The following is a 57,671-nucleotide window of genomic DNA, read 5'->3' on the forward strand; positions in this document are numbered from 1 at the left end:
GTGATGACGTTTTAGATACGGAAGAAGTTGGTTTAATTGATCTTTTTCTTCGTAATGTTTTATTAAGTTACGAAAATTTATTATTAGCAAATGCTTTTCAAGAAACCCAAGAATTAGCAATTACATTAATGGGTGGCACCATGGAATCGCATTCCAAAGAAACAGGTGCACATGTTGTGAGAGTTGGTCAGTATGCGAAACAGCTCGCATTATTAAATGGAGAGAGTCATTATTTTGCGGAACAAATTCGTTTAGCTGCACAGCTTCATGATGTTGGTAAAGTCGGGGTGCCTGACCATATTTTAAAAAAACAAGGCCGTTTAAATGCGGAAGAATGGACGCTAATGAAGGAGCATGTCATTAAAGGCTGGGATATTTTAAATGGAATTGATAATTCGATTATTAAAATGGCAGCCAAATTAGCACTCGATCATCACGAAATGTGGGATGGTTCAGGTTATCCTAATGGGAAAAAACAACAGGAAATAAGTATTGAAGGTCGGATCACTGCCTTAGCAGATGTATTTGATGCATTATCCAGTAAACGTGTTTATAAAGATGCGTGGCCACTTGATGAAGTCAAAGAAAGTATTAATGCGCTGTCGGGGAATCACCTTGATCCGCACTTAGTGACATTATTCGTCGATAACTATGATCTTTTCACTAAAATTAAACAATCCTATCCAGATTAAAATTTATAAAGTCGTTTATTTAGTAATAGTTAACGCAATATCCCTTACTTTTAAAATGGCCTTTGAAAGAATAAAAAATTACTTTAAGTGAATATAAATTCACAGAGGGTAATTTATATTTCATGTTTATTGTACATAATGCAAGCTAATTATGAGTTATCATCCATTCTATTTTGTCACTTTTTTGTATATTGGCCCCATTGAAATTTCGTGTTTTTATCAATAAATGACTGGTTTTTGTGCTAAAAAGTAATTTTTAAATAAAATAACTATTTGTCATACATATAATGTGAGAAGCTTCTGATTATAACTGGACCATAAAATCAAGAAAATTGGATTTTATGCGTTTTAAGCGGTAGAATGTTTTCAAAATTATGCCTCTTTGATAGGCTAGTTAAGAAAGTCGGCTTATGCACCAAGTGCTTACTATGGATAGTACACACCTTATTTCTTGACCAAGGAAACCCCCTGTTAAACCTTAATTTTAATGAAGAGTTTTCTTTTTACCACAAATGTAAAGTGACTTGTCTGTTGTTTTGTTCTTTAAAATCAACAGGCTGTATATAGCATTTTGAAACACTAGAATGGAAGCAGTGAAGTTAACTTTCCTGTTTTATCTTGAAGGACATGTTTATGACTAATAAAGAGCAAAGCGCTCAAGGCCTTTATGTGCCAGAAATGGAGCATGATGCCTGCGGTATCGGTTTCGTTGCACACCTTAAAAATAGTAAATCGCATAAAATTGTGACTCAAGCATTAGACATGCTTGCACGTATGGAGCACCGAGGCGGACAAGGTTGCGATCCATGTAGTGGTGACGGTGCGGGGATTTTATTACAAAAACCGCATGAGTTTTTAGTTATTGAGGCGCTTAAACAAGGTATTACTTTACCTGAGTTTGATAAATATGGTGTAGGGACAATCCTGTTTCCAAAGGATGCAAACCAACGTGCTGAATGTCGTGAAATTTTAGAGCGTAATGCAGAACGCTTAGGTCTTGAAGTCATTGGTTATCGCGTACTTCCCGTTGATAATTCAATGTTAGGTGCCGATCCTTTAGTTACAGAACCACAATGTGAGCATATGTTTGTCACGGGTGGTGATGATATGGATCCCGATGTATTAGAGCGTAAACTCTTTATTCTTCGTAACTATTCTGTACGTATCTGTTTACAGTCTGTTGCAGGTATTGAAGATCAGTTTTATATCAATACATTCTCGTATAAAACGATTGTTTATAAAGGTCAGTTAACTACTGAGCAGGTTCCTCAGTACTTTTTAGATTTACAAAATCCTTCAATGGTAACTGCGCTTGCATTGGTGCATTCTCGTTTTTCTACGAATACATTCCCTCGCTGGCGTTTAGCGCAACCTTTCCGTTATATTGCACATAACGGCGAAATCAACACGGTTCGCGGTAATATTAACTGGATGAAAGCACGTGAAGCATTGCTTGAAGCGGAATTTTTTACCCGCGAAGAATTAAGCATGTTAATGCCAATTTGTACCGATGGTATGTCTGACTCTGCAAGTTTTGATATGGCATTAGAGTTGTTAGTACTTTCTGGTCGTAGTTTACCGCATGCATTAATGATGATGATACCGGAAGCATGGCAAGAAAATAAAACCATGGATCCGACGCGTCGTGCATTCTACCAATACCATGCAAATATCATGGAACCTTGGGATGGCCCTGCTTCTGTTTGTTTCACCGACGGTGTACAAGTTGGTGCTACACTTGACCGTAATGGACTTCGTCCTTCGCGTTACTGTGTCACTAAAGATGACTTCTTAATCATGGCATCAGAAAGTGGTGTGGTGAATGTTGCACCTGAGAATATTGAATACCGAGGTCGTTTACAACCTGGACGTATTTTTGTTGCTGACCTTGAACAGGGCCGTATCATTTCAGATGCTGAAGTAAAAGATACGATTGCTGCACAACAACCCTATGAAACTTGGTTAGAAAATAACTTAGTTAAATTGGAAGAATTACCCGCTGCGTTAGAACGTAATCTTCAACCTGCTGACGGTCATTTACTCAGACGTCTACAGGCATTTGGCGTGAGCTTTGAAGAAGTGAACGATATAGTGCTTCCGATGTTTACAGACGGTAAAGAGCCATTAGGTTCAATGGGTGCCGATTGGCCACTTGCTGTACTTTCTCACCAATCACAGCATTTATCTCACTACTTCAAACAGTTGTTTGCACAGGTGACAAACCCACCAATCGATCCGATTCGTGAGCGCATGGTGATGTCACTGAAAACCTATTTAGGTCAAGATCAGAATCTACTAACTGAAACGCCAGAGCACTGTCATAAAGTTGAGTTAAAATCACCTGTATTGAGTAATGCCGAGCTTGAAAAAATTAATGCATTAGATAACTCTCATCTTCAAGCAAAAACCTTGGATATTTTATTCAAAGGTGATGGTATGCCTGGACGTTTAGAAAGAGCGTTAAAGCGTATTTGTCGCTATGCAGAAGATGCTATTCACGATGGTTACTCGATTATTATTCTTTCGGATCGTAATGCTACATCAGAACATGCTGCTATTCCTGCGATGTTAATTACAGGGGCTGTTCATCATTACTTAATCAGTAAAGGCTTGCGTGCATTATGTGATATCGTTGTTGAAACTGGCGATGTACGTGAGACACACCATTTCGCAACGGTAATTGGTTACGGCGCATCTGCGATTAACCCATACTTAATTGAAGAAATGATTGTTGACCTGAAAGCTAAAAAACGCTTACCGGTTGATAAATCTGTTAGTGATATTTTCTCTCACTACAAAAAAGCAATTGATGCTGGGCTGTTGAAAATATTCTCAAAAATGGGGATTTCGACGATTCAGTCATATCAAGGTGCACAAATTTTTGAAGCACTAGGTATTAGTAAATCCGTTGTTGATCAATACTTCAAAGGAACGGTAACACGTATCCAAGGGTTAACGATTGATAATATTGCAAAAGAAACGTTAATTCGTCACCGTTTTGCTTATCCACTACGTGAAATTCCAGTTAATCAACTTGATGTTGGTGGCATTTACCAATGGAAACAACGCGGCGAAAAACATCTATTTAATCCAACAACTATTCCATTGTTGCAAGGTTCGACACGTAATAAAAATTACGAACAATTTAAAGCGTATTGTGAGGCGGTTGATAAACAAGCTGATGATGCTGTTACATTGCGTAGTCAGTTTGAATTTGTGCCGAATAAAAATGGTGCGATTTCTATCGATGACGTTGAACCTGCTGAAAATATATTGAAACGCTTTGCAACAGGGGCGATGAGCTTTGGTTCTATCTCCCACGAAGCGCATTCAACACTTGCTATTGCAATGAACCGAATCGGTGCTAAATCGAATTCCGGTGAAGGTGGTGAAGATCCCGTACGTTTCTTACCAAAAGAAAACGGTGATTGGGAGCGCTCTGCTATTAAACAGGTTGCTTCTGGTCGTTTCGGTGTAACGTCTTATTACTTAACCAATGCCGATGAGATCCAAATCAAAATGGCGCAGGGCGCAAAACCCGGTGAGGGCGGACAATTACCTGGCTATAAAGTCGATGATTGGATTGGTCGTACACGTCACTCGACTCCTGGGGTTGGTCTTATTTCACCACCTCCACATCACGATATTTACTCAATTGAAGATTTAGCACAGCTGATTTTCGATTTGAAAAATGCGAACCGTAAAGGTCGTGTTAACGTGAAGTTAGTATCTGAAGCGGGTGTTGGTACAATCGCAACCGGTGTTTGTAAAGCTAAAGCCGATGTGGTTTTGATTGCTGGTTTTGATGGTGGTACGGGGGCATCTCCGCTTTCATCACTTCGTCATGCCGGTTTACCATGGGAACTTGGATTAGCAGAAACGCATCAAACGCTACTGAAAAATGGTTTACGTAATCGTATTGTTGTACAGGCGGATGGTCAAATGAAAACCCCACGTGACTTAACAGTTGCGACGTTATTAGGGGCTGAAGAATGGGGCGTAGCAACGGCTGCCTTGGTCGTTGAAGGTTGTATTATGATGCGTAAGTGTCACCTCAATACTTGTCCTGTTGGTATCGCAACACAGAATAAAACGTTACGTCAACGTTTTGATGGTCGTGTTGAAGATGTTGTTACCTTCTTCCAATTTATGGTGCAAGGTTTACGTGAGCGTATGGCTGAATTAGGTTATGCAACTATTAATGAAATGGTTGGACAATCTCAAAGCTTACAAGTACGTAAAGATATTAAGCATTGGAAATATAAAAATATCGATTTAAGTACGATTCTGTTTAAAGAGACGCCGAAGAAAGAAGATGGTTTATTTAACCAAGTTAAACAAAATCATAATCTTGATGCAATCCTAGATAGAAAACTGATTGCGTTAGCGAGACCTGCTCTTGAAAATGGTGAAGCAGTTAGTGGTGAGTTTGAAATTCTCAATACGGATCGTAGCTGTGGCACGATGTTGTCGAATGAAATATCTAAAGTCTACTTTGGTGAAGGGCTTCCTAAACCAATGCAGGTTAAATTTACCGGTAGTGCAGGCCAATCATTTGGTTGTTTCTTGGCTAAAGGTGTTGAATTTACCGTTGAAGGCGATGCAAACGATTACTGGGGTAAAGGTTTATCGGGTGGCCAAATTGTGGTTTATCCCTATAGAAAATCAACCTTAGTATCGAAAGATAATATTATTGTTGGTAACGTTTGTTTCTACGGTGCGACTTCTGGCGAATCATATATCAATGGTATGGCTGGTGAACGTTTCTGTGTTCGTAACTCTGGCGCTGAAGTTGTTGTAGAAGGTATTGGTGATCACGGTTGTGAATATATGACCGGTGGTTTGATGATCAACTTAGGCTCTACTGGTCGTAACTTTGCAGCAGGTATGAGTGGTGGTATTGCTTATATTTGGGACCAAGATAATAGTTTCGAAAGCAAATGTAATATGGAACTCGTTGACCTAGATCCTCTTGAGCAAGCTGATAAAGATTTATTGGTTGAGAAAATAACTAAACATCTTGAGTTAACTGAGTCGAATCGAGCAACTGAATTCCTTGCTGATGTGGAAGCAAATCTGCGTCAAATAGTTAAAGTCATGCCACGAGATTATAAAGCAGCGTTAGCTGCTCGTGTTAAAGGAGCTGCATAATGGGTAAACCAACTGGGTTTTTAGAATTAGGCCGTGAATTACCGGGCAAATTACCGGTAAGCGAGCGTCTTAAAAATAATAAAGAGTTTGTACAAAACGAAGAATTTGGCACTAAAATTAGTGATCAAGCTTCGCGTTGTATGGATTGTGGTGTACCTTTTTGTCACAACGGTTGTCCGATTGGTAACTTAATCCCTGATTTTAATGATGCGGTTTATCGCGAAAGTTGGTTAGAAGCTTGGAATATTTTAAGCTCAACCAATAACTTTCCAGAATTTACCGGTCGTGTATGTCCAGCACCTTGTGAAACATCTTGTGTGTTAGGGATTAATCAAGATCCAATTACGATTTGTAATATCGAAAAAACGATCGTAGAAAAAGCGTATAAAAATCGTCATGTAAAACCTAAAATACCAGAAACACGTACTGGTAAAACCGTTGCTATTATCGGTAGTGGTCCTGCTGGTTTAGCGGCTGCAGAGCAACTTAATAGCGCAGGTCACAGTGTGACGGTTTATGAACGTGATGAAAAAGTGGGTGGTTTACTGCGTTTCGGTATTCCTGACTTTAAATTAGGTATGGATATTATTGACCGTAAAATTGCGGTAATGGAAGCTGCGGGTATCAAAATGGTAACCAATGCTAATATTGGTGTTGATATTGATGCGAAGAAATTACGTAAGCAATTTGATGTTGTTTTACTGACTGGCGGCTCAACGGTACCACGTGATTTACCCATTCCTGGACGTGAATTAAAAGGTGTTCATTTTGCAATGGAATTCCTTGCGCAAAATAACCGTCGTGCCAATAACATGGATCTTAAAACTGAAGAAATTCATGCTAAAGATGATCACGTTGTTGTTATTGGTGGTGGTGATACAGGTTCAGACTGTGTGGGTACTTCAAACCGTCATGGTGCTGCAAGTATTACTCAAGTGGAAATTATGCCTATTCCACCGGAACATCGTACTGCAAATATGCCATGGCCGACTTACCCAATGATTTTGAAAACTACCACTTCTCATGAAGAAGGTGTTGATCGTCATTGGTCTATCTTAACCAAAGAATTTATTGGTGATGAAAATGGTCATGTCAAAGAGTTAGTGATTGCCGATATTGAATGGTTACCAGCAAAACCAGGCCAACGCCCTGAATTTAAAGAAATAGAAGGTAGCGAACGTAGCATTCCTTGTACTAAAGCATTTCTTGCGATGGGCTTTTTACACCCTGAGCCTACGGGAGTGCTTGCGCAACTTGATATTGCACTTGATGATCGTGGTAATGTTGACACAACTGATTTCCAAACTAATCAGAATGGTGTTTTTGCTGCGGGTGATATGCGTACTGGACAATCATTAGTTGTTCGTTGTATTAATGAAGGTCGTGAAGCTTCACGTGCAATCGACTCATATCTAACCGGTGCAACAAACTTAGAATCAATTAATAGTTCATTAATGTTGTCTAATTAATTTTTAAGTTTTACAATTCGTTAAAATTTGAACCCCGCTCCTTATTGGAGTTGGGGTTTTTTCGTTTAACGGTATGCCCAATTTTCCTTTAATATTGATGTTATAGAGGTGAATTAGGCATATATTCAATCCGCTTATTACCTTATTTATGCCCCTTAAAATAGAGAGAATACATGTTGTTTTATCTATTTTATCAGCCTAAACAGAGGGAGCTTATTGCCGGGTTTAATATCAAAAAGGTTCAAGAAATAACATGTCATTAGTCGATTTTGCAGCATCGCCGTTATCGGTATTGCCTGCAGTTATTGCATTGGGATTATCAATCGCTACCCGCCGAGTTCTACTTTCATTAGGTGTTGGTATTGTATTAGGAACATTATTACTGACTGATTTTTCAATGTCCGAAGGTTCTGGGTATTTATTTAAGACCATTAAAGGGGTTGTGATTGAAGACGGGGGAATTAATACATGGAATATGAGCATTATTGGATTTCTGCTGTTATTAGGAATGATCACTGCGTTATTAACCCTTTCAGGAGGGACGCGTGCTTTTGCTAATTGGGCTTTGATACATATTAAAGATAAGCGTGGTGCGTCTTATTTAGCTGCGTTATTAGGCGTATTTATCTTTATTGATGATTATTTTAATAGCTTAGCTGTTGGATCTATCTCTCGTCCGGTTACGGATCGTTTTCATGTGTCACGTGCTAAGCTTGCTTATATTCTTGATTCTACCGCTGCGCCTATGTGTATCTTGATGCCTGTGTCAAGTTGGGGGGCTTATATCATGACTATTGTTGGCGGAATTTTGGTTAGTCATGGTATTACCGAATACTCGCCACTAGGTGCTTATATGCATCTTATTCCCATGAATTTTTATGCGATATTTACGTTATTGATGGTGTTTGCCATGATTGCCTTTAAGCTAGATATTGGTTTAATGAAAAGCCATGAAGTGAAAGCAGAGGCAATGGGGTCGAAAGCAGGAAATGCAAACGAAAATGTCGATCTTCATGATGATTATGGCATTCAAGAAAGTGAATTAGGTAAAGTCAGTGATCTTGTTTTTCCGATTGTGAGTTTAATTATCGCTACGGTCTTTTTTATGCTTTATACAGGTAATCAATCACTTGCTGGTAATTCATTGCCTTTTTCTATATTAGGTGCCTTTGAAAATACCGATGTAGGTAAATCATTATGCTACGGCGGGTTAGCTGGATTATTATTTTCTTTTGTGATTGTTGTAAAACAAAAATTACCCTTCTCAGATATCTTTAATGCCCTATTGATTGGTGCAAAATCGATGCTTGGCGCCATTATTATTCTGTTTTTTGCTTGGTCTATTGGTAGTGTTATTGGCGATATGCAAACAGGGGCTTATTTGTCTTCGCTAGTACAGGGTAATATCGATATTAATTGGTTACCTGTGATTCTATTTGTTTTATCGGGCGCGATGGCTTTTGCAACCGGTACGTCTTGGGGGACTTTCGGGATTATGTTACCAATTGCTGGTGACATGGCAGGTGCGACTGAAATCAGCTTAATGATGCCAATGTTAAGTGCGGTATTAGCCGGTTCGGTTTTTGGTGATCATTGTTCACCCATTTCAGATACGACGATACTTTCGTCAACGGGCGCTCGGTGTAAACATATTGACCATGTTGCAACCCAATTACCCTATGCACTTTCAATGGCATTAGTATCTGCTATCGGGTTTATTGTCCTTGGGTTTATCAACTCATTACCTATTGCATTATTGATTTCCTTTATTGCTTTTATTGCGGTTCTTTTTGTTATGAAAATGCTGAGTAGAGGTGAATCTGCCGGTGACTTAACTTTAAAAACTAACTGTGACTAAAACATCGAAGTTCGTTGCTAATTATTTGAAAGGTAACAAGTGAGATACCCGTTACCATTCAAAATGCAGAAATCAGCAAGACGAGAGGTGAGCAGATTCTAGGCATAAAGGTGAAGATCTAACGGGTTAAATCGAGACTTTATAACAACGAAGATGTTTGCCTCTCGTCTTGCCCTGCGAGTCACTAGCTCGAACACCAATACTGCGTTATAACATTCGATAAGGACTAGCTATTAAAGATGTAAAGTCTTGTTTTTACATCTACCGATAGAGGATTAACGCAGTTAATCGCTCGAAAGGTCATCATGTTACGCCTTGCCTTGGTATCCGAGCTAGTGACTGATAAACGCATCTTGATTGGTAACGGGTATATAACTAAATCCCATTACTGTTGTAATAAGTATTTTCCCACTATTTTTATCTCTCCTAAGCAATTTCAATTTACCCTGATATCACGTAAACTACGCGACTGAATAAAGCTCTTAAAGGTGACCCCATGATACGTTTGAATGAAGTTAAACTGCCACTTGATCATAGCGATGATGCGCTGCAGAAATTTGTGCTCGATAAATTATCGATTAATGATCAGCAGTTGGTTGATATACATATATTCAAACGTGGTTACGATGCGCGTAAACGTAATGTAATTACCTTAATCTACACGTTAGATATTACTCTTCAACATGTTGATGAATCAGAATTGTTGACGCGTTTTGAAAAAGATCCGCATGTGCGAGTTTCACCTGATACAACCTATAAATACGTTGCTACTGCACCGGCTGATTTAAGTGAACGTCCTATTGTGATTGGTATGGGACCCTGTGGATTATTTAGTGCATTAATTCTTGCACAAATGGGGTTTAAACCAATTGTATTGGAACGTGGTAAATCGGTGCATGAACGTTCAAAGGATACATTTCGTTTTTGGCGAAAAGCAGAGCTTAATACGGAGTCTAATGTTCAATTTGGTGAAGGAGGTGCCGGTACCTTCTCCGATGGTAAATTATATAGCCAAGTTAAAGATCCAAACTTCTTAGGTCTAAAAGTAAAACAAGAATTTGTTGCAGCTGGTGCACCCGCTGAAATTATTTATGTTAGTAAACCACATATCGGTACCTTCAAATTGGTGACCATGGTTGAACGTATGCGTCGTAAGATTATTGAATTAGGTGGTGAAATTCGTTTTGAAACACGCGTTGAAGAACTGAATATTGAAAATGAACAAATAACGGGTGTGACCTTAAACGGTGGGGAAGTTCTTAATTCAAAGCATGTTGTATTAGCGATTGGTCATAGTGCACGTGATACGGTACAAATGCTCCACGATAAAGGAGTGCATCTTGTGCCACAATCTTTTTCTATCGGGTTCCGTATCGAACATAAACAGGAAATGATTGATAAAGTACGCTTTGGTATTAATGCTGGCCATCCTATTCTTGGTGCTGCTGATTACAAGTTGGTTCATCATTGTAAAAATGGACGAAGTGTTTATAGCTTTTGTATGTGCCCTGGTGGCGTGGTGGTTGCTGCAACGTCAGAAGAAGAAGCAGTAGTGACAAATGGGATGAGTCAATATTCGCGTAGTGAACGTAATGCAAACTCTGCTATTGTTGTGGGAATTTCACCGAGCGACTTTAATAACGATCCACTTCAAGGGATCGCATTACAACGTAAATTAGAACGTCATGCCTATGTACTTGGCGGCAGTAATTACGATGCTCCAGCGCAGCGTGTTGGCGACTTTTTGGCCGCTAAGGAAGCGAAGCCCGTTGGTCATATTGAACCTTCCTATCGTCCGAATGTAAAAATGACGGATCTTAGCAGTAGTTTGCCTGAATTTGCGATCGATGCTATCCGCGAAGCTATTCCCGCGTTTGATAAAAAAATACGTGGTTTTGCAACTCCCGATGCGATGTTAACTGGGGTTGAAACGCGTACTTCTTCACCGGTTCAAATCAAACGAGGAAAGGATTATCAGAGTTTGAATATTAAAGGGCTTTATCCTGGCGGGGAAGGCGCAGGTTATGCGGGCGGTATTTTATCTTCTGGTATCGATGGAATTAAAGTTGCAGAGGCGGTAGCCTTAGACATGATTAAAAATAAATAAAATTCTTTTATAGTTTAAAAAATTAGCCGAATCTCAGAAATGTTATTCGGTTTTTTTATATCTTCGGTTTTAGTGTTAATGTAATAGATTCAGATATTAAGCCGAGGATAGAAAATGAAAATAGTGTTATTAGATGCATTAAGTATGGGCGACAGTGACCTTTCCATATTCAACACATTAGGTGAATTTACTTCATATCAAGTCACGTCAGATGAACAAAAGCCAGCACATATTGGCGATAACGAGATTATTATTACCAATAAAGTAATGATAGATCGTGCAACGATCGAAGCAAATCCTCAGCTTAAACTTATCTGCATTGCTGCAACGGGCAAAAATAATGTCGATTTGATTGCTGCAGAAGAAGCGAGCATTCCGGTTAAAAATGTCAGCGGATATTCCACGGAAAGCGTTGCACAGGTAACTTTTTCTATGCTGCTTTATTTGACCCATCAAAGTCGTTATTACGATAATTATACCCAATCTAAAAAATGGTGTGAAAGTGAAATTTTTACGCATATTGATGTGCCATTTTCTGAGTTAAAAGGAAAAAAATGGGGAATCATTGGATTTGGTGCAATTGGCCATCGCGTTGCAGAAATAGCTCAAGTGTTTGGTTGCGATCTTTGTTATTACTCGACATCGGGTCAAAATAGTCAGCAAAGTATTGAACAACTTGATTTACCTACATTGCTTTCAAGTTGCGATATCATCACTATTCATGCGCCATTGAATCCTCAAACGAAAGATTTAATAGGTGAATCACAATTAGCTTTATTGAAGAAAGGGGCAGTGCTTATTAACGTCGGGCGAGGTGGAATTATCGATGAGCAAGCCATGGCAACCGCATTAGATAAATACGATATTTATCATGGTACTGATGTACTTGCGGTAGAGCCGATGATTCATGATCATCCTTATTTTTCTGTGAAACAACAACATCGTTTAATGATAACGCCACATACAGCCTGGGCAAGTGTTGAAGCGCGTAAAGAGTTAGTAAGCAAAATTGCAGATAATATTAAGTCTCTTTAAGTTTATTCTGTCGTTAGTTGTTTTTACTATCATAAAACGATTAACGACGAATTTATCATCAATAAAAGGGACGAAATGAATCTTATTATCGAACAAGAAAAAGCGCTTCATAAAGTTTGGTTTAGTAGTGATAAAGCGACCGTTGAACGTTTACTTCATCCTGAATTTAATGAGGTTGATGAGTCTGGTCGCAGTCATTTTTTCAATGAAATATTAACGCATATGGATAAGGCCAAACATTCAGAAGATAAATTACATTCGCAAGATTTTGAATTGATAAATTTACAAAGCCGCACCATGCTTTTACTTTATAAATCAGCGTTATTAAAGCCAAACGGTGAGTACTGTGCCTATGCGAAGCGATCATCAATTTGGATTGAATCGGATGGTCATTGGAAAATGAAATATCATCAGGGAACACACTGCGAGGCGTTTAATATAATAAAGTAACTATGCTTATCATGAAGAGGGCTTCATATTAATAATCCAAGAAACATTTCGATAAACAAACCAATTGACTCGGGCATGTAGAGGCGAGTGTTAGCGCAAAATATCCTGTGATTTTGTTAAATTAAATTGTAAGCGTTCGAAATAATAAGTTTCCTGATAGAGCAGAAGGGCGTTATAACCGTATTGGATAGAATTTTTTGTATCTAAATATTGATGAGTATAGTGCTAATACCAATTGTAATAATTAGCTGACAAACACAAATGAAGTCGGATGAATTGATCCTTCGTGTAAAATCCTAATTTATGGCATGTAACGTTATTCCGGTGGAGAGAAATATGGACACTAACAACAATTATTCTCGATTCATTGGATCTATTTTCTTTTTATTTTTAATGATGATGAGTCTCAATATTACGCCGATTAATGCCGAAACGTTAAACCTTGATAAAGGGACTGTGCCTATCAAGGTTGAAGCAATAGTGACTGTTGAAGATCAACTTCCCCTTAGCCAAGTTGCACAGGGGACACAGGATATTCACCGCGCTTGGTTTACGGGGGGGACGAAGCGTTATGCTCATGGCGTTTTAGGCGATAGGATCGAAGCAACTCAACTGGTTGTTGAAACGAAAATGGGTACAAGACTAATGGTTGAATTACCCGCTGATCGTGTATTTGAAGACCTTGAGCCTCGATTAGTTGATATTAATAATGATAATACAGAAGAAGTATTGGTTGTTGTCAGTGAGCAGCATCTTGGGGCTTCTTTGATCGTGTACGGAATTGTTAATCAAGAATTGGTACAATTAGCCACAACGCCATTTCTTGGACAAGCTTATCGCTGGCTTAATCCTCTTGGTGTTGGGGATTTTGATGGTGATGGAAATAAAGATATTGCGCTTGTGGCTACACCACACATTGGTGGATTATTGCGGCTTTATCATATCAATGGGAAAAAACTGATTCAATTTGCTGAATATTCAGGCGTGAGTACGCATTATATCGGTAGTACTGAATTAGGCCTTGGCGTGGTAGTTTCGGCAAGTCCTCGTGACCTGATATTAGTACCAGAACAATCTCGTCGACGTCTTCTTTTATTGGAATGGAAGACAACAGGATGGCATATTCATGACCATCTCGATTTACCCAGTCAGCTTACCACGTCATTAACTCCTATCAGTGAAAATGAATGGCAATTTGAAGGTGAAAATGAGGTATTTTACAATATTTCTTTTGCTAAATAGAAAATAATTTACCTTATTATCAATACCATATAGCTTATTGATCTCAGAGGGGATTTGATTGATATCATCGTGCTAAAAGTGTGACTAAATAATTCCATATTTTTAGTATGAATAGAAATTTAAATAAAACCCAGTATAATAAACCTTCTTAGTATGATTAATTCTTCCTATTAATTTATAAATTTCGTCTTTTCGAGAGGGCTTTTATAAGTTAAACATCGTATAAAAAATCTGAGTTTACAATTTCGACATTGCTGTATTTACAGCGATTAATTTGTCACATCTAAAAATTGAGGAAATATGAAAAATCGTCACTGGAAACGAATTACATTAAAAGTTGGTAGCGCATTAATTGCACCAGAGAAAAAAGGGTGTAGCTCCCGTTATCTTTTGCACATTGCAAAATTTATTTTGCAATGTCGTGACGCGGGCATACAAGTTATTATTGTCTCTTCTGGTTCCGTTGCTGCCGGCGCACATTTATTTGGTGATATAAAGAATCCGTCTGTGGCTATAAAAAAAGCAATGGCAGCGGCAGGGCAAAATGAATTAATGGCATCCTGGGCGCGTTTTTTCGATTTCCCCTGCGCACAAATTTTATTAACGCAAGACGACTTTCAAGATAGAGAGCGCTACAACAGTATTCAAGAGACTATTGATAGCTTATTAGAACATAATATTTTGCCAGTTATTAATGAAAACGATACGGTCACAACTGATGACTTGAAAGTTGGTGATAATGATAATTTATCAGCAAAAGTAGCAGCGGCAGCCAATGCAGATGCATTGATTATTTGCTCCGATGTTGATGGCTTATATGATAAAAATCCACATACCCACGATGATGCTGAATTGATTAAAGAAGTCTGCAGTATTGGTAATGAAATTTATGCCATGGCGGGTGGTGCGCAAGTGGATGGTGTTGGTACTGGTGGTATGAAAACAAAAATTGAAGCGGCTGAAAAAGCAACTTCCCATGGTATCAGAACATATATTGTTAATGGTTTTAAGGAAAGCTCATTTGAAGAATTGGTGAGCGGTGTTAATCCAGGCACTGTTTTCACTGCCTACGATTTACCGATGCAAGAAAATGTTCATTGGATGACCTATAGTTCGAAAGCGCAGGGAGAGGTGATTGTCGATACTCATTCCGATCATTCTATTGATGAACAAACTGAGCAACTAACAAGTGATGATATCGTTGAAGTGCATGGTGAGTTTTCAGCAGGAGATACCATTTTTGTTCGTAGTGATGATGGTAAGAGTTTAATTAAGGCGGAAGCCAATTACAGTAGTTGTCTGCTTAACTTTATTAATGATTATGATACTGGCAAAGAAGGCGCTGAGTCACTCCATCAAACTGGGCCTATTATTTCAGATAAAAATATTGCTGTTTTAGACAAAAGTTATCGTCGGATGTCCGTCGATCAAGGTGATAGTGAAAGTTAATGGTATAAATCAAACTAAGTAAAAAGGACGATCTATCTCATATGAATCGTCCAAATATTATACCTTTTTAGGTGATTTTATTTTAAACGAAATCGGTACAGTCGGATGTTTGTTTTCTGAATTATGTGGTGGTTAAACTCACCATCACATTCTTGATGTACCTTTGCTTCACTATTTTGTCCATGCAAGCTTTATTTCTCTTATGTCGAGATTAATCTTCCAAGGTGACTGGTGTTACAAATCCTTGGGGTTTAATTGCTAATACTGAGCAGTCTATATTGTTTAAAATTGTTTCTGCTGTATTGCCCATAATAAAGCCTGGAATACCAATACGGCCGACTGTACCCATCACCACTAAATCCGCTTTTATCTCTTCTGCTAATTTGGGGATTTCTCTACGTGCTAATCCTTTGATGAGATGGGGCTGTGGTTTGAGATAATCGAGTGCTTCATCGTCTTGTTTATTGTTAACATCATGAAGCAGAGCATTTAAGCTTTCTTGGTGCTTTTGTTCAATTGTTTTAACATACGCGTGTATTTCTGCTTCTGATGTTTTAGTAAAAACGCCATGGTGCATGGCACTTTCGCCCATGACATCCCAAGCATGTGCAACGTGTAGCTCTGAAAATTCAGAGAGAGCCAACGCACTTGCCATATGCAATATTTCTTGGTTGAGGGACTGTCGTACTTCTAAATCAGGTGAATAGTAGGTCTCGCTGGCATCTACAGCAGCCAAAATACAGCGATAAGATTTTGGTGATTCTGGCTTAATTAACCAAACTGGACAAGGGCATTTCCGTAATAGTTGCATATCGTCACTGCCAAAGAAGCGACTTAACCAATCCTGTTGATCTGGGATTTTAATCAGTAAATCATGCTCATTACGCAGTATCTCTCGAATAATACTCAGAAAAGGTGTGCCTAACAATACTTTCGACTCGATGTTAATTTCAGCTTGATAAGGGGCGATTAACGCTTCTAGGCGATGTACATAACTATTTACTATTTCTTCTTGTATATTGGGTAATGTAGGTCCCCCCATTGGAATGCCAATACCAATTGTGACATGTGGAATAACATCAATAACAGTGAGGCTAGCTTGGTTATTTTTTGCAAGTGTTACTGCGCGCGCCAAAACATTGTTACTGCTCTCTGTTGGGCCAAGTACACATAAAATATTTTTGAATCTGTTCATTTTAACTACCTCCATTATTGCGCTACAAAATACAGAGAATTTTTTATAAATGTTGGTTTAAATGAAGCATTTTAGAGTTGTTTTGTTGAGTGATAAAAATCAACCGTCTCTGATAAGTATAGAAAGCATAATGAGTTGTTAATGATAAATATGCGGATATAGAGGCATGGATTAAGTATTAATTGAACTTGTCCACAAATATGAGAGAAAATAGTTTATCCATTTATCAGTTTCGATTGTTCAATTGGTTGCGTATTGGTTTGTTGAATCAAGTCAATTGTCCCCTGATCTTTTAATTGCTTCAATGTGTGGTTAAACCGATTCATGATGGCTTTTCCCTGGGGATATGATTTAGGTATGATTAAATGATGAGCGATGTTAACAAATGATTTTTCAAGTTGAATGACATCATTTGGATGAGCAAATGTTTGTTTTATTAAATGAGACCCAATACTAGGATTTGTCATGACTAAATCAACGCGACCCAATGCCAGCATTTTAAAGCAGTGAATCATGCTTTTGGGACGGGCTAAGGTAATTATTTTATCTTCGGATAGCTGTTTTAAGTCAAATAGATTATAACCTATTGGTTTGCATATGGTTAAGTTAGCTAAGTCTTCCAGTTTAGTGTAGTTTAGATTGGTTTTACACAGAGCAAAAAAATGTTCTTCAAGGTCATAAATAGCATCTGAAAAGTATACATATTTTTCTCGTTCCTTATTTTTTGTATAGGGAAATGTTCCTAAATATTGACCGTTTAATGTTTCTAAGTAACCGCGTTTCCAAGGTTTAAAATGAATTTGAATGGGCATGTCCATTTTTGCAAAAATAAGTTTTATAATTTTACTGGTTGTTCCGCCATTTTTTAATTCTTTACCGACAAAGGGAGGGAATTCTCCCGTGACCAGTTGCAATGTCTCTGCATGGTTATTGAATGAAATGAGTAATAATAAAAATAATATTTTTTTCATTAATTTCGTTTCACTCGTCATGATTAATGGGAAGATAAATAATTTAAAATTAATCTGGTTATTATTTCATCATCTTATTCTATTTGATTATTAAAGTAAAAATTTCATTAATGGGCATAGAACGATCAAGCGTTAAAATAAAAGTAGGCTGATTTCTCTTTCGGAAATAAAATCGTTACTTGAAATTTCCTATGCGTAGCAACATCATACTCTCTTGTTTAATCGAGTATGGAATGAAAAATAATAGTATCAGAACAGATGTTATTCTGACTTAAATTACAAAATTGAGGTTGTTTCTACACTCTCTGAGTTGTCGGGATTAATGTAGAAGAACGACAGAGTTATTATTTCAGCCTTATTGAGCATAAAAGTCGCTTCGAGCTGCTACAAGTAGCAAAGATTAACCGCCCCTAAAATACAGAAAAGGTAAAAATGAAAATATCATTTAAGAATGACTATTCAGAAGGTTGTCATCCACAAATATTAACAGCACTAACGGCATCGAATTTAGTACAACAAGATGGATATGGAGGAGATCAATACAGTCAAAATGCGGCAAGTATTATTTTACAGAAACTTAAAGCTCCACAATCGAAAGTACATTTTGTCAGTGGTGGTACGCAAGCTAATTTAGTTATTATCTCGGCCTTTTTACGGCCACATGAAAGTGTGATTGCAGCAACGACTGGCCATATCTTTGATAATGAAACTGGTGCTATTGAAGCAACTGGACATAAGGTTAATGAAGCACAAGCTGTTGATGGGAAACTCACGCCTGAAACGGTTCAACAGGTGCTTGATGCACATCCTGTAAAACCTCATCAACTAAAACAAAAAATGGTTTATATTTCTAATTCAACGGAAATTGGAACGGTTTATTGTCGTGATGAAATTATTGCTTTATCAATGTTTTGTCGAGCGAATAATTTGTATTTATTTATGGATGGTGCGCGCCTAGGGCATGCTTTAATGTCTGAGCAAAATGATCTTACCTTGGCGGATATTGCTCAATACACGGATGCTTTTTATATTGGTGGCACTAAAAATGGTGCCTTAATCGGCGAAGCTATTGTTATTAATAATATTGCTTTGCAAGAGGATTTTGAATATCACCTTAAACAAAAAGGTGCGATGCTATCGAAAGGTCGATTATTAGGCATTCAATTTGAAACTTTATTCCAAGACGATTTATATTTTCAATTAGCAGAACATGCTAACCAGCAAGCGATGAAGATCAAACAAGTTTTTGAATTGACGAAATGTGATTGGTGGGCGAATACGAATACTAATCAAATTTTTCCTATTCTAGAAAATAGCAAAATTGCATTGTTAGCCGCAGCGTTTGATTTTTATGTCTGGCGCAAAATTGATGATAATTATTCTGCTATTCGTTTAATAACGTCCTGGGCAACAACGGAAGAAAGTGTTGATTTGTTTATTAAAGAAGTGAAAAAAGTATATCATTTACAATGATATAAATTATATCAAACCCGTTAATTAAATATGCTATTTAAGGTTAATGAAAGCGTAACAATTGCAAAAGAAAGAGCGAAACTTGTATTTATTTTAACAAGCAGAAATGAGTAGATATTAGCGGAATTGGTAATATTAATGGTTAATAAAAAAGGCTACTTTTGCAATAAGAGTAGCCTTTTTTGATCTAATTAATAAATATTCATTAACCAGGGAAAAAGAGTAATTTAACTAGGAATAGTATAGCTAGGAACCAAAGGCTTGCGCTTAGTTCTGCTGCTTTACCACTGAATATCTTAATTGCAGCGTAGGCAATAAATCCAAGTGCAATACCATTTGCAATAGAGAATGTTAACGGCATCATTAATGCGACAATCACAACCGGCGCGGCTTCAGTGATATCATCCCAATCAATGTCGCGTAATCCACCAATCATTAATACTGCTACATACAATAATGCACCAGCGGTTGCGTAGGCTGGCACCATACCTGCTAACGGTGCAAAGAACATTGCTGCAATAAATAAAATACCAACAACCACTGCGGTTAAACCAGTACGTCCACCTTCGGCCACACCGGCAACACTTTCAACATAACTTGTTGTTGTTGATGTACCCAGCATAGAACCGGTAATCGACGCCGTACTATCAGCTAATAAAGCACGATTTAAACGTGGTAAGTTACCGTTTTTATCAAGTAATTTAGCTTTTTCTGCAACGGCGATTAATGTACCCGATGTATCGAATAAATCTACAAATAGAAAGGCGAAGACAATGCTGATCATACCCACATTAAAGGCACCGGCGACATCCATTTGCATAAAGGTTGGTGCAATACTCGGTGGTAGAGACATAAAGCCTGCATATTGAACGTCACCAAAAATAATACCTAATACTGTGATCGTTAAGATAGCGATCATTACGCCACCTTTAACACGGAAATGCATTAATGCAACGACAAGAAAGAAGCCAAGTGCAGCAAGTGATGCTGGTAATGATGTCATATCGCCAAGGCCGACTAATGTTGCAGGATTATCAACAACGATCCCCGCATTTTTAAGGGCAATTAATGCTAAAAATAAACCGATACCAGCGGCGATACCTTTACGCATTGGAAGTGGAATTGAATTAATAATCCATTCGCGGATTTTGAACAAGCTTAAGGCAACAAAACAAATACCTGAAAGGGTTACTGCACCCAATGCAACTTGCCATGTGTAACCCATGTCTAATACGACTGCATAGGTGAAAAATGCATTTAAGCCCATACCTGGTGCGAGTGCTACTGGGTAGTTTGCGTAAAATCCCATGATGAAACAACCTATTGTTGCAGCTAAACATGTTGCAACAAATACTGCACCAGGATCCATTCCGGTCGCCTGTAACATTGATGGGTTAACAAAAATGATATAAGCCATTGTTAAAAATGTAGTAAAGCCAGCGATAATTTCAGTTTTCACCGTTGTACCGTTTTCGCTTAATTTAAAAATTTTTTCGAGCATACTAGCTCCAATAGTTGTAGGTTAATAAATATTAAGATTTTTCTAAATCTAATTAATCTCTATTGAAAAGTGTAAACGAAAGGCGGAGAGAAATAATATTCTCACGTTTTATTGGTTTGCTAATTAGAATAACTAGTTATAACAATTAAATTTTGCTTCCATTCACTTTACTGTTCTTAAATAGATCATCTAATTTTTAAGGAATTAGTTTTAGAAGTGATTTGAGTAATAAATACGCTAAGTACAACTTAAAATGTGAGGTGACCGAGTATTTTAACTCAGATTAACAGTATATCAATTTTATCTGGTGGTAAAGCCTAAGTAATTTAAAAGCTAAATATATTATTTTAACTTTAAAATTACTTAGGTAATGGTTACATTATTTTGATGGTTTAGTATTTACGTAGGAACCAAATACCAGACCTTCTGCTGTGATGTCAAAACTTGCTTTGATACGCGTATCGTAAGTTGTCATGAATTGCAGCTCTTCAGGAATCATTTCTTTAGAAAAGGCTTCAGACGACAGTGAGCTAAACAGTTTTTTGAAATCAACCGACAGGTCATATATACCATTTTGGCTAGGTTTTTCCGTTGCCAGTGTATCAGCCGCAGCCTTACTTTTCTCGCCGCTATAAATAACTAAGTGATTGCCTTTAATTGCTAATTTCGGATCAATATTCAATTCGGCTGGAATAGGGAAGAGAGTATTAAGCGAAACAGGCTCACCGTTATCGGTAAGTTGTAGTTGCTGTAATTCAGGAGGCATAAACATTTTGATAGAATTCAAAATTTGTAATGGGTTATCAGCAGTGACTGAAATTAATGCATCTACATTATCAATTGAAGGCATATTTTCGGTTTGTTTTAGAGAGTAGTCTAGTAGTGCAAAACCTGCACCTTTAATACCGTTAGCCATGCTTATTCCCATGCCCATCATACCAATAGATGCGCCTGATTGACCGATATTATCTTGAATTTCTGCAAGTGGTTGACAGGTATAAGCGGGGGTTTGTAAATCTTGCCAAATAGACGTTAATGAGTCTGTTAGTTGAGCAGCATCAATGCCAACTCCCATACTTAATATACTGTCTTCCATGTTGCCGATATAATTTGGAATGTATCCTCGGATATTCTGAAGAGCAGTTAAAATAACTTGGTTTTTACTTTCAACAATTGCTGACATTTGTAATGTTGATTGTTCTTTCGTTATTGTCATATCCGTGTAACCGGCAACGGTTTGTGGCCAGTTATTTGCGATACTAGCGAAATCTGTTGCACACTCAGGTGTACGGATTTCGGAAAAAATAGGTTCGTTAAACTCAGTTTCAAGTTTAGTTAATTGACGAGCAAGCTGATTGCCGTCGACCGTTGTTAAGCCTTTGATAATCTCAATATGATTAATAAAGGAAACGCTGGCATTATTGAAATTATGCTTTTTGATAATTTCATCAATTTTTCCAGAAGCAGCCAATGACGCTTTTGCTTCAGTTAAGCCTAATGCTGTCGATAATAGTGATGGCTCACTAAGTGCAGAATTTAAGGTAATTGTTAACCAACCTTTATCTATCGCAATGACAAGCTCAAGGTTAGCCGGATCGCTTTCATCGGTTAATGAGTATGCGCGATAAGTAAGAGATTGCTCTGTACCTTCATGATGCATGAAGCCGGTTTCTTTTTCATTTTTATCAAGTAAATCCCAAATCGCTTGAGGGTTTTCAACTTCGATTTTGATGACCGGTAATAAACCTAATGTATAGAAATAACCACGTGATTTTTCAGGTAATCCAAAGGTTTTAATAAATTGTTCAGGGTTTTGTAATCCCTGTAGATAATCAGAAAAAATATTAGCGAAAAAGTCAATTTTAGGATCATTTTTAGCGTGCAAGTCATCTATCATTTTTTGTTGGTTTGGACTCGCGATAGTTGGTGCTGATGTTAGATAATCTTTAATTGGAAACGGTTCAAGTTGACCCGTAAATAAAGGTGTATCAGCAGGTACATAATTGAGTACATTGTATGCTGTTGTTTGACTTGGCTGCTGCTGTTGGCTAATCATATAAGCGCCAGCACCTGCTGCAGCAATTGCTGCAATTATTATGACTTTTTTCAAGTTATTCTCCGATTATTTTGATAAATAAATTATTGCGTTTTAATATAACGTAAATCTTTTAAATTAAAACCTAAATTAATGTTTTTTTGTAATGTAACAAGTCGTTTTGCGAGTAGTGCATCCTGTTGATGTTGTTGTACTTTTAAAATGCGTTTATCTATTTCTGTTGTATTGGGATGTGATAATAAATTATCCAGACTATTAAATTCTTGTAATAAAGCGAGTGCACCTTTGGCGCCAATACCTTCAACACCTTTTATTCCACTGCTGGAAATACCTGTCATCGCCCAGTAATCTGTGAGTTGAGAGGGAGTTAACTGCATTTTATTTTTAATCCGTAACGGATCGGAATAAATATTTTGGAAGTAATCATAAATTAAAATTTGAGTATCAAGTAATTGGTAAAACCCTTTATCCGTCGACACAATAATGGCACGTTGTTTTTGTTGGGACATTTTATTGGCTAAGGTTGCAATTAGATCGTCCGCTTCATCATCTTCGGTGACTAATGAATCAATACCTATTTCAAAAAAGCGATCTTGAATATTAGAAAGGTTGTTTTTTAAAAACTCAGGAATGGGCTTACGACCTATTTTATAATCTGGGTATAGGTGATGGCGCCAGCTTGGAGCGTGACTGTCAAACACACAAATAGCATGAGTAGGTTGATGCATTTGCAACATTTTTTTTAGTGCATTAACCGACGTAGTTTGTGTGGCAATAAGTGCTTTATCGGTTTGACCATGTTGCTTTTCTTGCACAGCATATATGCGACGTATTAAGTTCATCGCATCAATAATGAGTAGTGTTGATATCATAGTTGTCATTGCTTTTATTTTTTTGCGTTAGAATCAGAAAAAGTGATTACTAATAAGTGCGTTAGTTAATAATTTTATAACAGGGGGTGTATTTACTACCGGGTAATTTCATACGTCCCTGTTCGATAAAGCTTTCTAATAAACGGTCTACATTGCGCATTAATTTTTCTTCACCTTTAATTAAGAAAGGACCATTTTCTTCAATTAATTGAATACTTTCATCTCTAACATTACCGCCAACAATGCCAGAGAAAACACAGCGTAAATTAGCTGCTAATTTTTCTTTAGGCTGATCCGTATGCAATGATAAGTTTGCCATGTTTTCATGATTGACGACAAAAGCACGCTGAAAATCCATATCAATATAGAGTGTCCAATTAAATGAAAAAGCATCGCTAAGTGCGCAACGGTACTGGGTAACCTTATTCATTGATTTTTTCGCAACTTTTGCAACTAATGAAGGATCGTCAATAATTATTTGATAATGGCTTTGCGCTTCTTCGCCTAATGTTTCTCCGATAAATTTATCGATAGCATTGAAATAGGGCTCGCTTTCCTTTGGCCCCGTTAAAATAATTGAAAGAGGGTGATTTTTATTTTGTGGATGGATCATAATACCAAGAATATACAATAATTCTTCGGCAGTGCCTGGGCCTCCTGGAAAAATAATAATACAATGCGCAATCCGAAGAAATGCTTCGAGACGTTTTTCAATATCAGGAAGAATAACTAACTCATTGACAATTGGATTTGGTGGCTCGGCTGCGATAATTCCCGGTTCCGTTAGACCAATATAACGACCATTATGAACACGTTGCTTGGCATGACCGATCGCTGCACCTTTCATTGGCCCCTCCATGGCGCCAGGGCCACAGCCAGTACAAATATTTAATTCTCGTAGCCCTAGTTGGTAACCAACTTCATGTGTGTAGGCAAATTCATGATCTTGAATAGAGTGTCCGCCCCAACAGACGACAACACTCGGTTCAACACCAAGATGAAGAATATTTGCATTTCGCAGGATAGAGAAAATTAAGTTAGTAATATGTTCACTATTATTTTCGACTTGTTCTGGCACGCGTAACTGTTCATTTACATACAAAAGATCACGTAATACAGCAAATAAATGTTCCTGGATCCCTTTTATCAGTGTGCCATCAATAAAGGCTTTTTCCGGTGGGTTTAATAGTTCTAGTTTTACCCCCTTTTGTTGATGGAGTACTTTAATTTCAAAGTTTTTATATTTTTCTAATATTTCTTTACTGCTATCACTATGACTGCCTAAGTTGAGCACTGCGAGGGAACAATTACGGAATAACTGGTAGATTTCAGATTCTGCTGTTTGCTTTAATTGATTAACTTCAAGTTGCGATAATAAAGCCATGCTACCAACTGGGCTAATGTGAGGATTCATGAGAGCTCCTTGAGTTTAATAAATGATAAAATATTATAACAGATTGATTATTAATGGTTTGATTTATAGTCAATTATACAAATGTAATCCGGTTATAAAGGAATATGAAGTTAATAGAAGGAATAAGTATTAATTTAGTGATAAATTTGAATCATTAAGCGAGGGGGAACTAGGAAATAATAAAATTACCTAGTGGGTACTCGTGTTAATAAATGAGGTTAATTAAAATAGCGGGTTTGTGGTAATTATTTTTTATCGTGATAAACGACTTGATCACGCCCATTCTTTTTGGCTTCATAAAGTGCATTATCAGCACGTTCAAAGGCTGTGTCTAAGTCATCACCGTCGACAAAGTCAGTACAACCTATCGATACCGTGATCATAATATTCTCTTTTTTAAATTTAAAGGGAATATTTTTTACTTTATGGCATAACTTATCTAATGCAATTTGCATCTGTTGTTGATTGATCTCTGGCAGTAAAACCGTGAACTCTTCTCCGCCATAACGGGCTAAAAAGTCTACATTTCGCAGTGATTTTTGTAGTGTTTGAGCAACCGCTTTAAGTACTTTATCACCTGCTAGATGGCCAAAGGAATCATTGATTTTTTTGAATTTATCAACGTCGATAATAGCAAGTTTCAATGGATTTTTATAACGTTTACAGCGGTTGAATTCTTGCATTAAACGTTCACTCCAAGCTGCTCGATTAGGCACTTTTGTTAAAAAATCGATATGAAGCTGGCTATTTTGTTTGTTAATCGTGCGTTGATAACCCTTTGTTTCATCCTGTAATTCTTTAATTTCCCTGACCATGCTTTGCAGTTGAAATTGAATCTTTTCTGTTTTCGATTTTTCCTTGGCGACAATCAATTGTTCGATGCTATTAACATAGGCAAAAATATCATTACGCAGATCTTTTATATTTACCGCTTGTTCAGCGTTGTTTTTTAATCTTACTGATTGGCGTTGAATCGTTTTAATGCATTGCTCTTGTTCATCAAAGGAATGTTCTGCTTGTTTTACATTCTTAGAGAAATTGTTGTAAAACTCGGATAAGCTATCATTTAATGTATATAAAAAGTGACGTGATAAACGACGTTCTTCTCGAGTACTATCAATAATAATCGATATTATTGTAATGCAATATTCCGGTAATTTTATCGGATCATCCAACACGGCTATTTTTTGACGAATTTCATCAAGTTGTTTTAAGTAAACTTCGCCAATATCAAGATTGATGATGAGCTCTTGTAATTCATTGCAAGCATCTTCGCACTGATAGTCTTCATCACCATGCTGTTTTTTCGTTGAGTTGCTTAATTCTATGACAACACGCTGATAAATTTTGATTATATTCGTAAGTTCATTATGGAATTCTATGATAGAGCGAGGTTTAACAGGGAGTGTTACTTTGTCTATTTTTTGTTCCGAAGCCGGCGATAAACCATTTAATCGTTGTAATTGTATCTGAGATTGCGAAACAATGAGGCGTCCTTCAGATAATGTTTCTTCTAAAGGATATGCATTTTTATTTAGCTGTTCTAAACATTCTTCAAAAAGTTTATTGGTAGCTTGCTCAGATGGGCTTACTTGTAATTTTTTTAAGAAATGGCTTTGATAGGCATCGAAGTCAGTATTTTGCCTGGCAATTCTTTCAAATGCTTTCTGCAGAAGTTGAATGATTGTTTTTCGCGAATTCATTGAGTCATTGCACCATGTAAAATAACAATTATTATCGAGTTCATTAAATTGTGCAAGATTTCATAGATAAATAGTGTTATTTATCAACATGAGGCCAATGAAATTGGAAATTTTCATGGCTGCTATGAATCTTGACCACTCCTTTATTAATAGCCGATTGTGCAAGTTCCCAGAGATCGCCATTGAGAAATGCCGGTTGTAGGTTCTCAATGGCATATAATTCTACCCAGCTACTTTGTTGTTTTTGTTGTCGAATTTGGCTTGAAGCAAATAGCGCTAAGCTACTTAAGTTTAATGTTTCACTTGGGCTGAGTGCTCGACTTGCATTTTTTAAGAATGGGAATGAAACGATCCCACAGGAAACTGCATCTTCTAATTGCTGTTTTTTACAGAAAACACTAAAAAATAGTTCAATTTCCTGAGCAAAATTACCTGCACTTTCATAGTCCTGTTGTTTCGTAATAAAAAGAATTTGATTACCACGGAACTGAAAAATATCGATATCATTACTAAAACTATTTTGTAATTCCTGCCCAAGCTTTTGTTCAATTTCCATTGCTTTATCTGTACCCAATAGCTCATTGAGTTGTGATAAAAAGGGCACATTAAGTAACGCATAGTAAAGCGGTAAATCATGGTAAATATAATTAAAATGATTGCTTTCAACGTATTGGAAAGGCAGCTTAGTGCGAGGGTGAACTGAAAGGCGTAATTGTGCGGCCTGATGTGCGTGATAAAGTTTTTTATTACGGTTAAGTGCTGAAAAGAATAAAAGACTCATAAAAATTAATAATGTGACGGATGCATAGGTAAAAAGCTGAAAGCGATTTGTTGAAACCTGTAATTCTGCATTTTGAATTTCTAATTGTTTTTGTTGTTCCGTTTTTTCAAGTAGCTGTAATTGTTCACTGATTTGTAATTGTTGTAATTCAAATAGGTTTGCTTTGACTTTATTTTGTAAGGTGTGGAAATTTTTAAAATGAACAATTGCTTGTTGTAAATTACCTGTCGATTCGTAATTTGAAGCGAGCATTTCAAAGGCATTCATACGTAAAATAAGATCGTTTTCGTTAGCCAGCTCAAGTGCTTTTTCAAGTTGTAATATCGCTAATGCAGGATCATTATTGACCATATTTAATCGGGCAAGTAACACCAAACTTTCTGCCTGAAAATGTGGTTTATTTAAATGAGAAAAATGTAAACGTGCATTTTGTAAGTATTTTTGTGCAAGGGCTAAGTTTTCTGTCTTGTCATCTCTATTACTTAAATATGTACGGCCAAGTTCGAGGTAGATACAAGAAAGTAAAAAAGGATTTTTATTGTCCTGAATAATATCTAATGCATTGAATAAATAGATAATAGATTGATTATATTCATTGTCTTGGCGTTTTAATACTGCATGTTCAATTAAACTTGTGACCTGTTTAATGCTGTTATGGGTATTTTGATATAGCTCTATTTGTTGACTGGTAAAGTTAAGAGCGGTCTGAAAACGGTGCTTATTTTGATATATATTGGCAATGGATTGTTTAACTTGTCCGCTCAATTTAATTAAAGCATGTTTGTCTGCTTGTTGGTTCGCCGATAAAAATGCGCTAATGGCTAATTGTGGTTGATTGATTAGGTCATAATATAAACCATAATAATAATCTAACCAGGGAACCAGTTTCTTGTCTTTAAACTTCTGAATTAATATTTTGCTTTGTTCTAAGGCGCGGTAAGCTTCGTGATAATGTTTTATTTTTAATGATAAATGCGCAATCGCTAATTGTATGGTAATAGTTAAATTTGTCGATTTAATCTTAGAGTGCTGCGCCGCTTCGTATAGTTTTTCTAATAAAAAAGCATTAGATAATTGAGGGCGATCTTGTTCTGGAATATTTAAGGCAATCAGTGTCAGTGTTGTAATATCGTTATAAGATTCGCTCGGGTCTTTTAATAGCGGTTGAAGTAGCTTGATCGCATTATTGTAGTCTTCAAGTTGTGCATAACAAAAAGCTTCAAGATGAGCAGGTAAGATGTAAAAGGAAACCGTATTTTCTTCTGTTTCGGGGCCTGTCACTAAGGATTTCTGCTGTAATTTATAACGTGCTACATCGGCAATACATGAAAGTGGATCTTGATAACGCGCATCATATGCTTTTTTTAATGCAGCAGGCACCCTTGAATCAATAAGTTCAATTGCATGGCTTGTTTGGCTGGTCATTAACAGTACTAATGGCCAGAAAAGATAGGTAAATAAACGCATATATTTCATTGAAAATGACTTACTGTCGCAGCAAACGACTATTATTTCTAGCCGAATGTTCTTCTGTACTACGGATCGGGTTGATATCCAAACCACCTCGGCGAGTATAACGGGCATCAACAGAAAGTGACTGTATATCAGTAAACTTCATAATATCGCAATAAATACGTTCTACACATTGTTCATGGAACTCATTATGTTCACGGAAGGATATTAAGTAACGTAATAGTTTTTCTTTATTTAATTGCTTTCCCGTATAACTGATTTGAACACTTCCCCAATCGGGTTGATTAGTGATTAAACAATTCGATTTTAGAAGGTGAGAATATAATGTTTCACTAATAACTTGGCCACCACTAATGTCTTGTAATAATGTCGGTGTTAATTGGTAATTATCAATCTCTATATCTAAATCATCGAGACAGGTGCCTGTTAATGTGCCTAATTTATCTGGAAATTGATCCATTATGCTATTGATTTCGACACTAACTGCTTTATTGGCACATACCGATAGATCGTTAATTAACCTCTTTTCAACTTCCTCCGGGGAGGTAAATTTAGTTTGATTAAAGCTATTTAAATACAGTTTGAATGATTTTGATTCAATTAGATTATCACTGTCGAAGGGGACTTTTACCACCCCCGTTGCAACCATTGGTTTGCCTTTGCTATTTAACCAGGATAATTCATATAAGTTCCAAAGGTCATAACCGACAAAAGGAAGGTTCTCTGCGCTGATATTTAATTCTTGTCGGTTTAAGCTACGTGGCACACCCTGTAATAGGGTTGGGTCATAGTTATTTTTGTATTCTGTTGCTTTTCCAAGGGAAAGATCTTGCAGAGCAAAATTGTCGGTGTTATTAAATTTCTGGGTCATAATGCGCTGCTTCTGTATTTTTTAATCTTTTCGTGTGTACAATTGATCCATTGTAACTAAATTATAGAAAAGTTCGAGAAATGAATAATACAACACAGACACAACTCTTTGCACTATTTGAGCGACAAAAAACATTATGGCAAGGAAAAAATCAATCTTTACCACTTCATCAAGTTGACTCTGACTGGCCTTCTGAATGCTTAATTGGTGATGTTATAAACGGACAAAGTGAATGGCAAGCAATACCAAGAGAGCCATTAGCCGACATGAGTAATATTGAAGCGGCCTTAAAAATACAATTACATCCGAGTATTATTGATTTTTTTTGCAGTGCCTATGCTGATTGCATTCCTTGTTTATTTGAAGATCATCCGATTGATTTGATTCAAGTATGGAATGATGATGATTTTAAACAACTTCAAGAAAATATGATCGCGCATTTCATGATGCAAAAACGTTTAAAACAACCCGCATCGATGTTTATTGCCAGTTGCAGCGATGAAATGCAAATTATTTCAGTTGTGAATGAAACGGGCCAAGTACAATTAGAAAACCTCGGAAAAGGTCAGGAAAGAGTGCTTGCGGAAAGCTTGTCCGATTTTTTAATGCAGCTAACGCCTACTATTAATGAGTAATCATTTTATCTTCGTTGCTATTTAAAATGAATGCTGATTAATATCGGAGCGTTTTTTGTCTAGGTGGTAGATTGTTTAAGCTGATTTTTTGCACATTGAATAGCGATGCAAGCAGTTTGGCAGATACAAGAACAGTAGTAATTATCTTTACAAATATATTGAGTTACTCAATAGAGGGGAGTATTAACTGGTTAAAGAGAGCAAATAATATGTGAAAACAGGGGAGTTCCATTCCCTTATTTGCATTTATTTAAAAACTATTAAATTCGCTAATTAGTCGTTGTCTTGTGTATCAAAGCTGTAGTTAACTTTAACAATCGCGCGGTATTGAATGTCATCACGTGCCACGGCAAATTCTTCTGTTTTTATTTCAGTTTGTTGAATATTAATATTGCGTACTGGGTTCTCAGCGACAATACGAAACTCATGACGCAATGATTTTTGGTCTTCATTTAGTAATTGTTCCGCAATATCATAACCAGCATCTAATGCTTCTGCTTTAGTTGAAAAGCTAGCCGTTGATAAATTTGTATCTTTATTTAATGTAATTGTGTCTGCTAATGCCGAGCCAGTTAGTAATAGTCCGGCTGTTAGTGCGATTAATTTTTTCATGATATTGTCCTTTTTGAATTTTTATTTGTTTATAACGTCATTAAATTATGTAATTAGTCATTGTCTTGTGTATCAAAGCTGTAGTTAACTTTAACAATCGCACGGTATTGAATGTCATCACGTGCCACGGCAAATTCTTCTGTTTTTATTTCAGTTTGTTGAATATTAATATTGCGTACTGAGTTCTCAGCAACAATACGAAACTCTTGACGTAACGATTTTTGGTCTTCATTTAGTAATTGTTCTGCAATATCATAACCAGCATCTAATGCTTCTGCTTTAGTTGAAAAGCTAGCCGTTGTTAAATTTGCATCCTTATGTAACGTAACTGTGTTAGCAAATGCAGAACCAGTAAAAATAAGAGCTGCTGCAATAGTGATTAATTTTTTCATTGTTTGTACCTTTATATGTCATGGTTAATATTATTGAGTGCGAATAGTTTTCTGTGTTCGCTTTACGGAAGGTATTATCAATTTCTATTGGTGTTTGATAAAGGCATTAAATGGCACTTAATTGTTTACAATTTGGCATCAATAAAATGAAATAAAAAATGAGGTCGTAATAAATGTCTTAAATATCAGTGTGTTAATTATTCCGGTTTGAACTCTTGTATCGGTTTTTAGTCTTTAGGTGAGAATGAACACTATTTTTAATTTCCCTGTGTGTAATGAAATAAAAATATAAAAATTGAGTATGTTGGAAGAGTTTGTTATTCAGAGATAAGAGTGGTGCCCGAATTTGTTATTAACAATTATTCGGGCATATGAATAGTAAAAATAATCTATCTGTTATTCTATTAGTTGCACTATTTATTAAGAAATAATGATGGTTAATGATCCCTGGTTTCAACGTTATTATTTAAATTTACAATCGCGCTGTATGTAACTTTGTTGCGATTAACTGCAAATTTCTCGGTTTGAATATCTGTAGTTTTTACGGATAAAAGGCGAGTAATCTCAGATGAGAATACCGCCAACTCTTTACGTAATTCACTTTTTGAGATTGTAGATAAATTACCTACAATCTCATAACCCGTATTCAATGCTTCAGTTTTAGTTGTATCATCGTCATAAATAGCCTTTGCACCACGGTATAATGTCACCGTGTTTGCCATAACAGAGCTTGAAAGCAATAGCCCTGTTGTGATCGTCATTCGCTTTTTCATTGTATTCACCTTTCACGAGATTAAACCAATGTTTGGATACTTAGATTAGTCGTTATCTTTCGTATCAAAGCTGTAATTTACGTTGACGATCGCGCGGTATTTTACATCATCACGGGTACGTGCAAATTCTTCAGTTTTAACTTCTGTGTCGAGAATAGCAATATTGCGTACTGAATTTTCAGCAACGATACGAAACTCATTGCGCAATTCACTCTGGCTATTACCGGAGAGTTGTTCGGTAATATCGAACGCCGCATCAATTGCCGCTGCTTTAGTGTTGTATTCAGCTGTTGAAAGATTGGTTGTTTTATTTATTGTTACCGTGTTTGCAAACGCGGCACTTGTTAGTAAAACGCCAGCTGCAAATGTGATTAATTTTTTCATAATAGTTACCTTTTAATGTTAAATATATCGTTGAATGTATTGACTCTTAATTAGTCATTATCTCGTGTATCAAACTGGTAATTTACGTTGACAATAGCGCGATATTTAACATCATCTCGGGTACGCGCAAATTCTTCAGTTTTAACTTCTGTGTCAAGAATGGCGATATTGCGCACTGAATTCTCAGTAACGATACGAAACTCATTGCGTAATTCACTCTGGCTATTACCGGAGAGTTGTTCGGTAATATCGAACGCCGCATCAATTGCTGCTGCTTTAGTGGTGTACTCCGCCGTTGAAAGATTGGTTGTTTTATTTATTGTTACTGTGTTTGCAAACGCGGTACTTGTTAGTAAAACGCCTGCTGCAAGTGTGATTAACTTTTTCATAATAGTTACCTTTTAATGTTAAATTTTTAGTTGAATATGGGGGGCTTAATTAGTTGTCATCTCGTTGCGTATCGAAACTGTAATTTACCTTCACGATAGCGCGGTACTGTGTTTCATCACGATTAAGTGCAAACTCTTGGGTTTTTACTTTTGTATCGCCAACGGTTACGTGGCGCGCAGTGCCATAAGAATAAACGCTAAGCTCTTTACGTAATTCACTGCTGCTTAATGCTGTTAAATTATCAACAATATCAAATCCTGCATTGACAGCTTCTGCTTTTGTTGCATAGCTTTCCGTTGAAAAACTAGTGTCTTTGTGAAGTGTTACTGTATTAGCAAACGCTGAACCAGTAAGCATAATGCCTGCAGCAAGTGTGATTAATTTTTTCATAGTGATGATCCTTTTTAAGTTATTGATGTCTGTTATTGATTGATGTGTAAATTAGTCGTTATCTTGTGTGTCAAAGCTGTAATTAACTTTAACAATCGCACGGTATTGGATTTCGCCACGGTCCAGTGCAAACTCTTGTGTTTTCACTTCAGTATCATTAACTGATAAGTTACGTGCAAAACCAGTCGTGAACACAGGTAATTCTTTACGTAATTCGTTTTTGTTTAAGGCAGATAAATCATCTACGATATCGAAACCGGCATTAATGGCTTCTGCTTTTGTTGCGAAATTAGCCGACTCAATGTTTGCGTTGCGGTGTAATGTTGTGGTGCTTGCCAATACTGAACTTGAAAGTAAGATACCGGCTGTGATTGCAATTAGTTTTTTCATAATAGAGACCTTTTTAATGTTGATTTGTATTTAATATTTGTTGTTTTTTATTTATAGATTTAATTAGTCGTTGTCTTGTGTATCAAAACTGTAATTAACTTTAACAATTGCGCGGTATTGAATTTCACCACGGTCAAGTGCAAACTCTTGTGTTTTTACTTCAGTGTCATTAAGCGATAAGTTACGTGCAAAACCAGTTGTGAACACTGGTAATTCTTTACGTAATTCGTTCTTGCTTAAGGTCGATAAGTCATCAACGATATCGAAGCCAGCGTTAATTGCTTCTGCTTTTGTTGCGAAATTAGCAGACTCAATATTTGCATTACGGTGTAATGTAGTCGTGTTTGCTAGCACTGAACTTGAAAGTAAGATGCCGGCTGTGATTGCGATTAGTTTTTTCATATGATGTACCTTTTATTAAATTGTTTAATATTAATGAGTGCGAATGTGATGCTGTGTTCGCTTTACGGAAAGTATTATTGATTTCTATTGATGATAGATAAAGGGTGTAAATGCCACGTGATTGTTTACAAATTGGCACCAATAAAATGAAATAAAATTGAAATTGTTATAAATCCTATTTGGATCAGCTAGTTATGTTTTTTGAGCGAGTTGTATTTGCAGGTAAATTGAATGGTAAATCGGTATTGAAATTTATTTAATCGATAAATTTGGGGGTAAATTTAACGTTTTTTATTTATTTGGGCGTTAAAAAGCGCTAAATATTACTTTTTAACTGCGCCTCCTTGGTATAAATGCTCAAAACCAGGGATATTTGATTCCCAAATAGGTACATCTTTACCTAAATAATCTCGAACGGCATCAAAAAACAAGCGAGTTCTAACAGGTAAATCACGGTGCGGGTAGATAGCATAGATGTCATTCAGGTTTTTCAATTTTAAATCGGGCAATAAAGGCACCAATAATCCATCATTAATTTCATTGGTAATAATAAAAGCGGGAATAAATAAGAATGTTGCGCCCGAGAGTGTCTTCTTTAATAGTACATCAGGATCATTCACACTAAACACACTTTTTATTTTTTGTTCGTTGTGGTTACCTTGTTCGTCGATATAACGAATTGTATCGTGCTTTACCGCAAAGCTTGCAAAGATAGAAGCGGGCAATTTCACTAATTCTTCAATACTATTAGGCATACCATAGGTGTCGATAAATTCCGGTGAAGCAACAATCACACTTCGATTGCGTGCAATTTTTCTAGCGATTAAGGACGAGTCTTTAGGTTCTCCAATACGAAAGGCTAGATCCATTCCTTCAGCCACAAGATCAATATAGCTGTCGCTCAGTTGGAGTTCTATTTCAACCTGTGGAAAGCGTTTTTGAAAGTCATTAATAACGTGTATAAGGTAATGTTTCGCAATAACATTTGGCGCTGTTATTTTTAATAATCCTCTTGCTTCTTTATGATAATTTTCTGCAAGCCGAACGGTTTCGCCTAATAAATCCCGTAATTCCTTGGCCTTTCTGAGCATTTCAGCGCCAGCGGCTGTTAATGAAAAAGAGCGTGTCGTTCTATTTAATAGGCGCACACCTAGCTCATCCTCTAGGCGGTTAATTTGTTTGGAAATAACTGAGCGATCAATATTACGATGATCTGCAGCCTTGGTAAAAGAACCTTGCTCTACTACTTCAAGTAACATTAAAAGTCGGCTGGTGGTATCCATAGTATTCCTAAATTTTATTATTGGTGCGATTTTGGCATTAATGTGCGGAAAAATCTAGGCTATTTATACGCAATGTTGTTCCGTATTATTCTTGGATATTATTAAAGGAGTATTACTATGAACAAGCATTTTATTGCAGTGGCGGTAACCGCTGCAAGTTTTACATTAATAGGTTGTGGTGAAGAGCCGACCCAGAAGACGAGTCAAGCCCCTCTTCAAGCAATAGATGTAGCCGAAGTGTTGGTTCAACCAGTTCAGAACTGGCGTACTTATACCTCTCGCTTGGAGTCTCCTGAAGAAGTGTCATTAATGCCTCGTGTATCCGGCGTGATAGAGCGGATTGCTTTTAAAGAAGGAGATAATGTCAAACAAGGGGATTTATTATTTGAACTGGATAATCGTCCTTTTGCTGCCGTTGTTGAGAATCTAGAGGCGCAAGTAAATAGTGCAAAAGCGGCATTGGAACAAGCGCAAAACGAAGCGAAACGAGGATTGCGTTTAACCGAACGTAATGCGATTTCGACTGAACAAGCGGAATCCCGTACGTCATTATTACATCAACGCGAAGCACAGCTTGCTGGATTACGTGCGCAATTGAAATCTGCACAACTTGATTTAGCTTTCACCGCTGTTCGATCGCCAATTGATGGCATTATTTCTCGTGCCAATATTACGAGAGGTAATAATGTGATTGCTGGGCAAAGCATTCTAACTTCTATCGTATCGAACAAATCAATGTATGCCTATTTTGATGTCGATGAACGTACTTGGAATAGTGCTTTTGCCGATGTAACTGCCGATAATCAACAACCTGTCGTAATGCAGCAGTTAGGGCAAGATAATTTTGCCTATGAAGGTTATATAAACTTTATCGATAATCAAATCAATGCGGCTACTGGGACATTGCGTGTGCGCGCTGTGTTTAATGAAGCTGAAGATCAATTACGTGCCGGCTCATTTGTGCGCATTAAGTTAGCGGCTAATGCGGTGACCAATAAAGTGATAATTCCAGAACGCGCTATTGGTACTGATTTAAAAAACCGATTTGTTTTAACCGTTGGTGAAAATAATATTCTTGAATATAAATTAATTGAAGTGGGTGAGCGCTATGGAAAACTACGAGCTGTGACTTCTGGGTTAAAAGAAGGTGACTTGATTGCGGTTAATGGTCCTGCTCGTGTCGGACCTGGCATGCCTATTTCGCCAAATACCGTCACCATTGATAGCAGCGGTGTTGCGTTTACATTAGCACCACTTGAAGATGCAAAATTAACCGCTAAGCAGTAGGGGAACACTGTGAAATTTTCTCATTTTTTTATTGAGCGACCTATATTTGCTGCCATGTTGTCATTGGTTATTTTGATTGCGGGTAGCATTTCTATTTTTCAATTACCCGTGGGTGAATACCCAGAAGTAACACCACCAACCGTTGTCGTAACGGCGAATTATCCGGGGGCAAACCCGACGGTAATAGGACAAACCGTTGCTACGCCACTTGAGCAAGAAATTAATGGTACAGAAAATATGCTGTATATGGCTTCTCAAGCAACCAGCGATGGCCGGATGACATTAACCGTTACATTTGCATTAGGAACTGATCTTGACCGAGCGCAAGTTCAAGTTCAAAACCGGGTTAATAGTGCGTTACCGCGCTTACCTCAAGAGGTACAACGTTTAGGTGTTGTTGCAGAAAAATCATCGCCAGATTTAACCATGGTTGTGCATTTGTATTCACCAGAGAATACCCACGATACGACGTATTTATCTAACTATGCCGACCTTTATGTTAAAGATGAGTTGGCGCGATTAGCAGGGGCGGGAGATGTCCGACTATTTGGTGGAGGACAATACTCAATGCGTGTTTGGTTGAATCCCGATGCCTTAGCAGCACGATCTTTGACGGCAACTGATGTTGTTACAGCATTACGAGCACAAAACCAACAAGTTGCTGCGGGCAGTTTGGGGGCGCAACCCGCTTCTCAAAATAGTGAGTTTCAAATTTTACTTAATGTAAAAGGCCGCCTTGATAATATCGAAGAATTTGAGCAGGTAATTATTAAAGTTGGTGAACAAGGGCAATTAACCCGATTAATCGATGTCGCTCGTGTCGAGTTAGGTCAAGATTCTTACTCATTACGCGCTCTGTTAGATAGCCAACCCGCATTAGCAATTCCGGTATTCCAACGTCCTGGTGCGAATGCTATTGAGTTATCGGATCAAGTGCGTGCCACTATGGCAAGATTATCGAATGATTTTCCGGCAGGCATAGAATACGACATTGTTTATGATCCAACTGTGTTTGTTCGTGATTCAATTGATGCGGTTATCGATACCTTATTAGAAGCTATTATTTTGGTTGTATTGGTGGTTATTGTTTTCCTACAAACATGGCGAGCCTCTATTATTCCGTTAATTGCAGTGCCTATTTCTTTGATTGGTACCTTTGCTGTAATGCAATGGCTAGGCGTGTCGATTAATACCTTGTCATTATTTGGTTTGGTATTAGCGATCGGGATTGTTGTCGATGATGCCATCGTTGTGGTAGAAAATGTTGAACGTAATATTGAACGAGGATTATCTCCGCTTGAAGCAACACGCGTAGCCATGAGTGAAGTCACTGGGCCAATTATTGCGATTGCTTTGGTACTTTGTGCTGTGTTTATTCCAACGGCTTTTATATCCGGATTATCGGGGCAATTCTATAAACAATTTGCCTTAACCATTACTATTTCAACAATTATTTCAGCCTTTAATTCATTGACGCTGTCACCGGCATTATCGGCGTTATTATTGAAACCACATGACAGTAAACCTGATTTTTTAACTCGTATTTTGAATAAATTATTTGGACGATGGTTATTTGTGCCTTTCAATCGTTTATTTGAACGCAGTGCTGAAGGATATAAAAAACTTGTCCAGAAATTAATCCGATTAAGTGTCATCGTCTTAGTGGTTTATATTGCCCTTGTGGGTGGAACAGTGAAATTGTTTGATACGGTACCGGGCGGCTTTATTCCTGCGCAGGACAAACAGTATCTAGTTGCAATGGCACAATTACCCGATGCGGCAAGTTTAGATCGTACTCAATCCGTGGTTGAAGAGATGGAGAAAATTGCATTACAAGTACCGGGTGTTGCACACACCGTAGCTTTCCCTGGCTTATCGGTTAGCGGTTTAACGAATAGTCCAAATAGTGCAATTGTGTTTACTACGCTTGATGGATTTGATGAACGCCATGATCCGAGTTTATCGGCGATGGCGATTGCTGGACAATTAAATCAGAAGTTCTCCGTTATTGACGAGGCGTTTGTGGCTGTTTTTCCACCCCCATCGATTCGCGGATTAGGGACAACAGGTGGATTTAAACTTCAGATAGAAGACCGTGAAAATAAGGGATTTGAGAGCTTGTTTAATAGTTTACAAGCGGTATTGAAGAAAGCGCGTCAAGATCCTGCATTAATGGGGTTATATTCAAGCTTCCGTATTCAAGTACCACAGATGAATATCGATATTGACCGTGAGCAAGCATTAATTCAGGGGATTCCTTTGGATGAAGTGTTTGATTCATTGCAAATTTACTTGGGGTCTATTTATGTTAATGATTTTAATCTGTTTGGCCGAACCTATCAGGTTAATGCGCAAGCTGATGCTGATTTCCGTCAGGATCCTGAGCAAATTCTCAATCTGAAGGTGCGTAATCGCGCTGGTAAAATGGTGCCATTGGGATCGGTATTAACGGTCACGCCGACAACTGGGCCGGATCGTGTGATGCATTATAATGGTTATCCAAGTGCGGAACTTAATGGAAGTGCTGCAACTGGATATAGTTCAGATCAAGCTCAACAAGCGATTGAAAAAATACTCGTGGAAACCCTACCAAGTGGAATGCAATATGAATGGACTGATGTGACTTATCAGCAAATTTTAGCAGGTAATACGATGGTTTACGTTTTCCCATTGGTCGTGTTGTTAGTCTTTATGGTATTAGCTGCGCAGTATGAAAGCCTACGTTTACCCCTGGCGATTATTTTAATTGTCCCGATGACGATATTTTCTGCGTTGCTTGGTGTTTGGCTAGTCGGTGCCGATAATAATATATTTACCCAAATTGCGCTGATTGTACTGGTTGCATTAGCCTCTAAAAATGCCATTTTAATGGTGGAGTTTGCCAGAGACCAAAATAAGCAGGGAATGTCGCATTTAGACGCAGTTATTGCAGCATGTCGATTAAGGTTACGTCCGATACTCATGACCTCGATAGCCTTTACTGCGGGTGTTGTTCCTTTGATACTCGCAACGGGGGCGGGAGCAGAAATGCGTCATGCCATGGGAAATGCTGTGTTTTCTGGGATGATTGGCGTGACCTTCTTTGGGTTGTTATTTACACCGGTGTTTTATATGTTAGTAACGTCGGGATTAACTAAAAAGAAAGTATAAAGAGTGCGAATTTAATCATCTTACCATTATAAGATTTTCGAGTAGGCTGAAGTATTTATTATTCTGTATAATATCAATACTTAATAGATAACGTTAATCAAGGACATTGTTATTGCATCTCTTTATGTTGAACAATGATAATGACCTTGTTAGCTATTTTTATCCATTATTAACAATGGATCATTCGTGTTAAGTTTTCCAAATATAAGTAGAGCGTGAAGATGTCAAATGTATTACAAGGAGAGCGTATACCGCAGGTAATGCGAGCAATTGCGCTAGAAAAGCCAAGTGATAAAATCGATTTAGTCGATATTGAAGTTCCTGTGCCTGAATGTGGTGATAATGAACTTTTGGTAAAAATTGAATCCGTTGGTTTAAATCCAAGAGATGCACAATTTCTTGATAGTGGGTTTTGTGGTCGTTGGGAATTTCCGCATATTCTTGGTCTCGATGCCGTTGGAGTTGTCGTTAAAGCACCTAAAGGCGTGCATCCCAATGTCGGAGAGCGCGTCATGTGGCATGCCGATGTAGAGGAACAAGGTGTATTGTGTGAATATGCTAAAGTGCCTAATTTTGCTGTATCTGTCGTACCCGATGACGTTGATGCCAATGAAGCAGCAACGTTACCAAGTGCAGGAATGGCGGCAATTATTGCGATCACTAAAGTCCATTTAATTGAAGGTTTTACTATTTTTGTTGAATCCGGTGCCGGCGCGGTGGGGCAGTTTGCTATTCAACTTGCCAAACAAGCTGGCGCTGATGTATTTACCACCGCTTCGAAACGCAATCATGCCTTAGTTAAAAGATTAGGTGCCGATGTTGTGTTTGATTACAAAGAAAAAAATCTTTGTCAGAAATTAAATCGTGAATTGGGCTCACAAGGGTTTGATGCGGTGATTGATTCAGTGGGTGGTGAGTCAACTATCCGAAATATTCGTTTGATGCGATTCTGTGGACGTATTGCTTGTTTGAAACCATTACCTGTTTTTGAGGACTATATTCTATATAAGAAAGCGCCCAATATCAGTGTTGTGTCCCTTGATGGCGCTTGGATTTCAAAAAGTTTATGCGCACAACAAAAAATGGGCTTTATGGGTAATTCGTTACTTGAAAGTGTCGCGAGTGGCGATATTAAAGTACCTAAAATTAGCCTCGTTGAGTTTAATGCGAAAAGTATAACTGCGGCCCTAGAAAAACAACTTGCTGGTGGCTTTACAGGTAAGCAAATTGTTCAGGTGAGTTGGTAATATACAGTGGTGACCCATAGGAAAAACCTAGAGGCAAACATCTTCGTTGTTATAAAGTCTTGATTTAATCCGTTAGAACTCACTTTATACCTAGAATCTGTTCACCTCTATGTTGGCTGATTTTTGCATCCTGAAGGGCAATGGATATCTAGCCATAAAAAATGAATGTAGGTTGTTTTAGTTTTTATTGTTGCTCGCTTACGACGGGCGTTACGTAAGCTTTTGTTCCCCACAAGGGTACCGTCGATAAACTGTGTTTAAAGCTACCCGATGTTTCTTTAGTACTATAGGAAACATACATTAAGGTTTGGTTTTCAGGATCAAAAATGCGGCGGATTTTCATGGTTTTAAAGAAGATACTTTTAGATTTTTTAAAGACTATATCACCAGATTTTGATTTATCTATTGCAGCAATCATTTCAGGCGTAATTTCGCCAGTTTGACGACAGGCGATGGAGGAGTCCGATGGGTCCGATAAGCTTAAGTCGGCTTCAATACTGGCAACATGGCAAGTTACGCCGGTAACGATAGGGTCAACGAGCATATTTAGTTTAATATCTTTGGTGGTAAAGATGCCAAGACTAACATCGCCGACTTCATCATCGGAACAACCTACCAGTAATCCGGCCATGCAAATGGTTAATAATAATTTTTTCATTCCGTTTATCCTTATTTTTTGAAGTCCCATGATAAATTTGAAACTAGCTGGCATTGGTCACATTTAAAATCAAAGATATCAAACAGTGGCTCAGGGAGTTTCCAATCTCCTCCACAGCTTGGACATTTACGATCTTGCTCCGTTTGTAAACTCGTACCTGCAACGCGATACAGATAATAATAGGTTGGTACTTTTGTGATGTATTGAATTCTTTTACAGAGATTGATACCACGATAATAGAGTTTGCTATCAATTTCACCTATTTCTTTCAATGCTGAACTAGACACTGCCGAACCATTCATTTGTAATTCATCGCAGTTAACCCATTCTTCTTGCCATTTTATCGCACTTTTACGATCGCCATTACTAATCGCTTCTGGTGTTCGGTAGAGTGGGATAGGCGCTAGTGTTTCACCGCATCGTAATGGTGAACAGGTATCTAAAAAAGTGGTATATAACACCTGCCAACTTGGTTGAAAATCACGCGCACATTCGAGCGAGTTTAAATCTTCGCCAATGGTTTTTATTTTGGGTGCAAGTAATCCAGCCGTTGTGAGTTTATCTAATGCATGTGTTACCTGTGGACTATTAAATATAGCCTGTAAGCTATTTTCTTCAGGACAAACTAAACGGGTGACAAACCAACCTTCAAACATTGCGATTGGAAATTCTCTGCCAAGAATCTGACCATTGTAACGGAGCATATCAAAGTAATTATTAATTGCTCTTTCTACGTCTGCATAATGGGTATTTTGATAGCATTCAAATGTAAGTTCTTTAATAAACACGTTATTTTTATCTTCTGTTATAAATAGACAATCCAATTAGCATTGGTCGTAAATTGTTTAATTGAGTGTATTTGGATCTTCAAAAGTACGGTAAACCGGTAATTCAAATCGAGGTCGTTTAAGGCCACTCAGGTATAATCGCCCTTGGTAGCAGTTGTCGTTATCGCTGCTGAATTCAAAAACAAAGCTTGCCTGAAGAAAATCCTTGCCTAATTGATAGTTAAATTGTGAGCGAGCAACGGACAGTAATTGCAGATCTAATTTGGCGCAATGTGCGGTTATCATCTCCTTTGCGAGTTCAGATTGCTGACGAAGCTTCCAAAAAAGGGAACCGACGGTAACCGATAAGAGAATAAATAAAAGATCTGTCATTTAGGTTGTCCTAGTCATTTTTTACACCACTAAATAAGGTGCCAATGGCCTGTGATAGTGCAGGAGAGCGTACCGTTAAGCGTAGTTGCTTAAGGACTTTTTCACGCAATGAAGGAATTGCTACTAAATCAATAAATAATTCACTAAACAATGATTGATGATGATTGGCTAAGGATTCAAAAAAACGATTTAACAGTGTTTCATCTTCGAGAAGGTGCCATAAACGACCTGCAATGCTGATATACCAATATTCGTTATAGATTAAATCCGACGAGAATTGTTGTTCAACTAATGCTTTAGTTATCCCTTCTGCAGGGGCGCTGGATAGCGCACGTAATAATAAAATAGCCGTTTCTTGGTTATTTTTTTGTAACTCAATATTGGCTTTTTTTGCAATTTCATTGGCTAGTTCGGTGTTTATTTTTGTTTGGTTTTCTAAGCATAACGCCAATGAATGCAATGGTTGTGTCGGTAAATTGGGTAGCGCATTAATAATATGCTGTTGATTATCGTCGTGGTCTAAACGAGCCGCTAAATCAGCAATGCCTTGAATTCCTAAGGCTTGCCACTCATCCCAGTCCATTTGTCCGGAAAAATAATTGACAGCATCCTGATAAAAAGAGGAAGGAGGACGGATAAAACTATTATTAATAGCGGCATTAAAAATGGCTAGTTTTTCAACATTTGGTTTAAATATAAATGGATTACTGGCAAGTCGTTCTTGTTGCTCTTTGGTAATCGTTGCGGTTAAGTCTTCACCGATTGCTTCAATAACCATTTTTATAAACCCCGTTTGTGCTTGAATACTCACAAAACCTTGCTCATCAATTGGCATTTTTAAAAACCAAATAAAATGCGCTTGATGGTTACTTTGCCAAAACGTGATCGCCATAAAAGCATGTTGTTGCACCGGGTATGGATAGGGTTGTTCGTTGTGCTCAATCTTTTTAAAGTCCATATTGGTTATTTTAGTGACTTTTCTACCAAGATCGTAAATTCTATATTGGCATTGAGAGTGAGCTAAAAAGTCAGTTAAGGTGTTTATATTCATAGTAAACTTTATTCGATTATTGATAGTTGAAAAGTGATTATACCTGAAAATAAGCAGGAGTTTATATACACGTTCTTTACTGAGTTTTGCATCTTTAATGGTGATCGGTATATATTAGCGGCCTAAATTGAAGAGGAACCGATGCCAGATAATCAATCCGAATTAAAAAAACGCCGTTTATTATTGCAGTTAATTAATCAATTAGAAGATGAATTACGATTACAAAATTTATGGGACTCGCAAAAACCCAGCGATGAAGCACTTAATAGTCAAGTTCCCTTTGCAATCGATAGTTTAACTTTTGCGCAATGGTTACAATTTATATTTATCAATAAAATGACTTATTTGTTGCAATTTTCGTTGCCACTACCCGATGCGATATCTGTTTTACCAATGGCTGAAGAGTCTTTTAAAATGGAGTCTATTGATGGGGCTAAGATGCTTCATATTATTGAACGTATTGATCTTTTAATTAGTGAAACCTAAACAATGAATGAAATTAATGAGTTAGACAACGAACAAACACCGGAACTACCGAATATCAGTCCTGATTTAGAAATATTATATCAAGATGATTATTTAGTGGCCGTTAATAAACCCTCTGGGTTGTTAGTACATCGAAGTTGGCTTGATCCCCATGCGACTGAATTTGCTTTACAGAAAGTACGTAATCAAATTGGTAAGTTCGTCTACCCGGTACATCGTTTAGATCGTCCGACATCGGGTGTTTTATTGTTTGCCTTGGATAAAGAAACGGCGAATAAGATAAGTGAACAATTTATTGCTCATACAACTAAAAAACGTTATTTAGCCATTGTTCGAGGGCATTTAGGGAATGGCGAATTAGATTATCCATTAAAGGAAAAACTCGATAAAATTGCGGATAAGAAGGCACAACAGGATAAACCTGCACAGGATGCTTTTACCGAATATACTTGTTTACAACAAACAGAATTGCCAATTGCGGTGCGCCCTTATGATTCGTCGCGTTATAGTCTGATGGCGTTAATTCCTAAAACGGGCCGTAAGCATCAATTACGTCGTCATATGGCGCATTTACGCCATCCGATTATTGGTGATACATCCCACGGTGACGGTAAGCATAATGCTATGTTTCGCGATAATTTAGATTGTCAGCGTTTGTTATTACATGCAATTTACCTTTCCATTACACACCCTGTTTCCAATACATTAGTTGAAATCCATGCCCCCCTCGATACCAGTTTTAAGCAGGTTTTAGTTAATTTAAAGATGAATTTAAATTTCTGACAAAGATGTCATTTATGGGTTTGTTTCTAGTCATCTAGTAGGGCGTATTATTACTTCATAGCAAACAGAGAGCCTGAATGGTTCTTTGTGATAATAATAAGACGATTTATTAAGAGGATTTTGAAATGAAAAAAATTACTACGGTATTATTAGGCGCTTCAGCAATTATGTTAAGTGCGAGTTCATTCGCTAATGTTGGTAGCCAAACATTTAAAACTGAAACAGTAGACAGTAAAGATGCAGCTTATTCTCTTGGACTTGGACAATTACAACAATTGAAGTCTGAAACGGGTTATCAATTAAGCCATGATTTATCCACACCTGCAGATACATACAAAGAAAAAAATAGTATTGAATTAAACGATGGTGCTTATGTGACGGTTCAAGAGTCAATGAATGAGCAAGGCGATATTGTTTATAATGGATTAGTTAATGTAACTTACCACTATGTAGATGATCATAATCATCAAGATTAATACTGCTTTTATGTTTGATTGATTGTAAAAATACGGATCCAGTTTAAGAGGCAACGGAAAATATGTCGCACTTAAGCTGGATTTTCCATTCTGAAATGGTCATCGCGATATAGTTATTCTTTTACATGCTTATGCACTTAACTCAGGTAAAGCAGACAAAGAATTAAAATTATTAAAAATGCACCACAGAGGATACCGAGTTAAAAGAGAAAAGCACAAGATAAAGTTTATCACATATTGTTTTAGTCTTTTCTCCGTGTAGAGTACAGCATCTCTGTTAATGAATGCGAACCGAAACACAGTGTCGCAGTTACATGAAGTGTACGTTATATTGCTTTCAAGCTTTTTACAAAAAAAGCCTGAGTAATCTGCAGAAGCATGTTCTTTTATTTATTTTGGTTTGAGGTTATTTGCTGCTGAATAAAAGTGACAACATTATCATTCAGATTGGCTTTGGATAAATAATTTGAACCGTTCCTTTTAAGTGTTAATAACAGTCCTTTTTCTGTTTCATCTATATGGCTGATATCATCCCATTTTAGTTCACTATTAATATAAAGGCTTTTTGTGGTAATGCCTTTATCATCAATGGTTAAGGAGATGGTATTCCCCGCATTCTTACTCCAAAATTGCCTTGTTACCCACCAGCCTTTGCGATAGTAAAAACTTAAATATTCAACCGTTGCCAATGCAATTAGAAAAAAAGCTAAATGATTTTGTTGATCGGTAAATATAAGCAGTGTTATGCCTGCAATAATTAATAAACTAATTAATTTTATTCTTGGCGTTTGATTTTTTGAGAAAGGCTGTGACTGATCGTAACACTCTTCTAGGTGTTGGCGGTCGAGTATGAATTCAGATTCAAAGTGCATTATGTTCCTTAAGATGAATGAGTAAACATACAGTCACATCCGATATGGATTGTTCGTTTATGTTTGGAAAAATGAATATATATGTCTCACTGTTTATCGTTTTTAATACGAGTTAGAGAGATAAGCCTATTATGCCTGATTAATGTGAGTAACTCCTTAATATCATTTTATCGTGTTTATAAGCATTTATTTACTTCATTGAGGCCGTGACAATTATTTTATTTCTTAGCATAAATTACTTTTTGTTGTTATGTAACATCTGTGCAACATGTTTTATCCTTGATGCGATAGTTGTATTTGTATGATTGTGCTACCTATTTTGTGTCTTTTACAACAAAAATACTGACAACAATATATGTTGTTATTTTAAGTTGTTGATATTTAATATAAATATTTTTGGCTTAAGTAATGCTATAGATGTCTATATACCGTTATAAACAAAAGTAAATAACGATTTTTTGTTTATTATTAGAGGACTCTAAATCTATGACATATTGTAAAGCTACCACTAAAATTTGTTCGTTCTTACTCACCTTGTTGTTATTACTAGGGAGTTCCTTAGTTTCATCTGAATCTTTATATATATACGCAGGAGCAGGTTTAAAGCCTGCTTTGGATATATTAGCAGCACGCTTTGAACAAAGAGAAGGAGTTACTATTCGCATCGATTATGGCGGCAGTGGGCAAATATTGTCGCGTTTTCAAGCAAGCCACCGAGGGGATTTATTTATTCCTGGTTCTAAGGTTCATTTTGCAGCGCTGAATGGATCGGATGAACTACTGTCAATACACAATCTTGTTATGCATACACCTGTGGTGGGGATTTTCCCAGATAAAAAAGATCTAATACAAGATTTTTCTGACTTGTCTAAACAGGGAATAAAAGTGGGTGTTGGCGATCCAAAATCAATGGCGCTAGGTAGAACGGCTGAACATATCCTCAAAAATTCACCGTTAGAATCAGCTATCCGTAATAATATTGTTGTGCAAGCCGCAACGGTAAAGCAGCTTACCTTGTATGTGCTAAAAGGTAATATCGATGCAGCCATTATTGGACGTTCTGATGTTATGCAAAATCAGGGGAAGTTAAAGATGATTGCTATTCCTCCCGCATGGTATAAACCTGAAATTATTGCGGTTGGAGTGCTTAGCACAACAAAACTACCTGATTTAGCAAATCGTTTTGCGAGTTTACTGAGTTCACAGGAAGGTATTGATATCTTTATCAAACTTGGTTTTCTTCCCTATCAAAAAGAGCCAAAACTCAATGATAAGGATAAGTAATTATGCTTTATATGCTTTGGTTTTTTTCAGTGTCCCTATGTTTAATTCTACTGACGATTACAGGAGTGCTAGGTTCTTTACTTACCTATTTAGCGCCATCGGTTTTATTTAATACGTTATTGATGGAGGAAACGCGTTTTGCCTTACAGCTTACCCTTGAAACGTCATTGGTTTCCTTAGGTATTGCACTTGTGCTTGGTGTTCCGACTGCTTATTTACTTGCTCGTCGTCACTTTGCCGGTAAATTATTAATCGAAACATTACTTGATTTACCACTGGTGACGCCGCCCTCGGTCGCAGGAGTCGGATTGTTATTTTTAGTCGGACACAATAGCGTACTGGGTGATCAGCTTGCGTTACTTGATATTGATGTTCTCTTTTCCCCCTTAGGAATTATTGTTGCTCAGAGCTATGTTGCGACATCAATTATTGTCAGAACAAGCAAAGCGGCTTTTGCTGATAATAGTATTGATTATACGCATATGGCTTGGACTTTAGGCCTCACGCCTGTATGGAGTTTTATTTTAGTGGAGTTACCCATGGCGGGGCGGGGAATTGCTGTTGCTGCCGTTCTTGGGTGGGCTAGGGCAATTGGTGAGTTCGGTGCGACGTTAATGGTTGCGGGGGCAACACGATTGCATACTGAAACACTACCGATGGCTATTTATCTTAATATCGCCAGTGAAGACAGTGATTTAGCCGTTGCCTGTGCTGTGATTTTATTAGCATTAGCTTTTATTTTACTATTTTCAACACGGTTAATTGGTAAGTTATGTATAAGGGAGGTGAGTTATGTCTGATCTTTGTATTCAGGATATGTCATGTCGAAAGCTTGATGGCCTTTGTTTAACCGTAAAATCAGGTGAATCCGTAGCAATTCTTGGTGCTTCGGGGGAGGGGAAAAGTACCTTATTAAAAGTGATAGCAGGCCTACTAGATTATCAAGGGATAGTCAGTTTTGATGGGCAATGTGTTGCTAAATTAGCAACCTATAAACGTTCTTTGGGTTATTTAAGTCAAGATTTGAATTTATTTCCACATCTTAATGTAATGAGTAATATTCGTTTGGCATTACTATTTTCTGTTAATAAGAAACGATCTCATATTCAACAAATCCAGCATATTTTAGCACTTACTCATGCTTCTCATTTAGCCAAATGCTATCCGAACGAGCTTTCCGGAGGGGAGCAACAACGTGCTGCGCTTGCGCGTTGTTTAGTTCGTCAGCCTGCATTATTGTTGCTTGATGAACCCTTCGCCAATTTAGATCAAAATACAAAGTTTTCTCTTTGGCATGAATTAAATGATTTGCGCCGTACATTAGCGATGACCATGCTAATTGTGACTCATGATCCCGATGAAGCCGCAATACTTGCAGACCGAGTTTTCTATCTATCCGATGGAAAATTATATGAGTGTGTTAATAAGACCTAACTAAACAATGAGGTTCCAAATGGATTTACTATTTCAAGCAAAACATAAATTAACGTCGATTTTGAATGAAAAACAACTTTCAGAATCATCAACAATTCACATTAAAGCACGTGGCTTAACGGCAGAGCAAGCCATCGGGCAGCCTAAACGTAGCGATTATCCGATTCAAAATGGTAAAGAAGTGATGATCGAAGCTGACTGTGATGGTTTTTTAGGACAAGCGTTTACAGATCAGCCTACCGATTACATCGGTTCATTGACTGATATTTTGTCACTTTCGTTAGATACTGTTGCTAATAGAGCTTTGTTTGTGTGTTCATTAAATGCAGTCTTAAGAAAAAATAAACTCGCCGATAAAACGGTTCATTGTAAAAATGAAGAGCCTGAAATGTGTGCAACGTCATTAATGCAATGGCTACAGGAGCGTGTTCAACCCGATGCTAAAATAGGATTGATTGGTTTACAACCGGCTATGTTGCAAAAATTAAGTGATACTTTTGGTGCACATCGTTTGCTTGCCTCAGATTTAAACCCGAATACAATTGGTAGTCAGAAATGGGGGGTGACGATTTTAAATGGGGAGCTCGATAATCAGCGGCTAATGGAACAAGCTGATTTTGTTTTAGTAACAGGATCTGCAATTGTTAATGGTTCGTTTAATCAACTTTATCATTATCTCTCTGAAATCAATAAACCCTTTGCTGCTTTTGGAAATACAATTTCAGGTGTTGCGTCGTTACTTAATGTTCCTCATGTTTGTTTTAATGGTCGATAAAGCATCAAAAATAATTATAAAAAAAGCGCCGAAGGGCGCTTTTTTATTAATAACAACTTAAATGTTATTATTTTTTCTCAATTGTTAAACCTGGTGTAAATACGGATACACGACGGTTTTCAGCACGACCAGCTTTAGTTTTGTTAGTTGCGATTGGTTCAAGTTCACCGTGGCCTTCTTCAACAACACGAGATGGAGAGATGTTGAATTTAGCTGCTAGGTAATGACCAACAACTGCAGCACGTTTAACTGAAAGTGCTTGGTTGTATGCTGTGCTACCAGTACTATCTGTATGACCGATTACATAAAGTTTAGCTTCTGGGTAATCGATAAGATGTTGAGCAATTGGCGCAAGTTGATTTAAAGACTCTTGAGATAATTGATCACTATCAGTCATAAATGGTAGTTGTATAGTCAATGGTTCAATATTAACCATTACAGGTTCAGGTACAACTACTGGCTCAGGCACAACAACTGGCTCTGGCACAACGACTGGTTCAGGCACAACAACAGGTTCAGGAATAACTACAGGTTCTGGTGCACCCCATGCATATACTAAGCTTACGCCGTAGTAATGTGTGTTCCAGTCAAGGTCAAGGCCATGCACATCAAATTCTACATCGTGGTAGTATTGGTATTCTACGCGTGCAGATACATTTTTGGTAAATGCGTATTCTAAACCAAGACCCAAAGTTGGGATAAATCCTTTGTCATTGTAATCATTCACAATGCCACCATCACCTTGAGATATGTAATAAGAAGCACCGGCTTTAGCGAAAATGTCTGCTGAATCATTAAGATCCCATGAGAATTTACCAACAAGATCTACAGCCTGTTGTCCGACTGAGCCATTACCGAGATCAAAATCACCAAAATTTGTATATCCACCTTCAATAGCAAAATCTGAAGCAATGTTGTAACCAAAAAACGCACCAAAAGCTAAATCGTCTTTATCTGTTCCACTGTCAGAAAGTCCACTGTCACCGAAGTGATCTGCACCAATACGTGCACCTAGGTAGAATGGATTTTCAGCATTAGCTGTTGCATTAACAGTTCCCGTTGCCAATAGGGCAAATGGAAGTAGATATTTGATCTTGTTCATATTTATTCCTTAATATGTTACATTTTTGTTGACAAGAAGTACTAAACTTCTCAATTTTACCGAATTAATATAGTTTATAAAAGAAAAATCGTAATGTTTATGACCTTTTTTGAACTTTTTTTTCATATATTGGTCGGAGAGAGCGGGTTTCTTTAAAAATAAATATCAATTAAGGCGAGAAGAAAAATATTTAGCTAGGATAGATGATTACTGAACAATATTGCATTGCCTTGCGTCAAGTGCCTTTCAGTTCACCCTGAGTTTTTGCGTTGTTTTCTTATTTAATAGAGCGATGTAGAAGGGCAACGGTAGATGCGTTACCCATACCTAATAGAGCGTTATTATAGGCGGGTTTTAATCCATGCCTAAAAAACCACCGGTTTGATGTGACCATAATTCAGCATAAATACCACCTTGTTTAATTAAGTCGTGATGTGAGCCTTGTTCGATAACCTTTCCTTCATCTAAAACAATGAGTCTATCCATTGCCGCAATGGTCGATAATCGATGTGCGATTGCAATGACGGTTTTTCCCTGCATTAATTTATTTAAACTTTCTTGAATAGCGGCTTCGACTTCACTATCAAGTGCTGATGTTGCTTCATCGAGTACGAGTATTGGTGCATCTTTAAGTAAAACACGTGCAATAGCAATACGTTGGCGCTGTCCACCTGATAACTTAACTCCACGTTCTCCAACTTGAGCATCGTAACCAGTGTTGCCAAAGTTGTCGGTTAATCCGAGTATAAAGTCATGTGCTTGTGCTTGTTTTGTCGCTTTAATCAATTCTTCTTCACTGGCATCTGGTCTGCCATAAAGTATATTTTCACGGATAGAGCGGTGCAGTAATGAAGTATCTTGTGTCACCATACCTATATTTAAACGTAGGCTTTCCTGTTGGACATGACCAATATTTTGATTATCAATTTCAATCGATCCTTTTTCTACATCATAGAAACGCAATAATAAATTAACAATAGTCGATTTACCTGCGCCTGAACGACCGACTAACCCTATTTTTTCACCTGGTTGAATATGTAAATCTAAATCGGTAATAACGCCTTTACTTTCTCCGTAATGGAAACTCATTTTATTAAAGTCGATCGCGCCTTGGGTAATTTTTAATGGTTGTGCGTCTATTTTGTCTTCTATGTCATTTGGCTTAGCAAGGGTACGCATGCCATCGGTTGCTGTTCCGATATTTTCAAAAAGAGCACTTAATTCCCACATAATCCATTGCGACATACCATTTAGACGGAGTGATAAACTAATCGCAATCGCAATTGCTCCCACGGTAATAGCACTTTGCGTCCATAAATAAATAGATAAAGCACTAATAGCAAATGCTAATAAATAATTGGCGGTATGCACGCTAACACTGACCGCCGTCGCAAGGCGCATTTGTTTATAAACGGTATCTAAGAAGGCTTGCATACCTTGTTTTGCGTATTGAGATTCAGAATCACTGTGGGCAAAGAGTTTAACCGTTGAAATATTGGTATAACTATCGACAATACGTCCGGTCATGGTAGAGCGTGCATCGGCTTGTTTGGTCGCAATTGCACGCAAACGAGGAATAAAATGAATCTGTAATAAGGTATAGATGACCAACCAACATAGCATCGGGATTATTAATCGAAGATCTGCCTTGGCGATCATGACTACCATCGAAATAAAATAAACCGCGATGTATACAATGACATCGAGTAATTTCATCACGGTTTCGCGAATAGCCAATGCTGTTTGCATGACTTTAGTGGCAATACGCCCGGCAAAATCGTCTTGATAGAAAGAAATGCTTTGTTTTAGTAAATATCGATGCGCAAACCATCGAATCGACATAGGGTAGTTTCCAAGTAACACTTGGTGAATAATTAATGAGTGGAGTAGGGTTAATAATGGGATAACGATAATAATTAGCCCACCCATAAGTAATAATTTTAGCCCTTCTTCTTGAAATAATGTTTGTGGATCTTTGGTTGTTAACCAATCAACTAATTGACCCATAAAGCCAAATAATGACACCTCTAGAATGGCGAGAGATGCCGTTAAAATAGTCATAAAAAATAAAGCGACCTTATAGCCTTTGGTATAATGAAGGCAAAAGGCAAATAGTGTATTTGGTGGTTGAACTGGCTCTGTGTCATCTAGTGCTGGCACTAGCTTTTCAAAAAAATTAAACATTTGTTTATCCGATTGTGATCTTATACGTATGTTACTTGCTGAGTTTGTATCTTGAAGTATTATGAGTATATATAATTAACATATAGCAGATAAGTCTATCTTAATGCTGCCAATAAACAATTTTTTAATAATGTTGATAGGAAAAACAGATGAATAAGTGCTATTTACTGGTCGTATTATTTTTAGCTGGGACTCTTTCTGCCTGTGGAGAAGAGAAACAAACACAGCAAGTTATTATTCCTAAGGCACAGCTTGATGCATTAGATAAAGCGAAAGGCATAGAAGCACAATTATTACAAAGTAAACAACGACAAGATGAAAAATTACAACAACAGGGGTTGTAATTAATAGGAGTGAAAATGTCAGAGGTAAATTTTGATTGGTTAAACCAATTACCGAAAATTGAATTACATCTTCATCTTGAGGGAAGTTTAGAACCTGAGCTGATGTTTGATCTGGCTAAACGTAATCATGTCACCATTCCTTTTAAAACCGTTGAGCAAGTACGAAATGCTTACCAGTTTGATAATCTGCAAGATTTTTTAGATATTTATTATCAAAGTGCTAATGTGCTGCTCGTGGAGCAAGATTTTTACGATTTAACCTGGGCTTACTTATTAAAATGCCAACAACAAAATGTAATGCATGTTGAACCCTTCTTTGATCCGCAAACGCACACTGATCGCGGTATTGATTTTGAAACGATTATTAATGGCATTACCCGTGCGTTGAATGACGGTAAAAATAAATTAGGTATAAGTAGTGAATTAATTATGTGTTTTTTACGTCATTTGAGTGAAGAAGATGCTTTTATCACGTTAGATCAAGCGTGGCCTTATATTGACCGAATTAAAGCCGTAGGGTTAGATAGTTCCGAGCGAGGGCACCCACCTGAAAAATTTAGTCGTGTGTTTGCAAAAGCACGCGAGTTAGGATTATTAACCGTTGCCCATGCGGGAGAAGAAGGGCCTGCTGCTTACATACGGACAGCATTAAATGATTTAAAGGTGTCAAGGGTAGATCATGGTGTTAATGCAATCCATGATCAATATTTGATGGTTGACCTGGCTGATAAGCAGATACCTTTAACGGTTTGTCCACTTTCGAATACGAAATTACAGGTCTTTTCTGATATGTCTGAACATACTATATTAGATATGCTATCCCGAGATATTTGCGTTACTGTTAATTCCGATGATCCCGCTTATTTTGGTGGTTATATGACTGAAAATTTTGTTGCAATTGCGGAAGCTTTATCTTTGACTAAACCACAGGCAAAACAGTTGGTTTTGAATGGTATTAATGGAAGTTTTACTTCTAAACATAGAAAACAGGAAATGTTAGATGTACTCGAAGGTTATTGTTCCTCTTCACTTTAGGCAACAATAAAAGCTAAGTAATAACAATATAATACATGCGTGTTTTATGTATTGATATTAATACTATTTCCAAAAAATAGAGCTTAAGAACATGACCCTAACAAGTTAAGGCCATGTTTTACTACTTATTTAAAGGTACGTTGGCGTACTTTTTCTAGGCGACTAAGAATACTGTCGAGTCGATCGGGTTTGACCATAAATTCTTGGAAACCTTTCATTGCTTCTTTAGCCATTGCAGGATCGGTATCACGATCAAAGAACTGTGCGGTACCATCGGCATTATTAAGCATATCTACGCCTTTATTTAAAAACACATTATCAACAGCATGTGCTTTATTATTTGGTGGGATCTGTAATAGTGCTTTATTTACTGCAGTTTGATTTTCTGGACGCGCCATAAAGGCTAAGAATTTACGCGCATCAGCTTTGTTTTTCGCTTTCGATGGAATATGTAAAGTATCCATTGGTGCATCTTCTGACATACCCACTTCAGGATTAATGACTGGGAACTGCATAAAGGCCATTTTCCCATCTAGTTCAGGTGGAAAATTAGGTACAATAAAGTTACCAATTAAGTACATTGCAGCTTCACCGCGATATAAGAACGGTTGTGCTTCTTGCCATGAATAGGTTGCGTGATTTTCTAAGTAATAACCGGGTTCAACCATTTGCTTCCATGTTTCAAAGACTTTCTTAACCCGTGAATCAGTATAAGGGACTTTGCCATCCATTAAATCCATGTGGAACGCTAATCCATTCACACGTAGATCAAGATAATCAAACCAACCCGCAGTTGTCCATAGGTATTTAGTGCCTATGGTTACAGGGGTAACGTTGTTTTTTTGCAATGTTGCACAGGCCGCTAAATATTCATCCCAGGTTTTCGGTTCTTTAATGCCTAACTTATCAAAGATATCTTTACGATAATAAATACCCCATTGATAATAAGTATAGGGAACACCCCATTGTTTTCCATCAATGGTCATTGCAGGTTCAGCACTCGCAAAATCTTGATGTAACTTATTGTTATCCCAAATATCAGATACATCTTCAAATAAGCCACGATCAACAAAGGCTTTCATACGGTTACCCGCGTACCAAAACACAACATCTGGTGGTGAAGTGACCAACCAGTTACGAATAGTGGTTTTATAACCTTCATGATCATAAAGATTATAGGTCACTTTAATATCGGGATTCTCTTGTTCAAATGCTTTTACAATTTCACCAAAGGCAGCCTTTGGTGCCGGATCCGATGCATCGGAGTTAATAATTAACTCACTTGCATATGACATAGACGACAGCGTGACTGACATTGCGCTGACAGCAAGCATTTTCTGTAGTTTTTTCATATTGTATCCTCGTAAGGGGGTATTACCCTTTGGTTGCACCTAATGTTAATCCCGCAATAAAATGACGCTGCATAGCGAAAAATAATGCGACGGGGGGAAGTGCGGCAACAACAGCACCAGCAGAAATTAAATTCCACGAAGCAAGCCATTGGCCTTGAAGTGAACTAAGTCCAGCCGTCACCGGGCGAACTGTGTCACTCTGTACTAATACCAATGCCCAGAAATAATCATTCCAGATAAAGGTAAAAACAAGCACGGCAAGTGCTGCTAATGCAGGGCGCACTAAAGGCAGCACGATATACCAGAAAATTTTAAATTCGCTCACGCCATCAACGCGGGCAGATTCTAATAACTCATTGGGTAAACCAACGATAAAATTACGCATAAAGAGCGTACAAAATCCGGTTTGAAAGGCGACATGAAACATAATCAATCCCATATGGGTATCATAGAGACCAAGGTTAATGGTTAAATCACGGACGGGGATCATGAGTATTTGAAAAGGAACGAAATTACCGCCAATAAAAATAGCAAGCATCCATATGTTGGCTTTAAATTGATATTTTGCCAATGCAAAGCCTGCTAGCGTTGATAATGCAACCGCCCCCATGACGGCAGGTAAAGTAATGATCATTGAGTTCAGGAGATATTGACCCATCGCAGTAGATTCAAACACCATGGTGTAGTTATCAATAAAGTTGAAGCTCGTTGGCCAGCCCCAGTAATTTCCTTGATTAATATCTTGGATAGAACGGATTGAGGTCATCATGACCGCTGCCAGTGGCATTAACCATAATAGGATCGTGATTGGTAAAGATACACGATAAAGAATATTGGTTAATTTTGATGAATGTTCAATGGGTTTTGGATACATTATTGTTCACTCCTTAGCATGCGAATAAGGAAATAGGTGATGTAAACGGCCATGATTAAAAATAACACCACGGCAACGGCTGCACCGTAACCCATTCGATAATTAAAGATAGATTCTTCGTACATCATATAAGCCAGTACCGTTGAACTTCCCCATGGGCCGCCAGCGGTCATTGTTGCAACTAAGTCGAAAGAGCGTAAGGCACCAATGACGGTCACCACGACGGCAATGAATGTGGCAGGAGATAGCTGAGGAAGAATAATATAGCGCAGCATTTTTATCCCTTTTGCTCGATCTAACCGAGCCGCTTCAATTTGTTCGGGATTGAGGCTATTCAAACCTGTTAAATACAGGATCATGCAATAGGCTATTTGTGGCCATAGCCCAGCGGCGATAATCCCATAGGTGACATATTCTTCACTCGAAAGTAACGCAATGGTGTGAAAGCCGAATAGATCAAGAATGCTATTTAATAGTCCTAAATTAGGATCATAAAACCAAGAAAAAACCAGACCAATAACAACCTGTGAAATAACAAAGGGGAAAAAGAAAAGTGCTTTTACTAGACGGATACCGGCAACTTGTTGATTTAAAAATAATGCGATGCCTAGCCCAATTGGTGGAGCCAGCATAAACAAAACCATCCAAATAATATTATTGGTCAGTGCAGTCCAAAATGTTTCCGAATCGAATAATTGAATAT

General features: G+C 37.5%; 51 protein-coding genes (2 of these 51 running past the window's edge). 23 read left to right on the forward strand and 28 right to left on the reverse strand.

From position 1 onward, the window contains the following. The 9 genes from ACR30L_RS05130 to proB form a co-directional block, all read left to right on the forward strand. Positions 1-692: the 3' end of an HD domain-containing phosphohydrolase gene (locus ACR30L_RS05130; RefSeq protein ID WP_435236959.1), read on the forward strand. The gene continues 850 nt to the left of window position 1, outside the view; only the last 692 of its 1,542 coding nucleotides appear in the window; the start codon falls outside the window, past its left edge; the stop codon is at positions 690-692. 633 nt (positions 693-1,325) lie between these two features. Further along, on the forward strand, positions 1,326-5,843 hold the full coding sequence (gene gltB, locus ACR30L_RS05135) for a glutamate synthase large subunit (protein WP_435236960.1): 4,518 nt from the start codon (positions 1,326-1,328) through the stop codon (positions 5,841-5,843). Beyond that, on the forward strand, positions 5,843-7,312 hold the full coding sequence (locus ACR30L_RS05140; RefSeq protein WP_435236961.1) for a glutamate synthase subunit beta: 1,470 nt from the start codon (positions 5,843-5,845) through the stop codon (positions 7,310-7,312). The genes gltB and ACR30L_RS05140 overlap by 1 nt, the downstream gene beginning before the upstream one ends. 253 nt (positions 7,313-7,565) lie before the next feature. Then, on the forward strand, positions 7,566-9,170 hold the full coding sequence (locus ACR30L_RS05145) for a Na+/H+ antiporter NhaC family protein (protein ID WP_435236962.1): 1,605 nt from the start codon (positions 7,566-7,568) through the stop codon (positions 9,168-9,170). A gap of 496 nt (positions 9,171-9,666) precedes the next feature. Beyond that, positions 9,667-11,277: an NAD(P)/FAD-dependent oxidoreductase gene (locus tag ACR30L_RS05150; RefSeq protein ID WP_435236963.1), complete on the forward strand. Its 1,611-nt coding sequence runs from the start codon at positions 9,667-9,669 to the stop codon at positions 11,275-11,277. A gap of 114 nt (positions 11,278-11,391) precedes the next feature. Continuing rightward, positions 11,392-12,312 (forward strand): D-2-hydroxyacid dehydrogenase, encoded by a 921-nt coding sequence (locus ACR30L_RS05155; RefSeq protein WP_435236964.1) that lies wholly within the window; start codon positions 11,392-11,394, stop codon positions 12,310-12,312. A 75-nt stretch (positions 12,313-12,387) separates the two neighbouring features. Then, positions 12,388-12,762 carry a DUF4440 domain-containing protein gene (locus tag ACR30L_RS05160; RefSeq protein ID WP_435236965.1) on the forward strand — a complete coding sequence of 125 codons (375 nt, stop codon included), beginning with the start codon at positions 12,388-12,390 and terminating at the stop codon, positions 12,760-12,762. A 336-nt stretch (positions 12,763-13,098) separates the two neighbouring features. Then, positions 13,099-14,004, forward strand: coding sequence for an FG-GAP repeat domain-containing protein (locus tag ACR30L_RS05165; protein ID WP_435236966.1), 906 nt, complete (start codon positions 13,099-13,101; stop codon positions 14,002-14,004). 300 nt (positions 14,005-14,304) lie between these two features. Beyond that, a complete protein-coding gene (gene proB / locus ACR30L_RS05170) occupies positions 14,305-15,453 on the forward strand; it encodes a glutamate 5-kinase (RefSeq protein WP_435236967.1) in 1,149 nt (382 codons plus the stop codon). A gap of 211 nt (positions 15,454-15,664) precedes the next feature. On the opposite strand, the gene ACR30L_RS05175 is transcribed toward proB, so the two are convergent. Further along, on the reverse strand, positions 15,665-16,648 hold the full coding sequence (locus ACR30L_RS05175) for a universal stress protein (RefSeq protein ID WP_435236968.1): 984 nt from the start codon (positions 16,646-16,648) through the stop codon (positions 15,665-15,667). Positions 16,649-16,863: 215 nt separating this feature from the next. Then, the gene (locus ACR30L_RS05180) at positions 16,864-17,619 is read right to left on the reverse strand and encodes a substrate-binding periplasmic protein (RefSeq protein ID WP_435236969.1); all 756 of its coding nucleotides are present in this window, start codon (positions 17,617-17,619) and stop codon (positions 16,864-16,866) included. 432 nt (positions 17,620-18,051) lie between these two features. On the opposite strand from ACR30L_RS05180, the gene ACR30L_RS05185 reads away from it, so the two are divergent. Then, positions 18,052-19,092, forward strand: a complete 1,041-nt coding sequence (locus ACR30L_RS05185; protein WP_435236970.1) for a threonine aldolase family protein — start codon at positions 18,052-18,054, stop codon at positions 19,090-19,092. A 205-nt stretch (positions 19,093-19,297) separates the two neighbouring features. Here ACR30L_RS05185 and ACR30L_RS05190 read toward each other — a convergent pair whose 3' ends face one another. The 7 genes from ACR30L_RS05190 to queF all read right to left on the reverse strand — a co-directional run bounded on the left by ACR30L_RS05190 (position 19,298) and on the right by queF (position 29,763). Then, positions 19,298-20,593 (reverse strand): NCS2 family permease, encoded by a 1,296-nt coding sequence (locus ACR30L_RS05190; RefSeq protein ID WP_435236971.1) that lies wholly within the window; start codon positions 20,591-20,593, stop codon positions 19,298-19,300. A 379-nt stretch (positions 20,594-20,972) separates the two neighbouring features. After that, on the reverse strand, positions 20,973-22,703 hold the full coding sequence (locus ACR30L_RS05195) for a hypothetical protein (RefSeq protein ID WP_435236972.1): 1,731 nt from the start codon (positions 22,701-22,703) through the stop codon (positions 20,973-20,975). Between the two features lie 29 nt (positions 22,704-22,732). Beyond that, a complete protein-coding gene (xni, locus tag ACR30L_RS05200; RefSeq protein WP_435236973.1) occupies positions 22,733-23,521 on the reverse strand; it encodes a flap endonuclease Xni in 789 nt (262 codons plus the stop codon). Positions 23,522-23,582: 61 nt separating this feature from the next. Next, the gene (gene ppnN / locus ACR30L_RS05205) at positions 23,583-24,935 is read right to left on the reverse strand and encodes a nucleotide 5'-monophosphate nucleosidase PpnN (RefSeq protein ID WP_435236974.1); all 1,353 of its coding nucleotides are present in this window, start codon (positions 24,933-24,935) and stop codon (positions 23,583-23,585) included. Between the two features lie 245 nt (positions 24,936-25,180). Continuing rightward, on the reverse strand, positions 25,181-26,638 hold the full coding sequence (locus tag ACR30L_RS05210) for a GGDEF domain-containing protein (RefSeq protein WP_435236975.1): 1,458 nt from the start codon (positions 26,636-26,638) through the stop codon (positions 25,181-25,183). Between the two features lie 76 nt (positions 26,639-26,714). Further along, positions 26,715-28,886 carry a GGDEF domain-containing protein gene (locus ACR30L_RS05215; RefSeq protein WP_435236976.1) on the reverse strand — a complete coding sequence of 724 codons (2,172 nt, stop codon included), beginning with the start codon at positions 28,884-28,886 and terminating at the stop codon, positions 26,715-26,717. 19 nt (positions 28,887-28,905) lie between these two features. After that, entirely contained in the window at positions 28,906-29,763 is an 858-nt protein-coding gene (gene queF / locus ACR30L_RS05220; RefSeq protein ID WP_435236977.1) for an NADPH-dependent 7-cyano-7-deazaguanine reductase QueF, read from the reverse strand. 80 nt (positions 29,764-29,843) lie between these two features. On the opposite strand from queF, the gene syd reads away from it, so the two are divergent. After that, on the forward strand, positions 29,844-30,398 hold the full coding sequence (gene syd, locus ACR30L_RS05225; RefSeq protein WP_435236978.1) for a SecY-interacting protein: 555 nt from the start codon (positions 29,844-29,846) through the stop codon (positions 30,396-30,398). Between the two features lie 273 nt (positions 30,399-30,671). Here syd and ACR30L_RS05230 read toward each other — a convergent pair whose 3' ends face one another. The 9 genes from ACR30L_RS05230 to ACR30L_RS05270 all read right to left on the reverse strand — a co-directional run bounded on the left by ACR30L_RS05230 (position 30,672) and on the right by ACR30L_RS05270 (position 35,414). Beyond that, a complete protein-coding gene (locus ACR30L_RS05230) occupies positions 30,672-31,010 on the reverse strand; it encodes a DUF3316 domain-containing protein (RefSeq protein ID WP_435236979.1) in 339 nt (112 codons plus the stop codon). A 53-nt stretch (positions 31,011-31,063) separates the two neighbouring features. Continuing rightward, on the reverse strand, positions 31,064-31,402 hold the full coding sequence (locus ACR30L_RS05235) for a DUF3316 domain-containing protein (protein WP_435236980.1): 339 nt from the start codon (positions 31,400-31,402) through the stop codon (positions 31,064-31,066). A 437-nt stretch (positions 31,403-31,839) separates the two neighbouring features. Next, positions 31,840-32,175 carry a DUF3316 domain-containing protein gene (locus tag ACR30L_RS05240; RefSeq protein WP_435236981.1) on the reverse strand — a complete coding sequence of 112 codons (336 nt, stop codon included), beginning with the start codon at positions 32,173-32,175 and terminating at the stop codon, positions 31,840-31,842. 45 nt (positions 32,176-32,220) lie between these two features. Then, positions 32,221-32,559, reverse strand: a complete 339-nt coding sequence (locus tag ACR30L_RS05245) for a DUF3316 domain-containing protein (protein ID WP_435236982.1) — start codon at positions 32,557-32,559, stop codon at positions 32,221-32,223. A gap of 50 nt (positions 32,560-32,609) precedes the next feature. Then, entirely contained in the window at positions 32,610-32,948 is a 339-nt protein-coding gene (locus ACR30L_RS05250) for a DUF3316 domain-containing protein (protein WP_435236983.1), read from the reverse strand. Between the two features lie 49 nt (positions 32,949-32,997). Continuing rightward, positions 32,998-33,339 (reverse strand): DUF3316 domain-containing protein, encoded by a 342-nt coding sequence (locus ACR30L_RS05255; RefSeq protein WP_435236984.1) that lies wholly within the window; start codon positions 33,337-33,339, stop codon positions 32,998-33,000. A 51-nt stretch (positions 33,340-33,390) separates the two neighbouring features. Further along, positions 33,391-33,729 carry a DUF3316 domain-containing protein gene (locus tag ACR30L_RS05260; RefSeq protein ID WP_435236985.1) on the reverse strand — a complete coding sequence of 113 codons (339 nt, stop codon included), beginning with the start codon at positions 33,727-33,729 and terminating at the stop codon, positions 33,391-33,393. Between the two features lie 63 nt (positions 33,730-33,792). Beyond that, positions 33,793-34,131 carry a DUF3316 domain-containing protein gene (locus ACR30L_RS05265; protein WP_435236986.1) on the reverse strand — a complete coding sequence of 113 codons (339 nt, stop codon included), beginning with the start codon at positions 34,129-34,131 and terminating at the stop codon, positions 33,793-33,795. Positions 34,132-34,454: 323 nt separating this feature from the next. Beyond that, positions 34,455-35,414 (reverse strand): LysR family transcriptional regulator, encoded by a 960-nt coding sequence (locus ACR30L_RS05270; RefSeq protein ID WP_435236987.1) that lies wholly within the window; start codon positions 35,412-35,414, stop codon positions 34,455-34,457. A gap of 117 nt (positions 35,415-35,531) precedes the next feature. Between ACR30L_RS05270 and ACR30L_RS05275 the strand changes: the two genes are divergently transcribed. The 3 genes from ACR30L_RS05275 to ACR30L_RS05285 all read left to right on the forward strand — a co-directional run bounded on the left by ACR30L_RS05275 (position 35,532) and on the right by ACR30L_RS05285 (position 41,098). Further along, complete coding sequence (locus ACR30L_RS05275; protein WP_435236988.1) at positions 35,532-36,701, forward strand: efflux RND transporter periplasmic adaptor subunit; 1,170 nt, start codon at positions 35,532-35,534, stop codon at positions 36,699-36,701. A 9-nt stretch (positions 36,702-36,710) separates the two neighbouring features. Further along, positions 36,711-39,851 carry an efflux RND transporter permease subunit gene (locus tag ACR30L_RS05280; RefSeq protein ID WP_435236989.1) on the forward strand — a complete coding sequence of 1,047 codons (3,141 nt, stop codon included), beginning with the start codon at positions 36,711-36,713 and terminating at the stop codon, positions 39,849-39,851. Positions 39,852-40,072: 221 nt separating this feature from the next. Continuing rightward, on the forward strand, positions 40,073-41,098 hold the full coding sequence (locus ACR30L_RS05285; RefSeq protein WP_435236990.1) for a zinc-binding dehydrogenase: 1,026 nt from the start codon (positions 40,073-40,075) through the stop codon (positions 41,096-41,098). A 184-nt stretch (positions 41,099-41,282) separates the two neighbouring features. Here ACR30L_RS05285 and ACR30L_RS05290 read toward each other — a convergent pair whose 3' ends face one another. From ACR30L_RS05290 to ACR30L_RS05305, 4 genes are read right to left on the reverse strand one after another with little or no spacing between them, the layout of a single operon-like run. Beyond that, positions 41,283-41,756, reverse strand: a complete 474-nt coding sequence (locus ACR30L_RS05290) for a CreA family protein (RefSeq protein ID WP_435236991.1) — start codon at positions 41,754-41,756, stop codon at positions 41,283-41,285. 11 nt (positions 41,757-41,767) lie between these two features. Then, complete coding sequence (locus ACR30L_RS05295; RefSeq protein WP_435236992.1) at positions 41,768-42,544, reverse strand: Zn-ribbon-containing protein; 777 nt, start codon at positions 42,542-42,544, stop codon at positions 41,768-41,770. A gap of 57 nt (positions 42,545-42,601) precedes the next feature. Next, on the reverse strand, positions 42,602-42,916 hold the full coding sequence (locus ACR30L_RS05300) for a DUF3301 domain-containing protein (protein ID WP_435236993.1): 315 nt from the start codon (positions 42,914-42,916) through the stop codon (positions 42,602-42,604). Positions 42,917-42,926: 10 nt separating this feature from the next. Beyond that, positions 42,927-43,967, reverse strand: a complete 1,041-nt coding sequence (locus tag ACR30L_RS05305; protein ID WP_435236994.1) for a DUF3549 family protein — start codon at positions 43,965-43,967, stop codon at positions 42,927-42,929. A gap of 141 nt (positions 43,968-44,108) precedes the next feature. On the opposite strand from ACR30L_RS05305, the gene ACR30L_RS05310 reads away from it, so the two are divergent. The 3 genes from ACR30L_RS05310 (at position 44,109) to ACR30L_RS05320 (ending at position 45,712) form a co-directional block, all read left to right on the forward strand. Then, entirely contained in the window at positions 44,109-44,453 is a 345-nt protein-coding gene (locus ACR30L_RS05310; RefSeq protein ID WP_435236995.1) for a YqcC family protein, read from the forward strand. A 3-nt stretch (positions 44,454-44,456) separates the two neighbouring features. Beyond that, the gene (gene truC / locus ACR30L_RS05315) at positions 44,457-45,236 is read left to right on the forward strand and encodes a tRNA pseudouridine(65) synthase TruC (protein WP_435236996.1); all 780 of its coding nucleotides are present in this window, start codon (positions 44,457-44,459) and stop codon (positions 45,234-45,236) included. Between the two features lie 125 nt (positions 45,237-45,361). Then, positions 45,362-45,712 carry a DUF3316 domain-containing protein gene (locus tag ACR30L_RS05320; protein ID WP_435236997.1) on the forward strand — a complete coding sequence of 117 codons (351 nt, stop codon included), beginning with the start codon at positions 45,362-45,364 and terminating at the stop codon, positions 45,710-45,712. Positions 45,713-46,098: 386 nt separating this feature from the next. On the opposite strand, the gene ACR30L_RS05325 is transcribed toward ACR30L_RS05320, so the two are convergent. Continuing rightward, the gene (locus tag ACR30L_RS05325; RefSeq protein ID WP_435236998.1) at positions 46,099-46,584 is read right to left on the reverse strand and encodes a YcxB family protein; all 486 of its coding nucleotides are present in this window, start codon (positions 46,582-46,584) and stop codon (positions 46,099-46,101) included. A 486-nt stretch (positions 46,585-47,070) separates the two neighbouring features. Between ACR30L_RS05325 and modA the strand changes: the two genes are divergently transcribed. Genes modA through ACR30L_RS05345 form a run of 4 tightly spaced genes read left to right on the forward strand, consistent with a single transcriptional unit; the run spans position 47,071 to position 50,077 of the window. Further along, positions 47,071-47,868, forward strand: a complete 798-nt coding sequence (gene modA, locus ACR30L_RS05330; RefSeq protein WP_435236999.1) for a molybdate ABC transporter substrate-binding protein — start codon at positions 47,071-47,073, stop codon at positions 47,866-47,868. A gap of 2 nt (positions 47,869-47,870) precedes the next feature. Further along, positions 47,871-48,668, forward strand: coding sequence for an ABC transporter permease (locus ACR30L_RS05335; RefSeq protein WP_435237000.1), 798 nt, complete (start codon positions 47,871-47,873; stop codon positions 48,666-48,668). Beyond that, positions 48,661-49,302 (forward strand): ATP-binding cassette domain-containing protein, encoded by a 642-nt coding sequence (locus ACR30L_RS05340; RefSeq protein ID WP_435237001.1) that lies wholly within the window; start codon positions 48,661-48,663, stop codon positions 49,300-49,302. Before ACR30L_RS05335 ends, ACR30L_RS05340 begins: the two co-directional genes overlap by 8 nt. 19 nt (positions 49,303-49,321) lie before the next feature. Then, positions 49,322-50,077: a Rossmann-like domain-containing protein gene (locus ACR30L_RS05345; RefSeq protein WP_435237002.1), complete on the forward strand. Its 756-nt coding sequence runs from the start codon at positions 49,322-49,324 to the stop codon at positions 50,075-50,077. A 67-nt stretch (positions 50,078-50,144) separates the two neighbouring features. Here the strand turns inward: ACR30L_RS05345 and ACR30L_RS05350 are convergent, their stop codons facing one another. Both ACR30L_RS05350 and ACR30L_RS05355 read right to left on the reverse strand, forming a co-directional pair. After that, entirely contained in the window at positions 50,145-51,179 is a 1,035-nt protein-coding gene (locus tag ACR30L_RS05350; RefSeq protein WP_435237003.1) for an OmpA family protein, read from the reverse strand. A gap of 354 nt (positions 51,180-51,533) precedes the next feature. Next, positions 51,534-53,363, reverse strand: coding sequence for an ABC transporter ATP-binding protein (locus ACR30L_RS05355; protein WP_435237004.1), 1,830 nt, complete (start codon positions 53,361-53,363; stop codon positions 51,534-51,536). 149 nt (positions 53,364-53,512) lie between these two features. Between ACR30L_RS05355 and ACR30L_RS05360 the strand changes: the two genes are divergently transcribed. Beyond that, positions 53,513-53,707, forward strand: a complete 195-nt coding sequence (locus ACR30L_RS05360) for a hypothetical protein (RefSeq protein WP_435237005.1) — start codon at positions 53,513-53,515, stop codon at positions 53,705-53,707. A gap of 15 nt (positions 53,708-53,722) precedes the next feature. Next, on the forward strand, positions 53,723-54,742 hold the full coding sequence (locus tag ACR30L_RS05365) for an adenosine deaminase (RefSeq protein ID WP_435237006.1): 1,020 nt from the start codon (positions 53,723-53,725) through the stop codon (positions 54,740-54,742). A 125-nt stretch (positions 54,743-54,867) separates the two neighbouring features. Here the strand turns inward: ACR30L_RS05365 and ACR30L_RS05370 are convergent, their stop codons facing one another. The 3 genes in view from ACR30L_RS05370 to ACR30L_RS05380 are tightly spaced (at most 22 nt apart) and all read right to left on the reverse strand, a layout consistent with a single transcriptional unit that may run on beyond the window. After that, positions 54,868-56,094: an ABC transporter substrate-binding protein gene (locus ACR30L_RS05370; RefSeq protein ID WP_435237007.1), complete on the reverse strand. Its 1,227-nt coding sequence runs from the start codon at positions 56,092-56,094 to the stop codon at positions 54,868-54,870. A gap of 22 nt (positions 56,095-56,116) precedes the next feature. Beyond that, a complete protein-coding gene (locus tag ACR30L_RS05375) occupies positions 56,117-56,968 on the reverse strand; it encodes a carbohydrate ABC transporter permease (RefSeq protein ID WP_435237008.1) in 852 nt (283 codons plus the stop codon). Beyond that, positions 56,968-57,671 carry the 3' portion of a carbohydrate ABC transporter permease gene (locus tag ACR30L_RS05380; RefSeq protein WP_435237009.1) on the reverse strand. It continues 223 nt past the right edge of the window, so 704 of the gene's 927 nt are visible here — the last part of the coding sequence; its start codon lies off the right edge, out of view; it ends in the stop codon at positions 56,968-56,970. The genes ACR30L_RS05375 and ACR30L_RS05380 overlap by 1 nt, the downstream gene beginning before the upstream one ends.

This window comes from Psychromonas saccharinae, from assembly GCF_051201515.1.
Taxonomy (GTDB): Bacteria; Pseudomonadota; Gammaproteobacteria; order Enterobacterales; family Psychromonadaceae; genus Psychromonas.

Bases quoted from the DNA above. Each gene is read 5' to 3' on its own strand.
- ACR30L_RS05310 (WP_435236995.1), top strand. From the start codon at position 44,109: ATGCCAGATAATCAATCCGAATTAAAAAAACGCCGTTTATTATTGCAG.
- ACR30L_RS05270 (WP_435236987.1), bottom strand. From the start codon at position 35,414: ATGGATACCACCAGCCGACTTTTAATGTTACTTGAAGTAGTAGAGCAA.
- ACR30L_RS05355 (WP_435237004.1), bottom strand. From the start codon at position 53,363: ATGTTTAATTTTTTTGAAAAGCTAGTGCCAGCACTAGATGACACAGAG.
- proB (WP_435236967.1), top strand. From the start codon at position 14,305: ATGAAAAATCGTCACTGGAAACGAATTACATTAAAAGTTGGTAGCGCA.
- ACR30L_RS05235 (WP_435236980.1), bottom strand. From the start codon at position 31,402: ATGAAAAAATTAATCACTATTGCAGCAGCTCTTATTTTTACTGGTTCT.
- ACR30L_RS05145 (WP_435236962.1), top strand. From the start codon at position 7,566: ATGTCATTAGTCGATTTTGCAGCATCGCCGTTATCGGTATTGCCTGCA.
- ACR30L_RS05140 (WP_435236961.1), top strand. From the start codon at position 5,843: ATGGGTAAACCAACTGGGTTTTTAGAATTAGGCCGTGAATTACCGGGC.
- ACR30L_RS05350 (WP_435237003.1), bottom strand. From the start codon at position 51,179: ATGAACAAGATCAAATATCTACTTCCATTTGCCCTATTGGCAACGGGA.
- ACR30L_RS05260 (WP_435236985.1), bottom strand. From the start codon at position 33,729: ATGAAAAAACTAATTGCAATCACAGCCGGTATCTTACTTTCAAGTTCA.
- ACR30L_RS05250 (WP_435236983.1), bottom strand. From the start codon at position 32,948: ATGAAAAAGTTAATCACACTTGCAGCAGGCGTTTTACTAACAAGTACC.
- ACR30L_RS05345 (WP_435237002.1), top strand. From the start codon at position 49,322: ATGGATTTACTATTTCAAGCAAAACATAAATTAACGTCGATTTTGAAT.
- ACR30L_RS05340 (WP_435237001.1), top strand. From the start codon at position 48,661: ATGTCTGATCTTTGTATTCAGGATATGTCATGTCGAAAGCTTGATGGC.
- ACR30L_RS05245 (WP_435236982.1), bottom strand. From the start codon at position 32,559: ATGAAAAAATTAATCACATTTGCAGCTGGCGTTTTACTAACAAGTGCC.
- ACR30L_RS05375 (WP_435237008.1), bottom strand. From the start codon at position 56,968: ATGTATCCAAAACCCATTGAACATTCATCAAAATTAACCAATATTCTT.
- ACR30L_RS05365 (WP_435237006.1), top strand. From the start codon at position 53,723: ATGTCAGAGGTAAATTTTGATTGGTTAAACCAATTACCGAAAATTGAA.
- ACR30L_RS05180 (WP_435236969.1), bottom strand. From the start codon at position 17,619: ATGAAAAAAATATTATTTTTATTATTACTCATTTCATTCAATAACCAT.
- gltB (WP_435236960.1), top strand. From the start codon at position 1,326: ATGACTAATAAAGAGCAAAGCGCTCAAGGCCTTTATGTGCCAGAAATG.
- ACR30L_RS05360 (WP_435237005.1), top strand. From the start codon at position 53,513: ATGAATAAGTGCTATTTACTGGTCGTATTATTTTTAGCTGGGACTCTT.
- ACR30L_RS05240 (WP_435236981.1), bottom strand. From the start codon at position 32,175: ATGAAAAAGCGAATGACGATCACAACAGGGCTATTGCTTTCAAGCTCT.
- ppnN (WP_435236974.1), bottom strand. From the start codon at position 24,935: ATGAATCCTCACATTAGCCCAGTTGGTAGCATGGCTTTATTATCGCAA.
- ACR30L_RS05160 (WP_435236965.1), top strand. From the start codon at position 12,388: ATGAATCTTATTATCGAACAAGAAAAAGCGCTTCATAAAGTTTGGTTT.
- ACR30L_RS05335 (WP_435237000.1), top strand. From the start codon at position 47,871: ATGCTTTATATGCTTTGGTTTTTTTCAGTGTCCCTATGTTTAATTCTA.
- ACR30L_RS05275 (WP_435236988.1), top strand. From the start codon at position 35,532: ATGAACAAGCATTTTATTGCAGTGGCGGTAACCGCTGCAAGTTTTACA.
- ACR30L_RS05215 (WP_435236976.1), bottom strand. From the start codon at position 28,886: ATGCGTTTATTTACCTATCTTTTCTGGCCATTAGTACTGTTAATGACC.
- ACR30L_RS05175 (WP_435236968.1), bottom strand. From the start codon at position 16,648: ATGAACAGATTCAAAAATATTTTATGTGTACTTGGCCCAACAGAGAGC.
- ACR30L_RS05190 (WP_435236971.1), bottom strand. From the start codon at position 20,593: ATGCTCGAAAAAATTTTTAAATTAAGCGAAAACGGTACAACGGTGAAA.
- queF (WP_435236977.1), bottom strand. From the start codon at position 29,763: ATGACCCAGAAATTTAATAACACCGACAATTTTGCTCTGCAAGATCTT.
- ACR30L_RS05265 (WP_435236986.1), bottom strand. From the start codon at position 34,131: ATGAAAAAACTAATCGCAATCACAGCCGGCATCTTACTTTCAAGTTCA.
- modA (WP_435236999.1), top strand. From the start codon at position 47,071: ATGACATATTGTAAAGCTACCACTAAAATTTGTTCGTTCTTACTCACC.
- ACR30L_RS05285 (WP_435236990.1), top strand. From the start codon at position 40,073: ATGTCAAATGTATTACAAGGAGAGCGTATACCGCAGGTAATGCGAGCA.
- ACR30L_RS05370 (WP_435237007.1), bottom strand. From the start codon at position 56,094: ATGAAAAAACTACAGAAAATGCTTGCTGTCAGCGCAATGTCAGTCACG.
- truC (WP_435236996.1), top strand. From the start codon at position 44,457: ATGAATGAAATTAATGAGTTAGACAACGAACAAACACCGGAACTACCG.
- xni (WP_435236973.1), bottom strand. From the start codon at position 23,521: ATGATATCAACACTACTCATTATTGATGCGATGAACTTAATACGTCGC.
- ACR30L_RS05165 (WP_435236966.1), top strand. From the start codon at position 13,099: ATGGACACTAACAACAATTATTCTCGATTCATTGGATCTATTTTCTTT.
- ACR30L_RS05185 (WP_435236970.1), top strand. From the start codon at position 18,052: ATGAAAATATCATTTAAGAATGACTATTCAGAAGGTTGTCATCCACAA.
- ACR30L_RS05325 (WP_435236998.1), bottom strand. From the start codon at position 46,584: ATGCACTTTGAATCTGAATTCATACTCGACCGCCAACACCTAGAAGAG.
- ACR30L_RS05290 (WP_435236991.1), bottom strand. From the start codon at position 41,756: ATGAAAAAATTATTATTAACCATTTGCATGGCCGGATTACTGGTAGGT.
- ACR30L_RS05305 (WP_435236994.1), bottom strand. From the start codon at position 43,967: ATGAATATAAACACCTTAACTGACTTTTTAGCTCACTCTCAATGCCAA.
- syd (WP_435236978.1), top strand. From the start codon at position 29,844: ATGAATAATACAACACAGACACAACTCTTTGCACTATTTGAGCGACAA.
- ACR30L_RS05300 (WP_435236993.1), bottom strand. From the start codon at position 42,916: ATGACAGATCTTTTATTTATTCTCTTATCGGTTACCGTCGGTTCCCTT.
- ACR30L_RS05255 (WP_435236984.1), bottom strand. From the start codon at position 33,339: ATGAAAAAATTAATCACACTTGCTGCAGGCATTATGCTTACTGGTTCA.
- ACR30L_RS05230 (WP_435236979.1), bottom strand. From the start codon at position 31,010: ATGAAAAAATTAATCGCACTAACAGCCGGACTATTACTAACTGGCTCG.
- ACR30L_RS05210 (WP_435236975.1), bottom strand. From the start codon at position 26,638: ATGAATTCGCGAAAAACAATCATTCAACTTCTGCAGAAAGCATTTGAA.
- ACR30L_RS05150 (WP_435236963.1), top strand. From the start codon at position 9,667: ATGATACGTTTGAATGAAGTTAAACTGCCACTTGATCATAGCGATGAT.
- ACR30L_RS05155 (WP_435236964.1), top strand. From the start codon at position 11,392: ATGAAAATAGTGTTATTAGATGCATTAAGTATGGGCGACAGTGACCTT.
- ACR30L_RS05320 (WP_435236997.1), top strand. From the start codon at position 45,362: ATGAAAAAAATTACTACGGTATTATTAGGCGCTTCAGCAATTATGTTA.